Genomic DNA, 56,961 nt, shown 5'->3' with positions numbered 1-56,961 from the left:
TGCCTTCCGGGCCGTCCCGCCGCACGGCCCCGCCGATCTGGAAGGATCCCGGCATGCCCGCATCCCCGAGCACCGCCCGGGCCATCAACGACCGGCTCGCCCTGCGCCTGCTCCAGCAGGAGGGCCCGTTGACGGCGGGGCAGTTGAAGCAGCTGACCGGACTGTCCAGGCCCACCGTCGCCGACCTGGTCGAGCGCCTCACGGACGCCGGCCTGATAGCGGTCGTCGGCGAGGCCGGCGAGCAGCGCCGGGGACCCAACGCCAAGCTGTACGGCATCGTCGCCGACCGCGCCCACCTCGCCGCGCTGGACGTCCGTACCGAGGGCGTCTCGGTGGTCGTGTCCGACCTGGTCGGGGCGGTGCTCGCCGCGGCGTCGGTGCCGATCCGCGGCGACAACGGGACGGGGCCCGCCGTGGAGCAGGCGGTGGGGCTGGTGGAACGGGTCGTCAAGGAGGCGGGCGCCGACCGGCTGCACACGGTGGGCATAGGAGCCCCGGGCCTGATCGACCCGGCGAGCGGCGAGCTGCGCGACTCGACCGGCCTGCCGGAATGGCATCGCCGCCTGGTCGCGACCCTTCAGGAACGGCTCCCCGAGGCCCGTGTCAGCGTCGAGAACGAGACCAACCTCGCCGCCCTGGCCGAACAGCGCGACGGCGTGGCCCAGGACCGGGACACCTTCGTCCTGCTGTGGCTGGGCCACGGCACGGGTGCGGCCGTGGTCCTCGACGGCGCCCTGCGTCGCGGTGCCTCCGGCGGGACCGGCGAGATCGGCTTCCTGCCCGTGCCGGGCACGGCCGGGCTGCCGTCGGCGGTGGACTGCGAGGGCGGCTTCCATTCGCTCGCGGGCTCGGCGGCGATCGTGGAGCTGGCGGCGGCGCACGGACTGACCGCGGGGACCCGGGAGGTGCGCGAGCCGGTCGCGGCGGGCGTTGTCCGACGGGCCCGGACCGAAGCGGCACACGGCTCCGCCGCCGACCATTTCCTCGACGCCCTCGCCGACCGCCTCGCCATCGGCGTCGCCTCCGTGGTCGCCGTCCTCGACCCCGGTTGCGTGGTGCTCGGCGGCGAGGTCGGGCAGGCCGGTGGCGAGGTGCTGGCCGCGCGGGTGGAGGAGCGGATCCGGCGGATGTCGCCGCTGGCCACGGTGGTTCGGCCGAGCGGCCTGGGTGGCGGCGCGGTCCTGCGCGGGGCACTGCTCACCGCCCGCGACGCCGCGCAGGACGAGCTGTTCGCACCGGCGGACCACTGATCGCCGGGGCGTACGGCGGCCTCGGCGCCGCCCCGCCCCGTCAGCTGCTGCCGGCCCGCCGGCGAGTCAGGTACTCCTCGAACGTCCCCTTGCCGACCGCGTGCTCCGGGGCCAGATGCCCGCCCGCGCGGAAGGCCCGGTACGTCTTGCCGCGCAGTGGCACGTGCAGCACGGGCCGCCTGCGGCCGGTCGCCTTGAGGTAGGCGCGCGCTAGCGAGTCGAAGGTCCGCACCTCCGGGCCGCCCATGTCCTCGACCCGTCCGGCCGGGGCCGCCACGGCCAGTTCGGCGAGCCGGTCCGCGACCTCCGCCACCTCGACGGGCTGGTCCTTCGCACCGGCCGGCAGCAGCATGACCGGCAGCTTCGCCATCGTCCCCAACACCTGGACGACCAGGTCATGGAACTGGGTCGCCCGCAGTACCGTCCAGCCCAGGCCCGACTCCTCGACGAGCCCTTCGACGGCGAGCTTGGCCTTGTAGTAGCCGAGCGGCACGCGGTCGACGCCGACGATGGAGATGTAGACCAGATGCCGTACGCCCGCCCTGCGCGCGGCCGCGATCAGACGCCCCGCCGCCTGCTCGTCACCGCCGCTCGGCGAGCTGGCGCAGTGCACGACCGTCTCCACGCCCGCCAAGGCGGCGTCCAGACCAGGGCCGCCCTTGCGCAGATCGACCGCATACGGCTGGGCGTGCCGGCTGAGCACCCGTACCTCGTGCCCGCCCGTGCGCAGCCGCTCCGTGACGAGCCGGCCGAGTGTGCCGGTGCCGCCGGTCACCAGGATCGTGGTCATGCTGGTCAGCCCCTTCGGACGCGGGCGCTCCGGATCGGCGCGCTCCTCGCGGGCCGGGACCGAGTACCCCTGCCGGAACAGGTCCGCGGCGCCCCCATCATGACCACCTTGGGGGACCGGGCCGCCGGACGCGGGATTGGGGGACCCGGCGGCGGGCAAGGGCCGTCGTCACCGCCGCCGGGCCGTCTGCGTGCCCCTGGCTCACTCGAAGAGTTCCCAGCGGGCGAGGGGGTTCCCGTACCGTCGTCAGCTGCGCCGACCATAGAGAGGACTAGACCATAGCGTCAATAGGTATGGACCAATCTCAAGGTCGTTCCGAGATGCGGGAGTTGGGCGGCCGAGGGCGGTCGTGGAAGTCCAGCGCGTCGGCCTGTGAGGCACCACACAGGACTCGCCTGCATGGACGTCGATCAGGCGTGGCACACTGGCCCTGTACCAGAAGCAGCGCACTCCGGGGTCGGTGAAAGTCCGAACCGGCGGTTACAGTCCGCGACCCGGTCGCCTCCAGCGACCGGTTGACCAGGTGAAATTCCTGGACCGACGGTTAAAGTCCGGATGGGAGGCAGTGCGCGGCGGGCGGGCATTCGTGCGCGCCGCCGTACCGGTTCGTCCATGGGCGAGCCCTGTCCGGCGTCGTCCTCGGTGTCCCTGCTCGTACATTCTGTCGTCTTCGACAGGCCCCGGAGTCCGTGCCCCGATGTGGCAGGAGGACCCGGGAAGTGTTCACCGGAATCGTCGAAGAGCTGGGCGAGATCACCGCCGTCGAGACCCTCGACGACGCCTGTCGCTTCCGAGTGCGCGGCCCCGTCGTCACCGACGGCGCGCAGCACGGCGACTCGATCGCGGTCAACGGTGTCTGCCTCACGGTCGTCGACCACGAGGGCGACGAGTTCACCGCCGACGTCATGGCCGAGACCCTGAACCGCTCCAGCCTGGGCGTCCTCACCGCCGGCTCCCGCGTCAACCTCGAACGCCCCACCGCCGTGGGCGCCCGCCTCGGCGGGCACATCGTGCAGGGACACGTCGACGGCACCGCCGAGGTGCTGGAGCGCAAGCCGTCCGACAACTGGGAGATCGTGAAGATCTCGCTCCCCGCGGACCTCTCCCGGTACGTCGTCGAGAAGGGCTCCATCACGGTCGACGGCATCAGCCTCACCGTGGTCGACGCCGGCCCCGACCACTTCACCGTCAGCCTGATCCCCACCACCCTCGCCCTGACCACGCTCGGCCTCAAGCAGCCCGGCGACCCGGTCAACCTCGAGGTCGACGTCATCGCCAAGTACGTCGAGCGGATGCTGGGCGACCGGCTCTCCTCGGAAGGGGCGGCGGCGCAGTGAACTCGCTGAACTCCGAGGCCTTCACCCTATTCGGCCAGCACATCCTCTGGTCGGACATGATCGGCAACCTCTTCGGCCTCGCCGCCCTCGCCCTCGGCTGGCGGCGCTCCATATGGACCTGGCCCGTGCAGTTCCTGGCCGGTCTGATCCTCTTCGGCGCCTTCTTCGGCCATCTCACCGGCAGCGCGGGCAAGCAGGCGGTCGTCATGGTCGTCGCGCTGTACGGCTGGTGGCAGTGGCAGCGCGGCAAGGGGGAGGCCGAGGACGGCCACATCAGCGTCCGGTTCGCCACCTGGCGCGAGCGCGGCGCGATGGTCGCCGCGGCCGCCGCCGGCACCGTCGCGGTGGCGCTGCTCTTCAAGGCGTACCCGACCCTGTCCTGGGACCCCTGGCCCGACGCCTACATCTTCGTCGGCACGGTCGTCGCCATGTACGCCCAGGCACGCGGCATGGTCGAGTTCTGGTTCGCCTGGCTGCTCGTCGACCTGGTCGGCGTCCCCCTCAACTTCGCCAACGGCTACGCCTTCTCCGGCTTCGTCTACGTCATCTACGGCGCACTCGTCCTGTGGGGCATGCGCGACTGGTGGCTGCGCTCCCGCAGGGACGCGCGGCCCGTCCTGGAAGGAGCGCCGGCATGACGACGGCACCGATCCTGTACCGCACCGAAGAAGTCGAGGACCTCACGCTCGACCCGATCGAGCAGGCCATCGCCGACATCGCGGCCGGCCGCCCGGTCGTGGTCGTCGACGACGAGGACCGGGAGAACGAGGGCGATCTCGTCATCGCCGCCGAGCACGCCACCCCCGAGATCGTCGCCTTCATGATGAGCGAGTGCCGCGGCCTGATCTGCGCGCCGATGGAACCGGCGGAGCTGGACCGGCTGGAACTGCCGCAGATGGTCGCGGACAACACCGAGTCGATGAAGACCGCCTTCACGGTCTCCGTGGACGCCTCCGCCGCGCACGGCGTGACCACCGGCATCTCGGCCTCCGACCGCTCGACCACGCTGCAACTGCTCGCCAGCGGCAAGGCCGAGCCGTCCGACCTGGTCCGCCCGGGCCACATCTTCCCGCTGCGCGCCAGGCCCGGCGGTGTCCTCGTACGCGACGGCCACACCGAGGCAGCCGTCGACCTCGCCCGGCTCGCGGGGCTGCGCCCGGCCGGTGCCATCGTCGAGATCGCCGGCGAGGACGGCGAGATGCTGCGGCTGCCCGAGCTGGTCCCGTTCGCCCGCAAGCACGGCCTGACGATCATCTCCATCGAGGACCTGATCGCCTACCGGCGCGGGGCCGAGCGGCCGGCGCCGGTCGAGCAGCGCACGGTCCGGAAGGAGGACCTCCGGGCCGAGCCCGTCGTCCGCCGCGAGGCCGAGGTCCAGCTGCCCACCGCCCACGGCGTCTTCACGGCGTACGGCTACCGCTCGACCGTCGACGGAGTCGAGCACGTCGCCCTCGTCCACGGCGAGATCGGCGACGGCGAGGACGTCGTCGTCCGCGTCCACTCCGAGTGCCTCACCGGCGACGTCTTCCACTCGCTGCGCTGCGACTGCGGCCCCCAGCTGGAGTCGTCGCTGGAGCGCATCCAGGCCGAGGGCCGCGGAGTCGTCGTCTACCTGCGCGGACACGAGGGCCGGGGCATCGGCCTGATGTCGAAGCTGCGCGCCTACGAACTCCAGGAGCGCGGCCGCGACACCCTCGACGCCAACCTCGAACTGGGCCTGCCCGCCGACGCCCGCGACTACGGTGTCGGCGCGCGGATCCTGTCCGACCTGGGCGTGCGCAGCGTGCGCCTGCTGACCAACAACCCCGACAAGACCGACGCGCTCCTCGCCCACGGTCTGAAGGTCACCGAACGGGAACCGATGCCCGTACAGGCCGGCGAGCACAATCTGACGTACCTGCGCACCAAGCGGGACCGGATGGGCCACGACCTGCCCTGGCTGGACCCGGCCCCCGAGGCGCCGGCCCCCCTGTCCACCTGCACCAACCAGTAACAGCACACCGAGGAGACGCAAGAACGTGAGCGGCAAGGGCGCACCGGAGCTGTCCGTACGCAATGTGGGCGACCTGCGGGTCGCGGTCATCGCGGCACAGTGGCACGAGAAGGTGATGGACGGACTGGTGGACGGCGCGCTGCGCGCCCTGCACGACCTGGGGATCGACGAGCCGACCCTGCTGAGGGTCCCCGGCAGCTGGGAACTCCCGGTGGTCGCGAAGGTCCTCGCGGGCCGTGGCTACGACGCGATCGTGGCCCTCGGCGTCGTCATCCGCGGTGGCACCCCGCACTTCGAGTACGTGTGCCAGGGCGTGACCCAGGGCCTGACCCAGGTCTCCGTCGAGACCGGCGTCCCCGTCGGCTTCGGCGTGCTGACCTGCGACACCGAGGAGCAGGCCCTGGACCGGGCCGGCATCGAGGGCTCCCACGAGGACAAGGGGCACGAGGCGGTGACGGCCGCCGTGGCCACGGCGGCGACCCTCCGCTCAGTATCCGAACCCTGGCGCTGACGAAAGGCGTATGTGGCATAGGCTGAGCGTCACCATGTCCAAGAAGACGTTCGAGGAGCTCTTCACCGAGCTCCAGCACAAGGCCGCCACCGGCGATCCCGCCACCTCCCGTACCGCCGAACTCGTCGAGAAGGGCGTCCACGCCATCGGCAAGAAGGTCGTCGAGGAGGCCGCCGAGGTCTGGATGGCCGCCGAGTACGAGGGCAAGGAAGCCGCCGCCGAGGAGATCTCGCAGCTGCTGTACCACGTCCAGGTGATGATGGTCGCCCGCGGCATCTCCCTGGACGACGTGTACGCCCACCTCTGAGCACCAGCAACCCAGCACACCCCGTAAGAGCGAACGAAGGAAGCCGACCTCATGCTGCGCATCGCCGTCCCCAACAAGGGTTCCCTGTCCGGCCCTGCGGCGGACATGCTGCATGAGGCCGGCTACCAGCAGCGGCGCGAGTCCAAGGAACTGCGGATCGTCGACCCGGAGAACGACGTCGAGTTCTTCTACCTCCGCCCCCGCGACATCGCCATCTACGTCGCCTCCGGCCAGCTCGACATCGGCATCACCGGCCGCGACCTGCTGATCGACTCCGCCGCCGACGCCGAGGAGATCCTGCCGCTCGGCTTCGCCCGCTCCACCTTCCGCTTCGCCACCAAGCCGGGCACCGTCGGCGACGACCTGGCGGACCTGAAGGGCAAGACGGTCGCCACCTCCTACGAGGGCATCGTCGCCAAGCACCTCGCCGACCACGGCATCGACGCCTCCGTCGTCCACCTCGACGGGGCCGTCGAGACCGCCATCCAGCTCGGTGTCGCCCAGGTCATCGCGGACGTCGTGGAGACCGGCACCTCGCTGCGCAACGCCGGACTGGAGGTCGTCGGCGAGCCGATCATGAAGTCCGAGGCCGTCGTCATCCGCCGGGTCGGCGCGGACGCCGAGGACTCCAAGGTGCAGCAGTTCCTGCGCCGCCTCCAGGGCGTCCTCGTGGCCCGGACGTACGTGATGATGGACTACGACTGCCGGGTCGAGCAGCTGGAGAAGGCCGTCGCCCTGACGCCCGGTCTGGAGTCCCCGACCGTCTCCCCGCTGCACAACGAAGGCTGGGTCGCCGTCCGAGCCATGGTGCCGGCGAAGGAGGCCCAGCGGATCATGGACGACCTGTACGACATCGGCGCCCGGGCCATCCTGACCACGGCCATCCACGCCTGCCGCCTCTGAGAGCACCGAGATGTCCGAACTTCCCGCTCTTCCCGTCACCTTCCGGCCGGGCCGCACCCGGGCGGTCCTGCTCACCGCCGGCGTCGCGATCTTCGTGGTCATCACGGCCGTCGCACTGCTGCTGGACAAGCTCGGCCCGGGGGAGCGCCTCAGCTTCATCGTCACCGGCGCCCTCATGTTCGGCGTGCTGGCCATGCTGGCGCGGGTCAAGGTCGTCGCCGACGAGGCCGGCGTCACTGTGGTGAACATCGCCACCAGGCGCCGGCTGGCATGGCCCGAGATCCTCCAGGTGAACCTCCGACCGGGTGACCCCTGGGTGTTCCTCAACCTCAGCGACGGCACCAGCCTGCCCGCGCTCGGCATCCAGCCGGGCATCGCCAAGCAGCGGGCCATCGCCGACGCGCGTGCCCTGCGGGCGCTCGCCGAGGCCCATGGCATCAGGGAGCCCGAGGGCCATGAGGGCTGACTCGGTACCGCTCGCCCTGCCGTAAACCGCGATGTCTTGATTAATCTGTTGGCGGAGGCGTTTTCGTGACGCCTCCGCCTCTGATGTTCCGCATGGCCCTCAGAGGCCCCCGACTACCCGAGGAGTGATTCCCTCCAGCGATGGACGGATCGTCCTGTAGTACCTGCGCCGCCCCCTCCCGACATACCGGGGCGGCCGCATCATGAGCATCCCCTTGCTGCTCCTGGCAGCCGCGTTCCTCCTGATTCTCGCCAACGGCTTCTTCGTGGCCGCCGAGTTCGGCCTGGTCACGGTCGAGGCGACGGACGCCGAGAAGGCCGCCGCGGAGGGCGACCGAAGGGCCCACCGGGTCGTCGAGTCGCTCAAGGAACTGTCCTTCCAGCTCTCCGGCACCCAGCTCGGCATCACCATCACCTCCCTCGTCGTCGGCATGCTCGCCGAGCCGGCGCTCGCGGAGCTGCTGGGCGGCCCCTTCACCGCGATCGGTGTCCCCGAGGGCGCGGTGTCCGGTGTCGCCGTGGTCGTCGGCATGCTGCTGGCCTCGGCCGTGCAGATGGTGATCGGCGAACTCGTGCCCAAGAACTGGGCGGTGTCCCGGCCGATGCAGGTCGCGCGTTTCGTCGCCGGCCCGCAGCACGCGTTCGCCCGGCTGTTCCGCCCGGTGATCGCCGGGCTGAACGCCGTCGCCAACCGTCTCGTCCGGTCGCTCGGCATCGAGCCCGCCGAGGAGCTGGCCTCCGCCCGCACCCCCGGCGAACTCGTCTCCCTGGCCCGGCACTCCGCCCAGGCAGGCGCCCTGGAACAGGACACCGCGGACCTGTTCGTACGGACCCTGTCGCTCGCCGAGCTGACCGCGCAGCATGTGATGACCCCGCGGGTCAAGGTCAGCGCACTCCAGTCGTCGGCGACGGCCGAGGACGTGGTCAACCTGACCCGTGCCACCGGTCTGTCCCGTTTCCCGGTCTACCGGGAGCGGATCGACGAGATCGTCGGCATGGTCCATCTGAAGGACGCCCTGGCGATCCGTTCGAGTGATCGTCTGCGCACCCCGGTCGGCCGTATCGCCCGTCCGGCGCTGCTCGTCCCCGAGACCCTGCCGGTCCAGCCCCTCCTCGCCCAGCTGCGCAGCGAGCAGCCCATCGCCGTCGTCGTCGACGAGTACGGCGGTACGGCCGGCGTGGTGACGCTGGAGGACATCGTCGAGGAGCTCGTCGGCGAGGTCCGCGACGAGCACGACGGGCTGGATCTGCCCGAACTCGCCGCCGCCCCGCCGGAGGACGGCAGGCCCACCTGGGACGCCGACGGCAGCTGCCGGGTCGACATCCTCCAGCGCATAGGACTCGACGTGCCCGAGGGGCCGTACGAGACCGTCGCCGGACTCGTGGCGGACCTGCTCGGACGCATTCCGGCCGTCGGTGACCGGGCGGAGCTGCCGGGCTGGCGGCTGTCGGTGCGCCGGGTCGGCCACTACCGCGCCGAGCGTGTACGGCTGGTGCGGACCGGGGCCGTGGTGGAGGTCGCCCGATGAGCGTGCTCCAACTCGTCTTCGCCGCGCTGCTGGTGCTGGCCAACGGATTCTTCGTCGGTGCCGAGTTCGCTCTCGTCTCGGTCCGCCGCAGCCAGATCGAGCCGCTGGGCACGGCACGGTCCCGCCAGGTCCTGTACGGCCTGGAGCGGCTGCCGCAGATGATGGCGGCGGCCCAGTTCGGCATCACCGTGTGCTCGCTGACGCTGGGCGCGGTCGCCGAGCCGACGGTGGCGCATCTCCTGGAGCCGGTGTTCGAGTGGATCCATCTGCCGGACGGCGTGATCCACCCGCTCACCTACGTCATCGCGCTCGCGGCCGTCGTCTTCTTCCACCTGGTCATCGGCGAGATGCTGCCGAAGAACCTGGCGATGGCTGCGCCGGAGAAGGTCGCGCTGTGGCTCAGCCCCGGGCTGGTCTACTTCGCCCGGTTCTGCAAGCCGATCACCGTGGCCCTCGGCGCAGTCGCCCGGGCCATCCTCAGGCTGTTCGGCGTCGAGCCCAAGGACGAGGTCGAGGCGGTGTTCACCAGCGAGCAGCTCAACCGGCTCGTGGAGGACTCCGGCCAGGCCGGTCTGCTCGACCCGGAGGAGCAGGAGCGTCTGGAGGACGCCCTGGAGCTGGGCTCGCGCCCGGTGACGGACGTGCTCCTGGGCCGCGAGTCCCTCGTGACGGTCAGCCCGTCGGTCACCCCCGGCCAGATCGTCGCGCTCACCGCCCGCACCGGGTACTCCCGCTTCCCGGTCGCGGCGGACAACGGCGCCTTCATGGGCTATCTGCACGTCAAGGACGTACTGGACCTGGAGGAATCGGAACGAGCCGTGCCGCAGCACGTCTGGCACCCGATGACGACCCTGCGTTCGGAACTCCCCCTGGACGACGCCCTCACGGTGATGCGCCGCGCCGCGACCCACCTGGCCCAGGTCGCCGACGCGTCCGGCAAGGTCCTGGGCCTGGTCGCCCTGGAGGACGTACTGGAGCTACTGGTGGGCGAGGTACGCGACCCGGCACACCGGGAACTCCCGGAGGTACGGGTCACGGCACCGCGGGTGAGCAGCGGGGAGCCCGAGGAGGTACTGGCGAGCTGAGGGCCGGCGCCGCCTGGGACCGGGGGTCCTGGGCGGCGCCGGGCTGTCGGCGGGTGAGTGACGGCGCGGTCCTGCGCGGGCCGCTTTTCACCCACTCCGTCGCCCCCTACATCGCCGACGGATCCTGCGGGGCCCGTCCCGACAGCACCTCGCCGTACGCCTGCATCAGGTCCGGGAGCCGGAGTGTCGACAAGTCGTCCCTTGTCAGCGCCCCGGGATAGGTCGTCAACCGAAGATCCCGGTACGCGCAGCTCTTCTCGTACAGCGTTCGCAGGAACCGGCCGTTGCCCAGCTCGTCGATCCAGCCCTGGTCGACCACGTGGCCGGCGATGGAACGCAGCTCCTCCAGTGCCTCCTCGTCCCACGCGTCCCCGTTCTCGGCGGCGAGCACCTCGCCGATCGAGGTCAGTTCGAGGGGGCGGTACGAGGGGAAGTCGACGCGGGTCGTGAAGCGCGAGGAGAGGCCGGGGTTCGCCGCCAGCAGGCGGTCCATGCCCTCGGGGTAGCCGGCGAGGATCACCACCAGGTGGTCCCGGTTGTCCTCGGCCCGCTTCAGCAGCACCTGAAGGGCCTCGTCGCCGTACGCGTCGCCCTTGCCGTAGCCGGTGTTGGAGAGGGAGTACGCCTCGTCCACGAACAGGACCCCGCCGAGCGCGGAGTCGATGAGCTCATTGGCCTTCACGGCCGTCTGGCCCAGATACTCGCCGACCAGGTCGGCGCGCTGGGCCTCCACGAGATGGTCGCCGCCGAGCAGCCCGAGGGCGTAGAAGACGCGGCCCAGGATGCGGGCCACCGTGGTCTTGCCGGTACCGGAGGGGCCGGAGAAGACGAAGTGCCGTTTCGGCGGCTGCACCGGCAGCCCCTGCCCCGCTCGCAGCCGGGCCATGTTCAACTGGGCGGACAGCGCCTTGACCTGGCGCTTGACGGGTTCGAGCCCCACCATGCGCTCGAGCTCGGCGAGCGCCTCCTCGAGTAACCGGGGGTCCGTCGGCCCGGCCGGCAGCGGCTGCGACGACACGGCCGTCTTCTCGCGCACCGCCGGATCCACCACCGACGGCAGCGGCCCTGTCGGCGGCAGATCGGGGTCGGACAACTTCAGGTCCCGCCCCTCGGTACCGAAGAGCGGGTCGAGCCCGTCGGGGCCGTCGGCCAGGTCCCCGCCGAACCCGGTGAGCGTGATCGCCGCGAGGTCGTTGGGGTCGTCGTAGCCGTCGCCTTCGGCGATGGCCGCGAGCCGGGCCGAGGTGTCCATGAAGGCGGGGTCGACGCGGTGCACCGCGCGGTAGAGCGGGAGGGCGGCGGCGGAGCGGCCGGTGCCCTCGTGCGCCCGGGCCAGCCAGTACCGCAGCTCCTTGCGCTGTGGCTGCTCGCTGCGGCACCGCATCAGCGCGGCCGACAGCAGGGGTTCGGCCTGGCCGTACATTTCCAGCCGTACCCGCGCCATGCCGCCGAACAGGCCGGCCTCGATACCGAGCAGCGCGTCGTCGAGCAGCGGATCGGTGTGCCGTACGAGCTGCTCCCAGTCCTTGACCAGATAGGCGCGGCAGGCGTGCAGGAAGCGGACCTGGTGGTCGGTGTCCACGGGTGGCAGCCCGGCCAGCGCCCGGTCCAGCTCGGGGACGTGCCGGCCGTCCAGCCAGTGCGAGGCGTGGGCGAGCAGCAGATCGCGCGGGCTCTCCAGCACCGGCTGCACCCACCAGCCCAGCCAGTACCAGGAGTTCAGGGTCCGCCGGTGCCGGGTGCGCTGTTCCCCGAAGCGGTCCCGGTGCCGGAACATCCGCAGCAGCGCGGTCGTCGTGTCCACGCGCAGCGCGTGCAGTCCGAGCCAGCCGTCGGCCATCCCCGGATCGATCCGTACCGCGGTGCGGAACTCCTCCTCCGCCTGCGGATACGCCCCCATCGTGTAGGCATCCACACCTCGCAGCCAGGCGAGGTCGGCCGGGGCCTCGGGGCCCTGCGTGCCGAAGTCCATCACGTCCCCCACAAACCGTGCCCCCGTCGGTTGGCCGGCCGCCCGCACGTCGGCCGCCGTGATCAGCTCGGTCGAACCGCCGTACCGCGGACCGGAGTTGCAGCGGTGCGCAGAGCGGCGGTCCGTAGGTCGCACCGAGGGCATCGTACCTGCGAGGGCATGGCCCGCCCCAGGGTGCCGCACCGGCCCATTGGCGAGGTGGGAGCAGATCAGGGGGAGTTCGGGCGGTGACCGAGGGTGAGCAAATCACGCCGCTCGGCGCCCGAAAAGAGAAGTGCGGGCAGAACGAAGCCCCCGATCACGGGGGAACAACCGGGGGCTTCGCGTCCTGGGGCGGTCTCGAATGACCGCACATTCAGAACGTAAGTCCTGTACGGCCCCCGGGTCAAGCCGAGTTGAGGCACTCCGGGAACTTGCCCGACAAGGCTCTTCACAAGTTCAGCACATTGCCGATGGGTCGTCACCGTGTGTGATGGACTGGTCCGGTCCAACTGTCCCGGCAGGCCCGGGAACCACCTCATATCCCTTGCCGCACTGCCGAACCAGAAGGTCGGCGAAGGGCCGGGAAGGGTCGCCGGCGAAGTGTTCTCGCTCCGCCCTGACCCACCCGTCCCAGAACTCCCGCTGCTCCTCCCCGTCCCGTGAGCGGCCCCGGGCCCAGGACTCCTCGCGCGGCAACTCCATCCACAGCAGTCGGGCGAGATGGGATCGCAGCGCACGGCGGCCGGCGCCGACGCCCTCGACGATCATCACCGGGGCGGGCGGCAGTGCGAGGGGCGGTCCGAAGTCGCGGGCCCGCCAGTCGTAGGGGGTGTAGCGGGCGGTGCGGCCGTGTGCGAGCGGTTCGATGACCTGGGTCCGCAGCCGCTCCGTCCACGCGAAGAGTTCGTCATGGCTGGCGATGTCGTCGAGGCGCAGCACCGGGGCGTCGCCCAGCGCCCGGGCCAACTGCCCGGCGAACGTGGACTTTCCGGAGCCGGCGTGTCCGTCGACGCCGATCAGACGGACCGGTCCGCAGGACGGGGGGAGCCGGCGGAGCCGGGAGGCGAGGTCGTGAATCGTTTTTCCTGAAGTGGGCCGGGGCGGTGGGCATATTTCGTTGGAACATTCTAGTAGCGGGCGAAAGCGGGTGGCGCGGCGGGACGGGGATGGGGATGAGAGCGAGACGGAAAAGGTGTCGCTTTGAACTAGCCGAAGGTTGTCCGCTGGGGCGGGCCGGCGGTTCTCCGCTCGAACTGCCCGCGGCTCGTCGCAATGCCGCCGAAAAACTCCGGCCACGCCAGTGAAATCCACGTTCCGGTTGAGGCCCACGCTGAGTAAGGTGCTGGTGCGCAACTGTGAGGTGACGTAACGGGGATGGGCTGGGACACATGGCCGCGGGCTTATTCGAAGGGCAGTATCTCTGGCATCCGGCGGCCGACGACCGTGTGCTGGCGAGCGTATGCGTCGATGTCCGGGCCGGGCGTTGGCTGAGCGCCCGCGACGCCCTGGCCGAAACCCGCGGTGACGTCGAACGCAGGGCCCACCGCTCCCTCGTGCTCGCCTCGGAGGCCGCCGACTCCGACCTCGTCGAGCGCTGGCAGGCCGAGGAACCCGGCCCGGAGGCGGCCCTGATGTGGGCGCGGGTGGCCGTGCTGCGGGCGCTGCGCGCGGCCGACGCACGCGACCCGCGGACCGAGGCGCTGGAGCGGATAGCGCTGGCCGCCTGCGAGCGTGCCACCGCGGCGGACCCCGCCGACCCGACGCCGTGGGTGGCCAAACTGGCCATGGCCCGGCTGCACCGGCTGAGCGACCAGGCCCCGCGCGGGCTGCTCACCGCATCGGCCGGGCCGTGGCGCCTGTTCGTCCACGTCCTCTCGTTCGACCCGTGGCACCGCGAGGCCCATCATCGCTTTCTGGCCTGCTTCTTCCCCCGGTACGGCGGCTCCGTCACCGCCGCCTGGGACGTCGCCGCCTTCCTCGGCCAGCGTGCCCCCGCCGACTCGCCGCTGCGCCTGCTCCCGCTTGTCGCCCTGGTCGAGTGCTACGACCCCACCCAGCTGCTCGCCGACCGGGTCTGGGAGCAGCCGCAGTGGCGCTCGACCGCGCTGTCGATCCACCACCACTGGCTGCCCACGGTGGCCGGCTACCCCTTCACTCCCGTCCTCGACCTGGCCTATCTCGCACATGCCCTGGTCATGGCCGGGTGCGAGCCGCAGGCGCACACCGTCTTCACGGCGATGGGGCCCTACGCCTCGCGCATGCCCTGGTCCGTCTTCGGCGACCCGGCCGAGCAGCTGTCCCGGGCGCGGCGCGCCTGCGGGCTGCCCGTACCGGCCGCCTGACGCACCACAACCCCCCACCGAGAGAGAGGTCCGGCCCGTGTCACAACGGTTATCCGCGCCGCGTGCCCGAGCACGCGGGGGAGCGGATCCGAGCGCACTGGACGACGACGCCACGCTGCACGCGATGGGTTATCCGAGAAAACTCACACGGCGCTTTCAGGCATTCGACAATTTCGCCATCTCATTCACCATCATCAACATCATCTCGGGAATTTTCTCGGGCTTCGGGTTCGGTCTGAACGCGGGCGGCCCGAGCATTCTCGTCTTCGGCTGGATCGGCGTATCGGTCATGGTGCTCTTCGTGGGAGCAGCAATGGCGGAAGTCGCCTCGGCCTATCCGACGAGCGGCGCGCTGTATTTCTCCGCCGGGAAACTCGCCAAACGGCACAAGGGAGCCTGGTCCTGGTACACCGGCTGGCTGAACTTCGTCGGCCAGGTGGGCGGCACGGCCGCCACCGGGTACGCCGCCGCCACCTTCGTCCAGGCCCTGATCGTCCTCCAGTGGCCCTCGTACCAGCCGAGCGGCCACCGCACGGTGCTGATCACCGCGCTGATCATCGTGTTGCAGGGGCTCGCCAACACCTACACGGTGCAGCTGGTCGCCGTCCTGAACCGGATCTCCGTGTGGTGGCTGCTCACCGGACTCGTGATCATCGTGACCGCCCTGATCGTGATTCCCGATCACCATCAGCCGGCCTCGTACGTCACGCATTTCGCGAACAACACCGGTTTCACGAGCGCGCTTTACGGCGGGATGCTCGGCCTGCTGGTGACCAGCTGGACCTTCACCGGCTTCGACGGCAGCTTCCACATGTCCGAGGAAACGGTCCGGGCGACGGTCAACGCCCCGAAGGGGATCACCAGGGCGATCGGTTACTCGGCTATCGCCGGGCTGCTGCTGATGCTGGCACTGGTCTACAGCATTCGTGACTACGACCGTGTGGCGAGCGCCGACGCCCCGCCCGTGCAGATCCTGATCGACGGGCTCGGCGTGGGCGGTGCGAAGGCGCTGCTGCTGATCGTGATCGGCGCGATGCTCTTCTGTGGTCTCGCCAACCTCACCAGCAACACCCGGCAGATCTTCGCCTTCTCCCGGGACGGCGCGATGCCCGGGTCGCGCTGGTGGCACTCGGTCTCGCCGCGCACCCGCACCCCCGTCAAGGCGGTCTGGCTGGCGGTCGGCTGCTCGCTGACGCTGGTGGTGCCCGGCTGGTGGTCGCACACGGCGTTCACGGCCATCGTCAGCGTCAACGTCGTGGGGCTCTTCCTCGCCTACGCCGTCCCGATCCTGCTGCGCCTGCGGCTCGGCGACGAGTTCCAGCCGGGGCCCTGGCATCTGGGCCGCTGGGGCAGGCCGGTCGGGATCGTCGCGGTGAGCTGGATCCTGCTCAGCAGTGTCCTGTTCATGCTGCCGCAGGCCTCGCCGGTCACCGCCACCTCGTTCAACTACGCGCCGGTCGCCCTGGCCGTCGTCCTGACCGTGGCCACGGTGTGGTGGTTCACCACGGCCCGCCGCCGCTTCCACGGCCCGGTGAGTTACGGCCGTCCGGACGAGGTCGCGGCGATGGACCTGGTCTGACGCACCTGGTCCGACGCGTCGTCAGTGGCCCCGGTGCACGCCGTCGAGGCGGTGGGCACCGGGGCCGCTGACGCCCCCTCTCACTCCAGTGGTCGACACCAATGTTCTTGGGCGCGCCAGGAACCGAAGTGCTGGCCGACAGTGACACCTGGGGCCATAGTTGGCGGACAGCCGTGCACAGGATCCGCCCGACTCGGACACCTGGGGGTCTTCCGCCCATGAGCAGAGCCGAACAGCCGTCCCGCAGAACCGTCCTCGCCGCCGCGGTCGCCGCGGCCGTCGCCGGTGGCGCGGGCCCCGCCGCCGCCGACGCCCCCGCCGACACCCCGGCGCGGACTGTCGACAACCGCGCCTGGACGACGTACGCCGACTGGCGCTGCGGCATCGCCGACGGCACCACCGCCGTCGCGGGCACCCGCCCCGGCATCGTGATCGGCACACCCGCGGGCACCACCGACTACACGGACCCGCACACCGGCCGCACCGCCCGCTGGGAGTACGCGACCTGGACCTCCCCCGTCCACCGGCTCGGCGTCCCCGCGACCGAGGTGATCGCCTCCTGGAACGCCCACACCCCGGCCGGCACCTGGCTCCAGATCGAACTGTCGGGGATCTACTCCGACGGCACCGAGACCCCCTGGTACGTGATGGGCCGCTGGGCGGCCGGCGACCAGGACATCCGGCGGACCTCGGTCGACGACCAGAGCGACGGCAGGAGCAGCGTCTGGACGGACACCTTCGCCATCGACGACCCGGCGAGCGGGCTGCGGCTCGCCTCGTACCGGCTGCGGCTGACCCTCTACCGCACGCCCGGCACGCAGAGCACCCCGCAGGTCTGGCGGGTCGGGGCGATGGGCTCCGACGTCCCCGACCGCTTCACCGTCCCGGCCTCCACCCCCGGCCTCGCCCAGGAGCTCGCGGTCCCGCGCTACTCGCAGGAGATCCACGTCGGCCAGTACCCCGAGTACGACAACGGCGGCGAAGCCTGGTGCAGCCCCACCTCCTCGCAGATGATCGTCGAGTACTGGGGCGGCCGGCTCACCCCCGAGCAGCTGGCCTGGGTCGACCCCTCCTTCGCCGACCCGCAGGTCTGCCACGCGGCCCGGTTCACCTTCGACCACCAGTACGACGGCTGCGGGAACTGGCCGTTCAACGCCGCCTACGCGGCCACCTTCGACGGCCTCCAGGGAGTCGTCACCCGCCTCGGCTCGCTCACCGACCTGGAGACACTGATCGCGGCCGGCATCCCGGCCATAACGTCCCAGTCCTTCCTGGAGGCGGAGCTCACCGGGGCCGGGTACGGCACCGCCGGTCATCTGATGACGGTCATAGGGTTCACCGCCGACGGCGACGTGATCGCCAACGACCCGAACTCACCGAGCAACGAGGCGGTGCGGCGCGTCTACCAGCGGCGCGAGTGGGAGAACATCTGGCTGCGGACCAAGCGGTACAACGCGAGCGGCAAGGTCGTCTCCGGCACCGGCGGCGTCTGCTACCTCTACTTCCCCGCTGATCCCACCCCGAGCCAGCGGGCCGCGCTCGCGGCGGTGGGGGTGCGCTGAGCCGGGGTCACGTGAGGAACGTCTCGGCCGCAAAGGCACGTCCCGGTGGCAGGGTGGGCATATGACCACGCACACCACCGCGGCCGCCCGTGTCCGGACGGGCGGCCCCAGGGAAGACGGCCCGAAGATCGCCGAGCACATCATGGGCTGGACCCTTGTCGTGGTCGTCGCGATGCTGGTGGCCCAGCTCGGTCTGCTGTGAGCTGACGCACACGGGGCGCTTTGATCGAACATTTACCGACCCGACGGCTGGCGAACGTTTCAGAGTCGATCACACTCGAACGAGCAGTGGGTGAAGGTCTGCCATACTGCCGATGTCCCGCCGCCCGTTGAACAACAGGGTCGAAATTGAATATCAGTCAGCAGCGCGACGCGGCCCGTCCCCGGGCCCGCGGCACCGAGCGTTCTGTGGCGCGTCGTGCCGAACTCATCGCCATCGGGCGGAAGTTGTTCGCGGACACGTCGTACGACGCCCTCTCCATGGACGACATCGCCAGGCAGGCCCATGTCGCCAAGGGGCTCATCTACTACTACTTCCAGTCAAAGCGCGGCTACTACCTGGCGATCATCCAGGACTCCGTCGTCGACCTGGTCTCCTACGCGGCGAGCGGACTCGAACTGAAGCCGGTGGACCGGGTCCACCGCACCATCGACAGCTATCTGCGCTACGCCGAGCACAACCAGGCGTCCTACCGCACCATCGTCAGCGGCGGAGTCGGCTTCGACGCCGAGGTGCACGCCATCCGGGACGGCGTGCGCGAGGCCATCGTCGCGACCATCGCCGAGGGCGCGTACGGCCGTACCGACATCGCCCCGCTGGCCCGGATGGGTCTGCTCGCCTGGGTGTGCAGTGTCGAGGGCGCCACCCTGGACTGGATAGACCGCCCCGAACTGCCCCGTGACACCATGCGCGAGCTGCTGGTGAAGATGCTCGGCGGTGCCATGCGCTCCATCGAGGAGCTCGACCCCTCCTACCGGGCCCCGCAGCCGGCCCGCCGGGGCGACTGACGGCACGCGCATGGGGCGGAGGTCTCGTGGCCCTCCGCCCCAAGCCCCCCGTGGGACCGGTCAGTTGATGGACTTGATCAGCTCACCGTTGGCCGTGTCCCCGCTCAGCTCCCAGAAGAACGTCCCGCCCAGCCCCTGCTGGTTCTTGTACGTCATCTTGGTGCCGATGGTCGCCGGGGTGTCGTAACTCCACCAATTGCTCCCGCACTTGGCGTACGCGGTACCGCCCACCGTCCCGGTCGCCGGGCACTTGGACTTGAGGACCTTGTAGTCCTCGATGCCCGCCTCATAGGTGCCGGCGGCCGCGCCGGTCGCCGTACCGCCGGGCGCCGCCTGGGTGACGCCGGTCCAGCCGCGGCCGTAGAAGCCGATGCCGAGCAGCAGCTTGGCCGAGGGGATGCCGAGGCCCTTGAGCTTGGCGATGGTCGCCGAGGTGTGGAAGTTCGCCTTCGGGATGCCGGAGTAGGAGTTCAGCGCCGAGTGCGGAGCCGTCGGACCGGTCGCGTCCCAGGCGCCGAAGAAGTCGTACGTCATCGGGTTGTACCAGTCGACGTACTGGGCGGCGCCCGCGTAGTTCGCCGCGTCGATCTTGCCGCCGCTGGTCGCGTCGGCGGTGATCGCGGCGGTGACCAGATTGCCGGAGCCGAACTTGGCGCGCACCGCGGACATCAGGTTCTTGTAGGCCTCGCGACCGCTGGTGTCACAGGTGGCGCCGCAGGCGTTCGGGTACTCCCAGTCGATGTCGATGCCGTCGAAGACGTCCTTCCACTTGGAGTTCTCGACCAGGTCGTAGCAGGACTGGGCGAACGCGGCCGGGTTGCGCGACGCCTCGCCGAAGCCGCTCGACCAGGTCCAGCCGCCGAAGGAATAGAGGACCTTCAGGCCGGGGTGCTTCTTCTTCAGCTCGCGCAGCTGGTTGAAGGTGCCGCGCAGCGGCTGGTCCCAGGTGTCGGCGACGCCGTCCACCGACTCGGCTGCGGTGTAGGTGCGTTCGGTCGCGGCGTAGGAGTCGCCCATCGCGCACTTGCCGCCGGTGACGTTGCCGAAGGCGTAGTTGATGTGGGTCAGCTTGGCCGCCGAGCCCGAGGTCTCGATGTTCTTGACGTAGTACTTGCGGTCGTAGGTGCCCCATTCGGTGAAGTAGCCGACGACCTTGGAGCCGGCGGCCAGCTTCGGTGCGGAGGCGGGTTCGGCGGTGGCGGTGCCCGCGCCGGCGAGCAGTCCGGCGCCGAGGACGGCCGCGCACGCGGCGGAAACGAGTGCCCGCAGCCGGATGCGGGGGCGGTGCGAGAGGTGCATCGGGTGTCTCCTCGTGGGGGAGAGGGGAGCATGCTCCGATTGGCATGAACGCGCTGATGCGTTGATCCGTCACCGTAGGAGGACTAGACCAGTACGTCAATGGTTCGGACCAATTTCGGCGCCATGGACAACATGTCGGACACTTCTTGGAGTGAGCGGTCGTTAACTGGTGACTGGATGCCTCCGATCGGGCATACTCACAGCGCACAGCCGCTGGTCAGCAGCTTCCGAGACCCGGGAATGCGAGCATCGGCCCGGCACCAGTGAGATCTGGCGGAGCCGCCCCACCCAAGGCGAACGACCGCCGACGTGCCCGACAGGGAGGATCGTCGCCATGCCCGACCGCGCCCCGCAGCCGGTGGACCGTCAACTGCCCACGGACGAGGCCCGGGATCTGCTCTCGCTCGTCCGCGACATCGCGCAGCGCGAGATCGCCCCGAATGCGGCCGAGGAGGAGGACGCCGGACGCTTCCCGCGCGAGGTCTTCACCCTGCTCTCCGAATCCGGACTGCTCGGCCTGCCCTACGACGCCGAGTACGGCGGCGGCGACCAGCCGTACGAGGTCTACCTCCAGGTCCTCGAAGAGCTCGCGGCGGCCCGCCTCACGGTCGGCCTCGGTGTCAGCGTCCACACCCTCGCCTCGTACGCCCTCGCCACCTACGGCAGCAAGCAGCAGCAGGTCGAGCACCTGCCCGCGATGCTCGGCGGCGGACTGCTCGGCGCGTACTGCCTCTCCGAGCCGGCGTCCGGCTCCGACGCGGCCTCCCTGCGGACCAAGGCCGTCCGCGACGGCGACGACTGGGTCATCACCGGCAACAAGGCCTGGATCACCCACGGCGGCATCGCCGACTTCTACACCGTCATGGCCCGCACCGGCGAGGACGGCCCGCGCGGGATCACCGCGTTCCTGGTGCCCGGGGACGCGGCCGGCCTGAGCGCGGCGGCGCCCGAGAAGAAGATGGGCATGAAGGGATCGCCCACGGCCCAGGTCCACCTCGACGGCGTCCGGGTCGGCGACGACCGGCGGCTCGGTGAGGAGGGCCAGGGCTTCGCCATCGCCCTGTCCGCGCTCGACTCGGGGCGGCTCGGCATCGCCGCCTGCGCGATCGGCGTGGCCCAGGCCGCGCTGGACGAGGCGGTGACCTACGCGACCGAGCGACGGCAGTTCGGCAAGCCGATCGCCGACTTCCAGGGCCTGCGCTTCATGCTCGCCGACATGGCCACCCAGATCGAGGCGGGCCGTGCGCTGTACCTCGCGGCGGCCCGGCTGCGCGACGCGGGCCGCCCCTTCGCCAAGCAGGCGGCGATGGCCAAGCTGCACTGCACCGACACGGCGATGAAGGTCACCACCGACGCCGTCCAGGTCCTCGGCGGATACGGCTACACCGCCGACTTCCCGGCCGAGCGCTATATGCGCGAGGCCAAGGTCCTCCAGATCGTCGAGGGCACCAACCAGATCCAGCGGATGGTCATCGCCCGTCACCTAGCGGGTCCCGAGGGACGCTGAACTGGCCGTGCTTGACCTGCGGCGCCGCGAGCCGGATCCACTCCGGGTCGTGGCGCCCCGGCAAGGTGCGGCCCCGGTCGGCCCACATCCGCATCAGATCGCGGTAGATCGGCGGATCCGGCTGCTGCGGGGGTGCCGGCGGCTGAAGCGTTCCTGTGGGACGGGGAACGAACACGCGGCGCTGGGGCCCGGTCCCGTAGTAGGTGTGGGGCATACCAGGGCAACGCGGAGGTGGGCGGACAAGTCACCCCCGGTCGGATTCGGGCGTGAGTTCACCCGCGTCCGGTTCCCTCTCTGGTCACCCGAGGCTGTCTGACGTACCGTCAGCCCAGCCCGCGTCCAGGGAGGTTTGCCGTGGCCGACGACGACCGCCCGGTACCGCTCGACGAGTACCCGGTGCACCAGGTTCCCCTGTCCATGAAACACGTCGCCACCGGCGACCGGAACGCCTACGACCGCTGCATCTTCCACGTCCTCGACCACCGCGGACGCGCCCTGCTGATCCTCGGCCTCGGGGTCTACCCGAACCTCGGGGTGATCGACGCCTACGCGACCCTTCGGGTGGGGCACACCCTGCACGCGGTCCGGGCCTCCGACGCGCTCGGCGACGACCGGATGCGGCTCGCCGTCGGACCGCTGCGGATCGAGGTCGAGGAGCCGCTGCGAAGGCTGCGCCTGGTGTGCGACGGCGACGCCCGGACGGCTGACTCCCTGACGTACGACCTCACCTGGACCGCGGACTTCCCGGCGCTGTGGGAACCCCATCACCTCCAGCGCCGCGGCGACCGGCTCACCCTCGAAGGGCGCCGCTTCGTGCAGGCCGGAAGGGTGGCGGGCGTGATCCGCGCGGCCGGGGAGGAGTTCCGGGTCACCGCCGGGGAGTGGACCGGCACCCGGGACCGCAGTTGGGGTGTGCGGCCCGTACCGGGGGAGGAGGGCGGACGGCTCGCCGAGGAGCATCCGACCGAGGGCTTCCACTGGATCTGGTGCCCGGTCCGCTTCGAGGACCGGTTCCTGATGGTGATCGTCCAGGAGGACGCGGACGGCCACCGCTCGCTGAACGAGGCGACGCTGGTCCGCCCCGGCCACCGAGACCGCCAACTCGGCTGGCCCCAGGCCGAGATCACCTACCGCCCCGGCACCCGCCACCCCGAGCGCGCCCTCATCCACCTCGGCGACGTCCGCAAGCCCCGGGAGCTGGAGGTGGAGATCCTCACCTCCTCCCCGCTCGCCGTCGGCGCCGGCTACCCGCCCGCCGACGACTGGCAGCACGGCACCTGGCGCGGCCGCGGCTGGACCGACCGGCGCACCTACGACCTCGACCAGGCCCACCCGCTGGCCGCGTACGGCGTCACCGACCACGCGGCACGCTTCCGCCTCGACGGGCGGATCGGTCGCGGGATCTTCGAGCACGGCACGTTCGGGCGGCACGACCCGAGCGGCTTCGCGGACTTCACGTCGGTCGCACCGTAGGAGGTTCGGGACATGGCAGCGACAGCACCCCGCCCACGCACCACCACCCGTGACCTCGAGGCGCTCACCCGCCGCCTCACCGCCTGGCTCGACGCCCGGCTGCCCGGCGCGCGGGCGGTCGGCGTGACGGTCCCCGAGTCGAACGGCCTCTCCAGCGAGACCCTGCTCTTCGACATCGATCACCCCCAACCTCCCGCGCACGCCTGCGCGTTGCGGCTCGCGGCCGACCCGGCGGCGTACACCGTGTTCCCGGTGTACGACATGCCGCGCCAGTACCGGACGATGCGCCTGGTCGCCGAGCGGTCCGACCTGCCCGTACCGAAGGTGCTGTGGCTGGAGGAGGACCCGGGCCCGCTCGGGGCGCCCTTCTTCGTCATGGAGCGCGTCGAGGGGAGGGTGCCGCCGGACGTGATGCCCTACACCTACGAGGGCAACTGGCTGCACGCGGCGAGCGACGAGCAGCGCGAGCGGCTGGAGGCCTCGACGGTCGGGCTGTTGGCTCGGCTGCACGACCAAGTGCCGCTGGAGGAGGCGGGGTTCCTCGCGCTTCCTGGCGAGGGCGACGCACTGAGGCGGCACGTCACGACCCAACGCGCCTACTACGAATGGGTGGTTGACGGACTCGCCCGCTCACCGCTGATCGAGGACGCCTTCGACCGCCTGGAGGAGCTCTGGCCCCGCGATCCGGGCACACCCGTGCTCAACTGGGGCGACGCGCGCATCGGAAACATCGTCTACGACGGGTTCGACCCCAGGGCCGTCCTGGACTGGGAGATGGCGGCACTGGCCCCGCGCGAGGTCGACCTCGGCTGGACCGTCTATCTGCACCGCTTCTTCCACGACCTGACGGTCGCGTTCGGACAGCGCGGCCTGCCGGACTTCCTGCGCCGCGACCGGGTCGAGGCCCGCTACGCCGACCTCACCGGACACACCCCGCGCGACATGGACTTCTACACGCTGTACGCCGCCCTGCGGCACGGGGTCGTCATGCTGCGGATCGCCTACCGCCAGGCCTACTTCGGCGAAGTCGCCGTCCCGGCCGACCCGGACACACTGATCCTGCACCACGGCAGCCTGCGAGCCATGGTGCAGGGCAGCTACTGGGATTGAGCGAGGCGGCTCAGGCGGCCTGGGCGCGCAACTCCGGCACCCGGATGGGACGCGAGCCCGGGCCACCGACGTGCGAGAAGGGCTGAGTCCGCCAGTCGAGCCCCTGAGGGAGCGTCAACAGCAAGGCGGTGTCCTGCTCCTGGGGCTCCGTCGACTCGTCCGCGGAGCGGGCGTCGACGGCCCTGCGGCCCGTACCGGCACAGACCGTGAGGCCGAACGGGTTCCACGGCGAGGCGCACAGCGCGTGCTCCGGGAGGACCTCCTCCTCCGCCAGCAGGGCGATGGGCTGCGCGCAGTCCGGGCAGATCACCCGGTACATCTCGTAGGTGTCGTACGCGTCGAGTTCGTAGTCCTCCTCCAGGGCGTCGGGTTCGACACCCTCCGGAGCGGGCTCGACGACCGGCTGCGGGCGCTTGGGCGTAGTACGACCAGGGCGCTTAAGACTCTGCATGGGATTCTCCCCCTCGGGCTGGGCCGTGAAGGCACTGCGGCCTCGACCACAGCAAGCACTTCCCGCCTGATCTCGGCGTTAATCACGGGAACATCACGGGTCCTGTTCGGGGCCTGTGGCCTTCGTCACATGCCGCGCGCAGGTGCCCCTCGCGGCCGGTTTGTCCCTCGGCCGGCGCACAGCCGGCTGCCGGACACATCACGAACCGGGCATGACCTGGGCCGCTCAGGTATCCGAGGAGATCAGGCGCACTGTAGGTTCTTGCGCCATGGAGGAGCTGGACCGACAAATCGTGCAGCTGCTCGTCAAGGACGGGCGGATGAGCTACACCGACCTGGGCAAGGCCACCGGCCTGTCCACGTCTGCCGTGCACCAGCGGGTGCGGCGGCTGGAGCAGCGTGGCGTCATCCGCGGCTATGCCGCGGTCGTGGACCCCGAGGCGGTGGGGCTGCCCATGACCGCGTTCATCTCGGTGAAACCGTTCGACCCCAGCGCGCCGGACGACATCGCGGACCGGCTGGCCGACGTGCCCGAGCTGGAGGCCTGCCACAGCGTCGCGGGCGACGAGAACTACATCCTCAAGGTCCGCGTGGCCACGCCGCACGAACTGGAGGAACTGCTCGGACGGGTGCGGGCGCTGGCGGGGGTCTCCACCCGGACGACGGTGGTGCTGTCGACGCCGTACGAGGCCCGGCCGCCGCGTATCTGAAACGCCGGGTCCCGCGCAGCCGGGCCCTGGGTGGCCCCGTGGCCGGTGCGAGCGGGGCGAGGCGCGAGACTGTTCCCATGAGTGAGCCCACCGCCCAGCAGCAGACCGTCCTCCTGCGCCGAGGAGAAGTCCACAGCCCCGCCGACCCCTTCGCCACCGCGATGGTCGTGGAGCGCGGCCAGGTCGCCTGGGTCGGGTCCGAGGGGGCCGCGGACGCCTTCGCCGACGGTGTGGACGAGGTGGTCGATCTGGACGGCGCGCTGGTCACCCCCGCGTTCACCGACGCCCATGTGCACACCACGGCCACGGGCCTCGCCCTGACCGGCCTCGATCTGTCCGACGCCCCCTCCCTGGAGGCCGCCCTGGCCCTCGTCCGGGACTTCGCCGCCGCCCGGCCGGACGACCGCGTCCTGCTCGGGCACGGCTGGGACGCCGCCCGCTGGCCCGGAGGCCGCCCGCCGACCCGCGCCGAACTCGACGCCGCCACCGGCGGACGCCCCCTCTACCTCTCCCGCATCGACGTCCACTCGGCGGTCGTCAGCACGGCCCTGCTGGACATGACGCCGGGCGACCAGGGCGCCACTGACGCCCCGCTCGTCGCCGACGCCCACCACGCCGTACGCGCCACCGCGCTGGCCTCCATCACCCCGGCCCAGCGTGTCGAGGCCCAGCGTGCCGCACTCGCCCGCGCCGCCGCCCTCGGCATCGGCACCGTCCACGAGTGCGGTGGGCCGGAGATCTCCTCCGAGGACGACTTCGCCGGCCTGCTCCGGCTCGCCACCGAGGAGGCCGGGCCACGGGTCGTCGGGTACTGGGCGGAGCAGGGCGACGAGGGCGTGGCCAAGGCGCGTGAGCTGGGCGCGATCGGCGCGGCCGGTGACCTCTTCGTCGACGGCGCCCTCGGCTCGCACACCGCCTGTCTGCACCAGCCGTACGCCGACGCCGCCCACACCGGCACCGCCTACCTGGACGCGGCCGCCGTCGCCGGCCATGTCGCCGCCTGCACCGAGGCCGGCCTCCAGGCGGGCTTCCACGCGATCGGCGACGCCGCCGTGACCGCCGTCGTGGAGGGCGTGCGCGCCGCCGCCGACAAGATCGGCCTCGCCCGGGTCCGCGCCGCCCGACACCGCGTCGAGCACGCCGAGATGCTCACCCCGGACTCCGTCGCGGCCTTCGCCGAGCTGGGCCTGACGGCCTCCGTGCAGCCCATGTTCGACGCGCTGTGGGGCGGTGCGGACGGCATGTACGCCCGGCGCCTCGGCGCCGAACGCGCCCGTTCCCTCAACCCCTTCGCGGCCCTGCTGCGCGCCGGCGTCCCGCTCGCCTTCGGCTCCGACAGCCCCGTCACACCCCTCGATCCCTGGGGCACGGTCCGCGCGGCGGCGTTCCACCGCACGCCCGAGCACCGGGTCTCGGTCCGCGCCGCCTTCACGGCGCACACCCGCGGCGGCTGGCGGGCCGTCGGGCGCGACGACGCGGGTGTCCTGGTACCGGGCGCGCCCGCCGACTACGCCGTGTGGCGCACCGACGAACTGGTCGTCCAGGCCCCCGACGACCGCGTCGCGCGCTGGTCCACCGACCCCCGTTCCGGCACCCCCGGCCTGCCCGATCTCACCCCGGGCCGTGACCTGCCGGTCTGCCTGCGCACGGTGGTGGGCGGACGAACGGTCTTCGTACGGCCGGGCGAGTGATCTCCCGGGGTGGCGCGAACCCGATTACTTCGCGCCGCCCCGTCGCGCGACCTGCGCATCCTCTGCGCCGACCAGCGGAAGGGGTGAAAAACCGCAGGTCAAACGGCTGTTGACAGGCGGAGGCCGATGGCCGGTAGGTTCGGCCGAGTCCACCACCGGACGCCCGACCGGGCAACCGGGGAACTTCCGGGAACACGTCGCAACGCCGCTGGGTCAGGGATGGTGTGCCGCACCGGGGCACCGTCACTGGGAGCCAGGCTCAGCGCTCGCGCGGCGACGACGGAACTTCCCGGCCGGTCGGGGAGGTGTGACCCGGATGGGGCCGGGCGCTCAGTAGACAACGGCTTTCGGTCGACCCGCAGCCAGCGGGTCCCAGGTCGGCCCGAAGGGCGCCGGGCCCCCATCCGCAGCGGGAGCGCACCCCGCAGCCGGTCACGCGGAAGTCGCACTCACCCCGCTCTTGTGCAATCGGCACCGGCATACGAACGTGCTGTCACGTCAGCGCAGGCCGCGCCCACTATGGTGGACGCCTGCGTACGGAAGTGAAGGGGCAGCAGTGAACGACGGCGACGGGACCCTCGGGGTGCAGGACCGCGGGAGGCGGTTCGGGCCGCTCGGCACGGCGTTGGTGATCATTCCGACCTACAACGAGGCGGAGAACATCAAGAGCATCGTCGGCCGGGTCCGCAAGGCGGTCCCCGAGGCGCATGTGCTGGTGGCCGACGACAACAGCCCCGACGGCACCGGCAAGCTCGCGGACGAACTGGCCGCCGAGGACGACCATGTGCAGGTCCTGCACCGCAAGGGCAAGGAGGGCCTGGGCGCCGCCTACCTCGCGGGCTTCCGCTGGGGCATCGAGCACGACTACGGCGTCCTGATCGAGATGGACGCCGACGGCAGCCACCAGCCCGAGGAACTGCCCCGGCTGCTGACCGCCCTCAAGAGCGCCGACCTGGTCCTCGGTTCCCGCTGGGTGCCCGGCGGCCGGGTGGTGAACTGGCCCAAGTCCCGCGAGTTCATCTCCCGCGGCGGCAGCCTCTACTCCCGGCTCGCGCTGGACCTCCCGCTGCGTGACATCACCGGTGGCTACCGCGCCTTCCGCCGCGAGACGCTGGAGGGCCTCGGCCTGGCCGACGTCGCCTCCCAGGGCTACTGCTTCCAGGTCGACCTCGCCCGCCGCGCGGTGAAGGCCGGCTATCACGTCGTCGAGGTGCCGATCACCTTCGTCGAACGCGAGCTGGGGGACTCGAAGATGAGCCGCGACATCCTGGTCGAGGCGCTGTGGCGGGTCACCACCTGGGGGGCGCAGGAGCGGGTCGGTAAGCTGCTGGGCCGCGGCAAGCCCTCACAGCCGCGCTCGCAGGCGTAGGTCCACGAGAGCGCAGGCGGGCCCGGGTGGTCCGCTTATCCCGCTCTGAGCACGGTCCAGGCACACTGGACGCATGACGACTGGCGCACCGACCCCCACCTCTCCCGCCCCGCCCCGGCGCTCCCGGCTGCGCACCTTCCTGCCGTTGGGCATCGCCGCGTGGCTGGTGCTGGAGATCTGGCTGCTGACCGTGGTCGCGGACGCGACGAGCGGGCTCGTGGTGTTCCTGCTGCTGATCGCCGGTCTCGTGCTGGGCTCGGTGGTCATCAAGCGGGCCGGGCGACGCGCCTTCCAGGCGCTGAACGAAGCGCTGCAACGGGGCGGCACCCCGGAGCGCGGCGGGGGCAACGGTCTGATGATGCTCGGCGGCCTGCTGATCATGCTGCCGGGCCTGGTCTCGGACGCGCTGGGGTTGGTCCTGCTGATCCCGCCGGTCCAGAAGGCGCTGAGCGCGTACACCGAGCGGGCCTTCGACAAGCGGCTGCGCCAGGCGACGCCTGGTTCATTCGGCGATGCCTTTCAGCAGGCCCGCATTCACCGCCCCGACGGCAAGGTCGTGCAGGGTGAGGTCATCAGGGACGAGCCCGGGGACGCCCCGCAGGGTCCGAGGCCGCCGCTGACCGGCTGAGCGATTTGGGCGCCGGTGCCGAGCCGGCCCGGCGCCGATCCGGATTTGAGCACACGAAACCGCGGGCGCCGTACGTAGAGATCACGTACGGCGCCCGCGGTTGTTCGCTTTTTGCTTGCCTGGTGGAACCGTCCAAGCCGTTCAGGGACTATGCGGACTTACGGCTGTCCCGGGGGTGAACCGCGATGTTCATCGCCCCGGACCGCAGTACGGCGAGACGCTCCTCGAGGACCTCTTCGAGTTCCTCGCGGGTGCGCCGCTCCATCAACATGTCCCAATGCGTACGCGCGGGCTTGGCCTTCTTCTCCTCAGGGCCGTCGCCGTCCACGAGGAGTGCCTGGGCTCCGCAGACCTTGCACTCCCACTCCGGCGGGATCTCCGCCTCGACCGAGAAGGGCATCTCGAAGCGGTGCCCCTTCTCGCATGCGTACTCCACGGCCTGGCGCGGGGCCAGGTCGATACCGCGGTCCGTCTCGTAGCTGGTCACCACGAGGCGCGTGCCGCGAAGAGCTCGCTCACTCATGAATCGTGCCTCCCGGGCTTGTCGCCCACAGGACAGGTGTCGCTGTCGTCGTCATCCGGTCAACGTCCGGTCGGCGGTAAAGATTCCCGTTCCGCGTCACGTCCCGGGTCGTGCGTCGCCGTCGTAGCCGCAGCCTTGCTGACCAATGTCGTACCCACCGGCGCCCGGTTTGTCACATCTGCTAGCAGATGTAACCCAGCGTTTCGGCATCTTTGACGCGCAGTAACGGTACGCCTGGCAGGCCAAACGCGTACACTACCGCCCTTTCACGCTGAACGCTAAATCGTCGTCGGCACCGGATTGCCCGCGTCGCTGATGGCCCGGCGCACCGGAACCCGCGCGAGCAGGGCGAACCCGATGACGAAGAAGGCGACGAGCGAGATGATCGCGTCCCGGTAGCTTCCCGTCAGCTGGTAGGTGAGCCCGAACAGCAGGGGGCCGAGCCAGCTCATGCCGCGGTCGCTCATCTCGTACGCCGAGAAGTACTCGGCCTCCTTGCCCGGCGGGACGAGATGCGAGAACAGGGAGCGGGACAGGGCCTGGCTGCCGCCCAGGACCAGCCCGATGCCGCCCGCCAGCACGAAGAACCACACCGGCGCCCCGGCCGGCAGGAAGTACCCGGCGGCCAGCGTCACCGTCCAGGCGACGAGCGAGCCGAGGATCGTCCGCTTCGCGCCGTAGATGCGGGCCAGCCGGCCCATGGCCAGCGCCCCCGCCACCGCGAGCACCTGGACCAGCAGCACGGCGCCGATGAGGGTGGACTGTCCGAGGCCCAGTTCCTCGGAGCCGTAGATCGACGCCTGGGAGATCACGGTCTGGATGCCGTCGTTGTAGATCAGGTAGGCGAGCAGGAAGGCGAGCGTCAGGGGGTGGCGGCGCATGTCGCGGACCGTCGCCGCGAGCTGGCGGAAGCCCATCGCGCCCGTTGTCTTCTCGGTTCTGCCGGTCGTGGCCGGCCGGTCGCGCAGCCGTCGAAGCGGGATGAGCGCGAACGCGCCCCACCACAGGCCGGCCGAGGCGAGACAGATGCGGACGGCGGTGCTCTCGGAGACGCCGAAGGAGTCGTGCGCCAGGTACAGGACCAGGTTCACGATCAGCATCAGCGAGCCGGCGGCGTAACCGAAGGCCCAGCCCCTGGAGGACACCGCGTCGCGCTCCTCGGGCGGGGCGATCTGCGGGAGGTAGGAGTTGTAGAGCATCATCGCGACCGACTGGGCCGCGTTCGCCACGATCAGCAGCAGACCGCCGAGCAGATAGCGGTCGCCGTCCAGGAAGAACATGGCGATGGTCGCCGTGGCCCCCAGATATGCCGCGACCGCGAGCAGCGGCTTCTTGCGGCCCGTGCGGTCGGCGGCGGCCCCCACCAGAGGCATCACCAGGACGGCCACGATCACCGACAGGGACACCGAGTACGCGAAGAAGGAGCCCGCGCGCACCGGGATGCCCAAGGGGTGGACGAACCCGTCCGCGTCCGCCGCCTCCTCGGCGACCGACGTCAGATACGGGCCGAGGAACACGGTGAGCACGCTCGTCGAGTAGACGGAGCACGCCCAGTCGTAGAAGTACCAGCCGCGTTGCTCGCGGCGGCGGCCGGCCGCCTCGTCGGCCGCGTCCGCCCGCACGGTATCGGTGCCCACCCCGCGCCCTCGCTTCTTTCCTGGTGATCCCGCGCGAGGGCGGAGCCGGACCGGGTCAGACCCAGACGTCCCGGTCCTCCATGACCTTGCGCAACGTGTCGATGTGATCGGTCATGATGCCATCGACTCCCAGGTCCAGGAGCCGGTGCATCGCATCGGGATCGTTGATGGTCCACACGTGCACCTGGAGCCCGCGCGCGTGGGCGGCCCGTACGAAGCGGTGGTCGACCAACTGGATGCCGGACTGCGTCTCGGGCACCTGGGCGGCGACGGCCGAACGGCGCAGCGCGGCCGGCACGCCCCAGGAGCGCAGCCGCAGATTGAGCACACCCCGGGTGCCGTAGGAGGTCGCCAGGCGCGGTCCGGCGAGGCGCTGGGCGCGGATGACGCGCGCCTCGGAGAAGGAGCCGACGCAGATGCGGTCCCAGGCGTTCGTGCGCTCGATGAGCTCCAGGAAGGGGTGGAGCGTCGGCTCCGCCTTCAGGTCGACGTTCCAGCGCACCTCGGGGAAGGTCTCCAGGAGCTCCTCGAACAGCGGGACCGGCTCCTGCCCGGCCACGCGCGCCTGCCGTACGTCGTTCCAGGGCAGGTCGGCGATCCGGCCCGCTCCGTCCGTCACCCGGTCCAGGGTCGAGTCGTGGAACGCGACGAGCTTGCCGTCGCGGGTGGTGTGGACGTCGGTCTCGATGTACCGGTAGCCCAGGTCGACCGCCCGCCGGAACTGAAGCGCGGTGTTCTCCAGGCCGTCGGCCGCTCCGCCCCGGTGGGCGAACGGGATCGGGCCGGGGTGGGCGAGGTAAGGGTGGCGTATGCGCGTGGTGCTCACGGACGCAGTATCGCTCCCCGGGGTTGCCCGGTGGCAACGACCGTGCTGCCGTCCGATGCCGGAGGGACGGCGAACACGCGCAGGAAGAGCTGGGCGAGCGGGCCGATCGACACCGCGTACAGGACGGTGCCCACACCGACCGTGCCGCCGAGCGCGAAACCGGTCACGACCACCGCGATCTCGACGGCGGTGCGCATCAGCCGGATCGAGCGGCCGGTGCGCCGGTGCAGGCCGGTCATCAGACCGTCCCGGGGCCCCGGCCCGAATCGGGCGGCGATGTAGAGGCCGGTGGCCACGCCGTTGAGGACGATGCCGGCCAGCAGGAGGGGGATCTGTACGGCCAGGGAGTGCGCCTCGGGGAGCAGAGCGAGCGTGCCGTCCATCGCGATGCCGACCACGAAGACGTTGGAGACCGTGCCGAGGCCGGGGCGCTGGCGCAACGGGATCCACAGGAGCAGCACCGCCGCGCCGACGATGATCGAGACCACGCCGATCGTCAGGCCGGTGCGTTCGGCCAGGCCCTGGTGCAGCACGTTCCAGGGCTCCAGGCCCAGGCCCGCCTCGACGAGCAGCGCCGAGCTCGCGCCGTAGAGCGCGAGCCCGACGTACAGCTGTGACAACCGCCGTACCAGATGCCGTTGTCCGGTCCCTTGTGCGGACAAGGAGTGCCCCCTGTGGTCGTAGTGGCCTGCTCCATGACACCCTGTGGCTTGGGAGGCCATGCCATCCATGGCCAATTCGGAGAAGGTGGACTGGAATCATGCCGCAGTGGACTTCGGCGGTGGGTGCCGCGCAGCTCGCCCGGCTCCTCACCTCCCAGCAGGACCGCCCGGCCGGGCCCGGCAGCAAGCGCCCGCCCGCCTACCGGGCCCTCGCCGACGGTATCCGGCTGCTCGTCCTGGAGGGCCGCGTCCCGGTGGCCGCGCGGCTGCCCGCCGAGCGTGAGCTGGCCCTGGCGCTGTCGGTGAGCCGTACCACGGTGGCGGCGGCGTACGAGGCGCTGCGCGCCGAGGGGTTCCTGGAGTCGCGGCGCGGCGCCGGGAGCTGGACGGCCGTACCCGCCGGGAACCCGCTGCCCGCGCGCGGGCTGGAGCCGCTGCCGCCGGAGGCGCTCGGCTCGATGATCGACCTGGGCTGCGCGGCGCTGCCCGCGCCCGAGCCCTGGCTCACCCGTGCCGTGCAGGGCGCCCTGGAGGAACTGCCGCCGTACGCCCACACCCACGGTGACTATCCGGCCGGGCTGCCGGCGCTGCGGTCGATGATCGCCGACCGGTACACCGCGCGCGGGATCCCGACCATGCCCGAGCAGATCATGGTGACGACCGGCGCGATGGGTGCCATCGACGCGATCTGTCATCTCTTCGCCGGGCGCGGTGAGCGGATCGCGGTCGAGTCGCCGTCCTACGCCAACATCCTTCAGCTGATGCGCGAGGCGGGCGCCCGGCTGGTGCCGGTCGCCATGGCCGCGGGGCTGGCCGGCTGGGACATGGACCGGTGGCGGCAGGTGCTGCGGGAGGCGGCGCCGCGGCTCGCGTACGTCGTCGCCGACTTCCACAACCCCACCGGCGCGCTGGCCGACGACGACCAGCGGCGGCGGCTGGTGGACGCCGCCCGGTCGGCCGGGACCGTGCTGGTCGCCGACGAGACGATGAGCGAGCTGTGGCTCGATCCGGACCTCGACATGCCGCGTCCGGTGTGCGCCTTCGACCCCGCAGGGTCGACCGTCATCACCGTCGGATCGGCCAGCAAGGCCTTCTGGGCGGGCATGCGGATCGGCTGGGTGCGGGCGGCTCCGGACGTCATCCGCAGCCTCGTGTCCGCGCGCGCGTACGCCGATCTGGGCACGCCCGTGCTGGAGCAGCTGGCGGTGAACTGGCTGTTCGGCACCGGTGGTTGGGAGCAGGCCGTGGAGGTGCGGCGCGGACAGGCCCGGGAGAACCGGGACGCGCTCGTGGCGGCGGTGCGGCGGGAGCTGCCCGGCTGGGAGTTCGAGGTGCCGCACGGCGGGCTCACCCTGTGGGTGCGCACCGGTGGCCTGTCGGGGTCGCGGCTCGCGGAGGCGGGCGAGCGGGTCGGCGTCCGGGTGCCGTCAGGGCCCCGGTTCGGGGTGGACGGGGCGTTCGAGGGGTATGTGCGGCTGCCGTTCACCGTGGGGGGCGCGGTGGCGGAGGAGGCCGCGGTGCGGTTGGCCGCGGCGGCTCGGCTGGTGGAGAGCGGGGTCAGTGGCGGGAGCGACGCGGTGCGTCCGTTCGTGGCGTGAGCCGCGCGGCCCGCTACGACGTCTCCGCCACCACGGCCTCCGCGGGCACCGGCTCCGGTTCCTCCTGCGGCTTCTCCAGCCTGGCCGGCGCCTGCGCCTCCACCGGCGTGGTCCGCTCCGGCAGCAGCTCCAGTACGGCCTGCCGGTGCGCGTCGCTGGTCGCGTCGTCGTACGGGTCCGGGGTCGCCGGGACCTGGAGGCGGTGCACGGGGCCGCTGCCGAGGCGGGCGTAGCCACGGCCGGGCGGGATGTCCGCCACCGGCGTGGTGTGCGGGGGAGCGCCGAGGACCGTTTCCAGTTGCCGGGCCGTCGCCGGGCCGAGCACGACACGCGCGCGTGTGTGCTGTCGTACCGCGTCGGACAGGGCGTCCAGGGCGTCCCACTGCTCGGCCACGACCACCGTGACGTTCGCCGCGCGGCCGTGCCGGAGGGGGACCTGGAGCAGGGACTGCGGGTCCTTGCGGTCGTCCGCGGCGGCGAGGTGGGTGAACGCGGTCGGGCGGTCCAGCAGCAGCCACAGGGGCCGCTTGGTGTCGTCCGGCGGCGGGTTGCCCGCCTGACGGGCGCGGTTGACGGCGATCAACCGCCGTTCCGTCTCCGTCGCCGCCCACTCCATGCTGGCCAGCGCCCCGGCCAGCCCGCACTCGACGGCCAGGACGCCGTCACGGCCGGTCAGACAGGCGTACTCGCCGGTGCTGCCGCCCTCCACGATGACGACGTCGCCGTGGCGCAGGGCCTGCAACGCGACGGAACGCAGCAGGGTCGAGGTGCCGCTGCCCGGCTGGCCCACGACCAGCAGGTGCGGCTCGGTCGAGCGGATGCCGGTGCGCCAGACCACCGGCGGTACGTCGCGGCGCTCCTCGCCGTGGGTGAGGGGGAGCGTGCGCTGGGTGCGGCTGGGGTCGGTGAAGCCGAGGACCGTCTCGCCGGGGGCCGTGACGAAGGGCTGGGCGGCGATGTCGGTGGGCAGCGGGGCGAGGACGGTGACGGTGAGCTCGTTGCCCTCCTCGTCCCAGTCGAAGTGGTACTCCCGGCCGCGGCCCGACTTGGTGGTCAGCAGGTGCTCGATCCGCGCGCGGGCCGGTGCCTCCCCGTCGGTGAAGTAGGCCGGGTAGCGGACGAGCAGACCGCTGACGCGTCCGGTGCCGTCGAACTCGTACTCCGGGAAGGCCTTCTCCCACTCGCCGCCGTGGGTGTACAGCGGCTCCGGGTCGTCGGCCGTGGAGAAGTACGGCACCAGCGCCTCGTACAGCGCCCTCAGCCGCTCCTGCTGGGACTCGTCGGGTCCCTCGGGCGTGGCCGGCTTGCGGTCCCGGCCCTGCCAGGCTGCCGCCGCCATCAGGGTGATGACGGCGAGCAGCGGTCCGTACGGAACGAGTGCCACGACCAGGATCATCGAGGCGACCAGGAACAGCAGCGGTCCGCGCTTGTCCTTGGGGGTCTCGGCCCATCTGCGCCGCCCGGCCGAGGCCAGCCGGCGCAGACCACGGGTGATCGTGATCAGTGGATGGAGGACATCAGAGGCGCTGTCGCCGGCCGTCCGGGCCAGCTCCCGGCTTCGGGCGATCTGCGCCCGGGCCAATTCCCGGCTCCGGGTGATCTGCGCGCTGCCTGTGCTCAGGATGCGGGGGAGGGGGCGGCGGGCCACTGCTGTCTCCTACAGGTGCGTACGGGCGGGTGGGACGGCGTCAGAACTGGATGCCGCCCAGGAGGCTCGCGAGACTCTCGCCGCCGGCCTTGATACTCGGGGCGATGGCCGTGCTCGCCAGGTAGAAGCCGAACAGAGCCGAGATCAGGGCGTGCGACGCCTTCAGCCCGTCCTTGCGGAAGAAGATGAAGACGACGATGCCGAGCAGAACGACGCCGGAGATGGAGAGGATCATCTGAGTGCTCCTGGTTTGGGGGGACAGTCACCATGAGTACTTCCAGGCTCACAGGATGTATCCATACGATAAAAGGTGCAACTGAGTGAAAACCGGCGAATTTCCCTCGGGTGGCGGAGTGTCCTTGACCGGATGAGCTTGGGTGTCGCCTCCGGTCGTGTCTGCGATGATCTTTGCCTCGGACGCACCGGGTCATGTGCCGCGCGAGCCAGTACCCTGGCGAATCACCCGTACGGCCGACGCCGCTCGCCGGCCGTACCCTTGCCCCGCGGTTCCCCGCAGTCCCCGTTCGTAAGTGAGAGGCGGTCCGGCCGATGAGCGAAGCCCCCGACCCCGAGGTCGTGGAGCTGGCGACCAAGATCTTCGATCTGGCCCGGCAGGGGCAGACCGAGGCGCTCGTGGCGTACGTCGACGCGGGCGTTCCGGCCAACCTCACCAACGACCGCGGCGACTCCCTCGTGATGCTCGCCGCCTATCACGGCCACTCCGAGGCGGTGCGCGCCCTGCTCGCCCGGGGCGCCGAGGCGGACCGTGTCAACGACCGAGGCCAGACGCCACTCGCCGGTGCGGTCTTCAAGGGCGAGACGGACGTGATCAAGGCCCTTCTGGAAGGCGGCGCCGATCCGGCCGCGGGCACCCCCTCGGCCGTCGACACGGCCCGGATGTTCGGCAAGACAGAATTGCTCGAACTGTTCGGCGCGCACTGAGCCGAATGCTCTGACCAGCGAGAACACAGAAAACGGGGGAGGCGGTACAGGGCCGCCGAAATTTCGGTCGCGGCAGACGGAAGTGCCGAGTCATCATGACGTCGTGATTCACGGACGCGATGGCCGGGCAGGTGTTGCCGCACCGCGCGGGCCGTGATCGGTCCGCATGGGCCACCGACGAGAGGCAGAGGAAGATGGTCTACAGCAAGCAGGAAACGGCGGGCGCCCCGACGTGTTGTCACGCGGCCAGGTGAAGCAAGAACCCCGGTTGCGTCGACGCTTGATGTGAGGCTGTTTCCCATGTTCGAACCGGTCATAGCGCCCAGCGGTACGCTGCTCGGCCTGCTCCAGCGGGGCCGTGGCGACGGAACACTGCACGCGCTCACCGCCCCGCGCGCCGAGGCGCTCGCGGCTCTGAACCACTGTGTACTGCGGGACCCCCGCCACGACTGGCAGGTGGAGAACCGCTCCCTGTACTACGCCCGTCTCTACCTCGATCTGAACGGCGAGCTGGACGAGATCGAGGCCCACCTCTTCGACGTCGAGGACGCCCTCGACACCGACGAGTCACGCACCGGGCTGTCCCTAGCCGTCCTCGGCCACCTCGCCTCCTACGGCAGGCGGGACGCGCTCGCCCTGCTGCGCAGGTACGCCGCCTCGGGCTCGAACTGGGCCTGGGCGCTGGACGAACTGGCGCTCAGGGACGACGACAGCGGGTTGCGCGCCCTGGCCGCGCCCGTACTGGCCCGATTCCCGGCCGATCCCGAGGGCGAGGCCGAGCTGGCCGTCGCCGTACGCGATGCTTTTGAGCCACGGCCGTGGCGGCTGTGGGCCGACGATCCGCGCGAATCGATCGCCACGCGCGTGCGTGCCGCTCAGGAAGCGGGCTGTTTCGACCGCTGGCAACGCCAGATGCGACCTACCGGGCCCCGTCCGGGGTGGAGCGTGCGGGCCGTCTTCGAATGGGCCCAGGAGGGCATCGAACGCGGTGTCGCGCTCCATGTGCCGGCCGCGCGGTGCCTCATGGCCGTCGCGGGACCCGAGGACCGGCCCGAGATCGTCGCCGCCGCCGAGGACGGCACCGACGGAGCCCGCTGTACGGCCCTGCGCTACCTCGCCGACAGCAACGATCCTCAGGCCCTCGACCTGGTCGAGGTCGCGGTGGTCACCGGCTCGGTGACCGTCGTGGAGGCCGCGGTCGACGCGTTCGAACGTATGCGCAGTGTCGCCGCCGTCGATCGCGCGCGTGGCTGGGCCCGGCGGCCCGACCCGCTGGGCGCCGCCGCCGGACGCATGCTGGCCTGCCGGGGCGGAGCCGAGGACAAGGACCTGGTGCTGGCCGCGCTACGGGAGGCGGTGCGCGGCGAAGGCCCCGACGCGCCGACCCTGTGGACCCTCGTGGACGGCACCGGGCGGCTCGGCATCGCCTGCGCGGCCCCCGTGCTGCGCCACGTCTACCGCGAGACCGCCTCCTCCCATCTGCGCGGACGCACCGCCCGCGCCCTCGCGGCCACCGACCCCTCCTTCGCGTCCGGATTCGCCGTCGAGTGCCTCTGGGACTGCGAGGAGACCACCCGCGAGATCGCCGCCCGGCACGCCGAGACCGGTGACACCCGCGTCGTGGAGCGACTGCGCCGGCTCGCCGCCGATCCGGCCGAGGAGGCCGAGGTCCAGACGGCCGTACGCAGCCGGATCGGACCGGACTCGAGCGCCGGCTGATCACCCGGCGTCAGATGTGTTCACGCTGTGAACATCGGGGAGATCCGCCCGCCGGGTGAACACGCGGTGACCAGCGGGTCAGGCGCGCATGGACGTGGCCTGACCCGCTCGGGTGCGCAGCGGAACGCTCATGGGACGTTTGTCGTTCAGAAAGATCCACTTTGACGCGGCCACGTCCAGCACGGCGACAACACCGGTATGCGTGTCGTCATCGTGACCGAATCCTTTCCCCCCGATGTGAACGGCGTGGCCCACTGCGCGCTCCAGACCGCCCGACACCTCGTCGATCGCGGTCACGCTCCCCTCGTCGTCGCACCCGCCCCCGCGCCCGGGAACAAGCTCGCCGCCCTCGCGGCGCCGTGCCCGGTCGTCCACGTCCCCTCCCTCCCGCTCCCGGGCTATCCCCAGGTCCGCGTCGCCCTCCCCAGCCGGCGCCTCGCCGCAGCGATGGTCCAGCACCGCCCGGACGTCGTGCACCTGGCCAGCCCCTTCGTCCTCGGCGTGCGCGGCATGGCCGCCGCCGCCAAGTTCGGCATCCCCGCCGTGGCCGTCTACCAGACCGACCTGGCCGGATACGCCCGCACCTACATGGGCGCCGGCGAGGCAGCCGCCTGGCGGCGCATACGGTCCGTCCACTCCGCCGCCGACCTCACCCTCGTCCCGTCCAGCGCTTCCATGAACGATCTGGAGACCCACGGGGTTCCCCGGCTCAAGCTGTGGGCGCGCGGCGTGGAAACATCCCGCTTCCGCCCCGAACTGCGGGACGAGAAGCTGCGCCGCGAACTCGCCCCGAACGGCGAGGTCATCGTCGGCTACGTCGGGCGGCTCGCCCCGGAGAAGCACATCGAGCTGCTCTCCGGCGTCTGCCGGCTGGCGGGCGTCAAGGTCGTCATCGTCGGCGACGGGCCGAGCCAGCCCGCGCTCGCCGAGGCGCTGCCCGGCGCGGTCTTCCTGGGCCGGCGCGGCGGGGACGACCTCGCCCGGATCTTCGCCTCGTTCGACGTCTTCGCCCACACCGGCCCGTTCGAGACCTTCTGCCAGACCGTGCAGGAGGCCATGGCCAGCGGTGTGCCGGTCGTCGCCCCCGCCGCCGGCGGTCCGCTCGACCTGGTCGACCACGGCCGCACCGGCCTGCTGGTGCCGCCGCGCGACGCCGACGCCGTACGGGACGCGGTGCAGTCCCTGGTCGCCGACCCGGCGCTGCGTGCCGAGTACGGGGCCGCCGGACTCGCCAAGGTCGCGGGCCGCACCTGGGCGGCCATCGGCGACCAGCTGATCGGGCACTACAAGGACGTCGTCGCCGCGCGCCGGACGGTGGTGGCGGCATGACCGGTCTGCGTATCGTCCGGCTCGCCAACTTCGTGGCGCCCGCCTCCGGTGGGCTGCGCACGGCGCTGCGCGAGCTGGGCAAGGGCTTCAAGCTGGCGGGCCACGACCCGGTCCTGATCGTGCCCGGTGAGCGGTACAGCGACTGCGAGACCGAGCAGGGCCGAGTGATCACCCTGCCCGGCCCGATGCTGCCCGGCACCGGTGGCTACCGCGTGCTCATCGACAAGCGGCGGGTGCAGAACCTGCTGGAGCACCTCGGCCCCGACCGCCTGGAGGTCTCCGACCGCACCACCCTGCGGTGGACCGGCAAGTGGGCCCGCCGCAACCGGATCCCCGCCGTGATGGTCTCCCACGAGACCGCCGACGGCGTCCTGCGGACCTGGGGACTGTCGGAGAACCTGTCCCGGCGTGCCGCCGACGCCATCAACCTCCGTACCGCCCACACCTACTCGAAGGTCGTGTGCACCACGGAGTTCGCCGAGCGCGAGTTCGTGCGGATCGGGGTCCGCAACGTCGTACGGGCTCCGCTCGGCGTCGACCTGATGAACCGGCGTCCCACCATGCGCGACGCCGCCCTGCGTGCCACCCACGCGCGTGCGGACGAGACGCTGCTGGTGATGTGCTCCCGGCTCTCCGTGGAGAAGCGGCCCGGCACCGCGCTGGACGCCCTGGAGTCCCTGCGCCGGCGTGGAGTGCGCGCCGTGCTCGTGGTCGCCGGGAACGGTCCGCTGCGCGCGGGGCTGGAGAAGCGGGCACAGGAGCGGGATCTTCCGGTGACCTTCCTCGGGCACGTCGCCGACCGCAGCCTGCTCGGTGCGCTCCAGGCCTCCGCCGACGTGGCCCTGGCCCCCGGGCCCGCCGAGACCTTCGGGCTCGCCGCGCTGGAGGCCATGGCCTGTGGCACGCCCGTGGTGGCGAGCGCTTCCTCCGCGCTGCCGGAGGTGATCGGATCGGCCGGGGCCACCGCCGCGGACAACGGGGACGCCTTCGCGGACGCCGTGGAGATGATCCTCGACCGTCCGGAGCGCGAGCGCCGTGAGACCGCACGCGCGCGTGCGGAGTGCTACGGGTGGGGCACAGCGGTGGACGCCTTCCTCACCGCCCACGACGCGGCGCTGCCGGCGCGTCCCTTCATGCGTGCGGAGGGCGCGGCATGAGACCGCTCCGTTTTGTCGCCCTCGGGGACTCGCTGACCGAGGGTGTGGGCGATCGCGTGGGCAACGCGTGGCGTGGCTGGGCCGCGCTGCTCGCCGGCGGACTGGCCGAGCCGGGCGCCGAGTTCACCAACCTCGCGGTGAGCGGGGCACAGACGCGCGATGTGCTGGAGAGGCAGCTGCCCGCGGCGCTGTCGCTGCGGCCGCACGTCGCCTCCGTCCTCGTGGGCGTCAACGACACGCTGCGCGGCACCTACGACATCGAGAAGATCGCCGAACGCCTCGACAGGGTCTTCGCGTCCTTCTCCCGGCAGGGCACCGCGCTGCTCACCGCCTGTCTGCCGGACCCGGGCACGATGCTCGGGCTGCCGACCGTCCTCGGCAACCCGCTGGCCCGGCGGCAGCGTGCGGTCAACACGGTGGTCCACACCCTGTCCGAGCGGTACGGGGCGACGCATCTGCACGCCGTCGACGACGACTGGATCAGCGACCGCGCGATGTGGAGCTCGGACCGGCTGCACCCGGGGGAGCGCGGGCACCGGCAGATCGCCCTGCGCTTCCACGCGATGCTGGCGGACCGGGGCCTCGCGACAGGCGCCCCGCCCTCGCCCGAGCCGGAGTTCCCGCCGCCCACCAAGTCGGCGAGCATGCTGTGGCTGGCCACCGCAGGTACCGCCTGGGTGATCCGGCGGTGCAACGACCTGCTGCCCCAGCTGGTGCGCCTCGCTGCCACCGAGATGCGGCACCGCGCGCGGGGCACCTGCGGGCGGCTCGACCTGCGCGCGGCACACGCGGTGTCCCTCGCGCTGGCCTCGCTGGCGGTGCCGGAGCCGATGCCGTTGCCCGAACACCGGCCGGCGGCCGAGCACCGTGCGGCGCCGGAGCACCGGTCCCTGGCGGCGCAACTGACGCTGCCGGACGGGCTGTCGATGCCGGGTCAGCTGTCCCTGCCGGACGGGCTGTCGCTGCCCGGCCAGCGCACGGTCTCGGAGCACCAGCCCGAACCGGAGGCCGCGTAGGACATTGGGGGAGTGAGGGCCGGCCTCGGCCGGGGGCGCGTGGCCCGCGGTGCGGCGGGGCTCAGCGGCGACGGACGGCCACGAAGCGGACCGGGGTGCCCGGTGCCGCCTGTGCGGCAGCCGCGAGGTCGGCCGTGCGGACGACGGCGATCACGGGGTAGCCGCCCGTCGTCGGGTGGTCGGCGAGGAACACGACCGGCCGGCCGTCGGGCGGCACCTGGACCGCGCCCAGGACCACGCCCTCGCTGGGGAGTTCGCGGGTGAGCGCCCGTTCCAGCGCGGGGCCCTCGGTGCGCAGCCCGATGCGGTTGCTCGCGGGGGAGACGCGGTACACGCGGGAGGTGAGGACACGCATGGCCTCCGGCGTGAACCAGTCGTCGCGCGGGCCGAGCGTCACACGCAGCACCAGTTCGGCGGGAGCCGCCGGCTGCGGGGCGACGTCCACGCGCGCGTGCAGCCACGTCGGTCGCCCCAGGGGCAGCACCGTGCCGTCCGTGAGGGGCGGTGGGCCCAGGCCCGACAGCAGGTCGGTGGAACGGCTGCCGAGGACCGGCTCCACGGCGATGCCGCCGGAGACGCCCACATAGCTCCGTACGCCCGACACGGCCGCGCCCACCTCCAGGAGCGCACCCTCGGGCACGTGCACCGGGGCGCCCCACGCCACCGGGCGTCCGTCCACCGTGACCCGGCAGGGCGCGCCGCCGACCGCCACGGTGACCGCCGAACGGGGCCGCACCGCGCAGCCGCCCAGCGTCGTCTCCAGCACCGCGGCCTCGGGAGCGTTGCCGGTCATGCGGTTGACCAGGGCGGCGGCGGGCCCGTCGAGCGCGCCTGAGCGGGGCACGCCGAGGTGGGCGTGTCCGGGGCGGCCGAGGTCCTGGACGGTGGTCAGTGGACCCGCGCGTACGACGGAGAGGGCGCGGTCGGTCATGAGGGCCTCGCCGGGAAGGGGTTCAAGGGGCGCACGGAGCCTACGGAGGGAACGGGGGCGGTCATGAGGTCCCCTTCGGAACGAGGCGCACGGGGTCCGGAAGGGATCGCACGAGGTTCGGAAGGAGTCGCACGGGGTCCGGAACGAAGCACACGGGGCCGGTCATGAGGTCCCCTTCGGAACGAGGCGCACGGGGTCCGGAACGAAGCACACGAGGCCGCTCATGAGCTCCCCACCGGAACGAACCGCACGCGCGTGCCCGGTGACAGCAGCGCGGCCGGTACCCGTGTGTGGTCCCACAGCACGGCGTCCGTGGTGCCGATCAGCTGCCAGCCGCCCGGTGACGAACGCGGGTACACGCCCGTGTACGGGCCCGCCAGAGCCACCGCGCCCGCGGGGACGGCCGTGCGCGGCGTGGCCCGGCGAGGGACGTCGTAGCGCTCGGGGAGGCCGGTGAGATAGCCGAATCCGGGGGCGAAGCCGCAGAAGGCGACGCTGAATTCGGTGCCCGCGTGGATCTGGGCCACCTCCTGGCTGGACACGCCCCAGTGCGCGGCGACGTCGGCCAGGTCCGGGCCGTCGTAGTGCACGGGGAGTTCGACGACGTCACGCGCGCGTGCGGGCGCCGGCGGCACTTCGGCGTGGGTCAGTTCGGAGGCGAGGCGGGCCGGGTCGGTGAGCCCGTCGAGCAGGACGGTCCGGGCCGCGGGGACGATCTCCCGGACCGACAGCGAGCCCTCGGCGCGCCGCCGCAGCAGTTCCGTGTGCAGCGCCTGGGCCTCCTCGCCCGAGGCCACCTCGACGAGCAGGGCGTGGTCGCCGACGGGCAGCGCCCTCATACGAAGGCCTCCACCCGGACACCCGACTCCTCCAGCCGCGCCCGCACCCGGCGGGCCAGCTCGACCGCCCCGGGTGTGTCCCCGTGCAGGCACAGGGAACGCGCGCGTACCTCGATCCGAGCCCCGGAGTGGGAGGTGACCGCGCCCGAGCGGGCGAGGCCCACCGAACGCTCCACGACGGCCTCGGGGTCGGTGACCACCGCGCCGTCCTGGCCGCGCGGCACGAGTGTGCCCCGGTCGGTGTACGCGCGGTCCGCGAACGCCTCCGTGACGGCCGGCAGCCCGGCCTTGGCGGCGACTTCCAGCAGCCGGGAGCCGGGCAGGCCGAGCACGGGGAGCGTGGCGTCGGCCAGGAGCACGCCGTCCACGACCGCACCGGCCTGCTCCTCGTCGTGCACGACGCGGTTGTAGAGCGCGCCGTGCGGTTTGACGTAGGACACGCGCGTGCCCGCCGCTCGCGCGAACACCTCCAGGGCGCCGATCTGGTAGGCCACTTCGGCCGCCAGCTCGGCGGGCGGCACGTCCATCGCGCGCCGCCCGAATCCGGCCAGGTCCCGGTAGGAGACCTGGGCGCCGATCCGTACCCCGCGCTCGGCCGCCCGCGCGCACACCCGTCGCATGGTGGCCGCGTCCCCGGCGTGGAAGCCGCATGCCACGTTGGCGCTGGTGACGACCGACAGCAGCCGTTCGTCGTCGGTGAGCTGCCAGCGGCCGAAGCCCTCGCCGAGGTCGGCGTTGAGATCGATGGAGATCATGAGTCGGTCGTTTCCCCAGTCCGGAGACGATGGTCAGGCGACGATGCGGTACTGCTCGTCGCGGGCGTCGGTCAGGAACATCTGGCCCGGCGCGTGGGTGATGGCGAACGGCGGGCGGGAGGCCATCACGGCAGCCTGCGGCGTCACTCCGCACGCCCAGAACAACGGGATGTCGTCCGGCTCGGCGTCCACCGGATCGCCGAAGTCGGGCCGCCCGAGGTCGGTGATGCCGAGCGCCGCGGGATCGCCGCAGTGCACCGGGCCGCCGTGCACCGCGGGGAGCAGTCCGGTCTCCCGCAGCGCGGCCGCCAGATGCCGCGGCGGCACCGGACGCATCGACACCACCATCGGGCCGTGCAGCCGCCCCGCCGGACGGCACTGGCGACCGGTCACGTACATCGGCACGTTGCGGCCCTGCTCGAGGTGCCGGATCGGGACGCCGGCCTCGGCCAGCGCCCACTCGAAGGTGAAGCTGCACCCGATCAGGAACGACACCAGATCGTCCCGCCAGTGGGCCCGCACATCCGTCGGCTCGTCGGCCAACTCGCCGTCCCGCCACACCCGGTAGCGCGGCAGATCGGTGCGCAGGTCGGCGCCCTCGGCGAGCGGCGTCGTCCAGGAACCGGCGTCCGTGACGTCCAGGACCGGACAGGGCTTGGGGTTGCGCTGGCAGAACAGCAGCATCTCGTACGCCCAGTCGGCGGGCACCGAGATCAGATTGACCTGGGTGTGGCCCGCCGCGACCCCGGCCGTGGGGCCGGTGAGGCCGTCCCGGAAGCGGGCGCGGGCCGTTTCCGGGCTCCACGCGCGCGCGTGCTCGTCGACGAGGGTGAGGGGCCGGTCCTGCGTCCGGACGCTGACGGGGCGGGGCTCCGGCACGAGGGCCGGCGGTCGGTCGCCGGTGCGGTTCACGCCAGCTCCTTCCCGCGCGTCTCCGGCAGTCCGAGCAGGGCCACCGCCGCAATGGCGTAGCCGATCGCGCCGAAGACCAGCGCGCCGCCCACGCCCCAGCTGTCCGCCAGGAAGCCGACCGTGGTCGGGAAGACGGCACCCACCGCGCGGCCGGTGTTGTACGTGAAGCCCTGCCCCGTCCCGCGCACGGCCGTCGGGTAGAGCTCGCTCAGGTAGGACCCGAAGCCGCTGAAGATCGCCGACATGCAGAAGCCGAGCGGGAAACCGAGCACCAGGAGCAGGGTGTTGGAGCCGCTGGGGATGTTCGCGTACGCCAGGATGCAGACCGCCGAGAGCAGCGCGAACAGCCAGATGTTGCGCCGCCGGCCCAGCCGGTCGGTGAGGTAACCGCCGGTCAGATAGCCGATGAAGGCGCCCGAGATGAGGAATGTCAGATAGCCCCCGGTGCCGACGACCGACAGGTCGCGCTCGGTCTTCAGGTAGGTCGGCACCCAGGTGGCGAGGGTGTAGTAGCCGCCCTGGACGCCGGTGGAGAGCAGCCCCGCGAAGATCGTCGTACGCAGCAGGCCGGGCTTGAAGATCGCGGCGAAGGAGCCCTTCTCGGCGCTCTGCTCGCGCACGGCCACGGCCTCCGGGGCGTCCTGCACCCGGCGCCGCATCCAGATGACGAGCAGTGCGGGCAGCGCGCCGGTCCAGAACATCACCCGCCAGGCCAGGTCGTCGTCGGCGAGCGAGAAGACCACCGTGTACATGATCGCCGCCAGGGCCCAGCCGACGGCCCACGAGCTCTGGATCGCGCCGAGCGTGCGGCCCCGGTGCTTGGCGCTCGCGTACTCGGCGACCAGGATCGCGCCGACCGCCCACTCGCCGCCGAAGCCGAGGCCCTGGAGGGCGCGGAAGACCAGCAGCGTCTCGTAGTTGGGCGCGAAGCCACAGGCGACGGTGAAGACCGCGTAGGTGACCACGGTGATCATCAGCGCCTTGACCCGGCCTATCCGGTCGGCCAGCACTCCGGCGAGGGCGCCGCCGACCGCGGAGACGACGAGGGTGACCGTGGTGAAGAGGCCGGTCTGACCGCTGTCGAGGCCGAAGTACGCGGCCAGCGCGACCATGCTGAGCGGCAGGGTGAAGTAGTCATACGAATCCAGGGCATAGCCGCCGAAAGCGCCCGCGAAGGCGCGGCGGCCGCGCGGACCGAGGGCGCGCAGCCAGGCGAACGCGCCGTCGTCGTCGGCGCGTTCGTCAGCGGTGGGCTGGGTCAGGGCCTGAGGTGGAGGGGTCGTGCTCATGGGCACCTCGCAGAGAGGGGACGGAGGCTGCGGAACTGAGCTGAACGGTGAGCAGCAAGGTAGAGGATCGTTGAACGATCCTTCAATACCCGTGTTGTTTCGTTCTCGTGTCTGCGATTGAATTCCGGGCATGGCAGAGCAGCTGGGCGGACTGGCCGACGACCGTGCCCTCCTGGGGCGCACGAGCACGGCGGAGCGCGTCTCGGACATCCTCAGGAGCCGTATCGCCGAGGGCTTCTTCCCGCCCGGCACCCGGCTGTCGGAGGACAGCATCGGAGGGGCACTCGGTGTGTCCCGCAACACACTTCGCGAGGCGTTCCGGCTGCTCACCCATGAACGGCTGCTCGTCCACGAGCTGAACCGGGGTGTCTTCGTCCGGGTCCTGACGGTGGAGGACGTCGAGGACATCTACCGCACGCGCGGGCTCGTGGAATGCGCCGTCGTACGAGGGCTCGGCGAACCGCCGTACGGCCTGGACGCGCTCGCCGCGGCGGTCGAGGAGGGGCAGCGGGCGGCCCGCGAAGGTGACTGGAAAGGTGTGGGTACGGCCAACATCCACTTCCACCGCGAGCTGGTGGCCCTTGCCGGGAGCGCCCGCACGGACGAGCTGATGCGCAGCGTGTTCGCGGAGCTGCGGCTGGCTTTTCATGTGGTGGACGACCCGAAGCGGCTGCACGAGCCGTATCTCGCACGCAACCGGCAGATCCTGCGGGCGTTGGAGGCGGGCGACGAGGCCGAGGCGGAGCAGCTCCTGCGGACCTACCTCCAGGACTCGCTCGAACGGGTCGTGGAGGTCTACCGACGCCGGGTGACGAGCGCGTCCTGAGGGGGGCGCGGGCTGCGCCCCCCTTGTGCGGTGTGACGGGCCCCTGTGCGGGTGTGACCAGCCCCCCGTGCGGGTGTGACCAGCCCGCCTGTGCGGTCGCGGCCGGCCACGGGCCGCCCGACGCCGGGACGCGGCCACCGGTTACCGGGCACACCCGGCGGAGTACGGTCGTTTGGTTCGATGTCAGACCCAGGACCTAGTCTGTGCACCGTGACTTCGCCTGCATCGACGGACCGTGTTCCGCCCCAGCTCAGCGCGGGGCCGCGCCCCGCTCTGGGCCCGGCCGCCGACGAGGGCCTGGCGCGGCGGCTGCGCGCGCTCGCCTGCACCGCGCCGCTGCACGACCTGGACACGCGCAAGGCCAACCTCGCCGGCGAGTACTCGGTGTACGGCATGGCGGAGGTGGCGCTGGCCGCCATCGACCTGGTCACACTGAACATGGACTTCGACACGGGCGCCGACCACGACCAGATAGTCGCCCGCCTCATCCCCCGCATCGCCGCCCAGGCCCCGCGGCGCCCGGTCGCCGAGCACGAGCGGGTGGCCCGCTGGGTGCTGGAGAACCTGATCAACGTCGGCAGCGTGGACCGCGGCTTCCGCGCCGTGTACGGCACCTTCGCGCCCGACGGCAGCTATGTCCGCCGTGACTACGACTTCAAGCTGATCGAGGAGGTCCCGGGGCCGGGCGGCACGGTGTACCTGCGCACGACCGACGAGGCGGTCAACGTCCTCGTCGGCGCCCTCGACACCGACGTGACCAGCGCCCAGATCGCCGCGGAGGTCAAGCTGGAGGTGCTGATCAACCGAGGGCGGCTCGCCGACGCCCAACTGGCCGCCGAACAGGCCCGGTACCGCACCGTGCAGTACTCCGAGACGCTCCGCCGGGCCCTGGACGCGACTAGGCGCAATGTCCGGGCCGTCGACTGGCTGAGCGCCGTACCGGACATGATCGCCGAGGCCCTCGACCACGTCGCCGACCGGTACCGCCACGAGAACGCGATCCTCACCAACATCCGCAAGGCACGCGACGAGACCGAGGACGCCGAGCACAAGCGCCGCGCGGCCGAGCTGGTCGACATCGTCAAGGACTGCATCCGACGCCACACCCAGTTGCAGTCGCGGCTGCTGGAGGCGGGACCGCTCTTCCGGGCCGAGCAGGACCGCCAGGCCTTCGCGACACCGATGACCACGTCGGGGATCGACCTGTACGGCCATCTCGTCGCCCCCGTCCTGCCGTTGCCCCTGGAGCGCGCGGTCCGGGTCACGGACGCGTTCTTCGCCCGCGGGACCGGGCTGCGCACTCCGGTGTCGGTCCGGGTGGGCGATCTCGTCGACATACTGCTGACGCCGCCCGTGGAGCGGGAACACCTGGGCGCCGAGATGCCCGAACCCGACCTCATCGCGACACCGGACGACAGCCGGTTCAGCGAGGAGCAGTTGGCCGCGGCGACCGCCCTGCTCGATCTCCCGGCCGACGCCCCACGCCGACTGTCGGGCCTGCTGACCGAGGCACGCCGACGGGATCCCGAGCTGCCCTACCTGGTCGCGCTGTTGGCCGTGCACGCGGCCAGTCCGCCGGTCGGCACGGCCTATCGGCAGGGCGAGGAAAAGCTGCTGTTCGCCGTCGACGACGGGACCGAGCTGGACGACCCCGAGTTCGGCGGCGCCGACCTCATCGTCGGCACGGCCCTGCTGGACGCGGCGGGGATGGCCGCCGGCAGAACGGAAGCGGCATGAACCGCGCCGAGCACCGAACGGGCCTCGTGGGCCCTGAGACCCAGCTGCACCGCATCAAGGAGCCGAAACCGTGACCGAGCACGTCGATCGGAGCGACCCGGAGGCCCCCGCCCCGTCGGCGACCGCCACCGTCACTCCCGCCGACGCCGCCGACGCGGCGCGGCTCGTCGCCTTCGGGCTCCAGCCGAAGCTGCAACCCGCGCGCGACCAGGAGTACACCGACCTGCTGCGCCGCTACCGCGAGGACCCGCCCTTCGCACGGCTCGCGGACGCCGTGGCCGCCGGACTGGGACTGGTCGTGCTGGAGGTCTCCGCACGCGCGGGGATGGCGGTGACGGCCGCCGAGGACTCGGTCTTCGCCGTGCGCATGGGCGACTACGCGCGCCGGACGTCCGCCGACGGCAGCGACCGGTTCCTGCACGGGCTGGCCCATCTCGCCGTCGCCGCCATGGCGTTCCCGCGCCCCGAGGACCTCGCCGACGACGGCTACATCGGCCGCGTCACCGTCAACGGCGTCGACGCCTTCGTCCGGCAGGCCTGCCGTCGGCTGGAGGAGCGCGCGGAGGAACAGGGGGAGAACACCGACCCGGCCACGGACGCGCCCGGCCTGGAGGCCGCCTGGCGGATCTGGGTCAGACGCAGCGCCACCGGCGCCACCAAGGACGCCCGTCGGCTCGCCGGCTCCACCACCGGCATCGTCGGCAAGGCGGTGGCCTTCCTCACCGACTCCGGATTCCTCCAGCGCACGGGCGACGACCACGGCGGCACCTACCGCACGACCGCCCGCTACCAACTCCAGGTCCGCGACATGGCGGGCAGCGCCGCCATGGCCGAGCTGCTGGAACTGGGCGTGGTCCCGGTCACCGACGGCACGCCCACCCTGCTGCCCGCCGAGGAGACGGACGACCTGGAGCTGGTGGCCGACGCCGGGCTGCCGTTCCACTCCGCCTGACGGCCGAACTCCCCCCATCCCACGAAGACTTAGACGAAGACTTACGAGAGTCCGCCATGTACGAGCTGTCCCGGGTCCGCCTCTACTCCATCGGACCCGCCGGTGCGCGCTACGCCGACACCGTGCTTGATCTGCGCGGTGTGGGCGAGCCCGTGCCCGACCCCGCGCCCACACAGGCGGAGTTCTTCGAGGAGGAGCCCGTCGGCCCGCCGCGCCGGCCCGCGCCCGCCGGAGTGCTCTTCCTGGAGAACGGCGGAGGCAAGTCGGTCCTGCTCAAGCTGATCTTCTCCGTGATGCTGCCGGGCCACCGCAACACCCTCGGCGGCGCCAGCTCCGGCGTGCTGCGCAAGTTCCTGCTCGCCGACGACTGCGGGCATGTCGCGCTGGAGTGGCAGCACACGCTCACCGGCGAGTGCGTGGTGGTCGGCAAGGTGAGCGAGTGGCGCGGGCGCCAGGTCTCCAACGACCCGCGCAAGTTCGCCGAGGCCTGGTACTCCTTCCGCCCCGGCCCCGGACTGAGCCTGGACAACCTGCCCGTCGCCGAGTCCACCGCCGTACGGCCGCCCGTCGAGGGCCAGTCGGGCGCTCAGGGCCGCCGACGCACCATGAAGGGCTTCCGCGACGCCATCACGGAGGCGGGCAAGGCCTATCCGCATCTGGAGGTCCACTGGGAGGAGATCCACGACCGCTGGATCGAGCATCTCGGCGACCTCGGCCTCGACCCCGAACTCTTCCGCTACCAGCGGGAGATGAACGCCGACGAGGGTGAGGCGGCCGGCCTCTTCGCGGTCAAGAAGGACTCCGACTTCACCGACCTGCTGCTGCGGGCCGTCACCGACACCCGCGACACCGACGGCCTCGCCGACCTGGTCGGCGGCTTCGGCAACAAGCTGGGCCGGCGCGCCGAGCTGATCGCCGAGCGGGACTTCACCGCCGGGTCCGTCGAACTGCTGGGGCGGATCGTCGAGGCGGCCGACACCCGCTCACGCGCGCGTGACATCCACGCCGGCGCCGAGCGCCGGACCAGGACCCTGGCCCGGCGGCTGACCGCGCGGGGCGTCCAGGAGCGGGTGCGGGCCGCCGACCTCGCCCAGCGGGTCACCGCCGCCGCGTACGCCGTCACCCATGCCGAGGCGGCGCGCGAGCGCAGCGCGCTGATCGCCGCCGAACTGGCCTTCCGGCACGCCTCGTTGGCGCTCGCGGCGGCGGAGAAGTCGGCGGCGGCACAGAAGCGTGAGCTGGCCGACGCGCGCACCCTGCACTCCGCCTGGCAGGCCGCCGAGGCGGCTCTGCGGCACCGCGCCGCCTCCGACCGGGTCGCGCGCGTGGCCGCCGCCATCCAGGAGGCCGAACGGGACGCGGCCCCCGCGCTGGCCGCCCGCGCCAAGGCCGCCGTCGACCTCGTACGAGCCCTGCACACGGCCGCCGAGAGCGCCGAGAGCCTCGCCAACGAGGGGGAGGAGCGCTCCGCCGCGCTCCAGGAGGTCAGCGAGTCGGCCCATCGGGACTCCACGGCCGCCGCCACCGACGCCCAGCGGGCCCGCAGCGAGGTCGGGCACTTGCGTCAGCGACTGACCGAGGTGGAGCAGGAGACCGCCGAGGCCGTCCGCGCGGGCTGGCTCGACGACAGCGCGCCCGACGCCGACCCGGCCCGCGCGGCCCTCGCCGCGAGCGACGCCGAGAAGACGGCCGTCGCCGCCTGGGACAGCGCCCGTGAGGCCTCCCGACGTGCCTCGGAGCACGCGCGCGAGGCGGCGTCGACCGAGTCCCGCGCGGAGCTGACCGCGGCCCGCGCGGCCGACGCGGCCACCGGCGCCGAGCGCGCCTACGACGCCGAGCGCCGGCTCGCCGAGGGCCTGGCAGTAGAGGAGCGGCTCGCCGAACTGCTCAGCCTGACCGGCGAGTCCGCCGTGAAGCACGGGTCCGTGCCCGCTCCGCGCTCGGGCGACGGCGGCAAGAGCGGTGCCGCCCCGGCCGAGGGCGCACTCAGCCCCGAGGAACTGGACCGGTTCGCCGACGAACTGCGGGACCTGCTCGACGACGCCGTCTCCGCCGCCGAGCGTCAGCTCTTCGAACTGCGTACGGCAGCCGCCGACGACGCCCGGATCCTGGGCGCCCTCGGCGACGGCGGGCTGCTGCCGCCCGGCCCGGACGTGTTGGCCACCGTGGAGTTCCTCGGCGAACAGGGCATCCCCGCGCTGCCCGGCTGGCGCTATCTCGCCCAGGCCGTCGACCCCGCCGACCACGCGCGCGTGCTGGCCGCCCGGCCCGAACTCGTCGACGGCGTGATCATCACCGACCCCGCCACCCACGCGCGTGCCCGCCAGGCGCTGGGCGACGCGGCCCTGCTGCCCCGCTCGGCCGTCGCGGTGGGCACGGCGGCCGCACTGCTCGCCCCCACCCCGGCCGCCGACGAGCCGGACGGTGACGTCTTCCTCGTACCGCCGAACCCCGCCATGCACGACGAGCACGCCGCCGACGAGGAGCGGCAGGCGCTGCGCGCGCGGGCGACCGAGCGGGACGAGGAGATCCGCACCCTCGCCGCTCGACTCGGCAAGGACCGCGAGCTGGCCGCACGACTCGCCTCGTGGCGCACCGGATGCCCGGCCGGACACCTGGTCGAGCTGGCGCAGGCCGCCCGGGACACGCGCGCGTTCGCCGAGGAGTCCGAGGCCGAGCTGGCCGAGGCACGGACCGTGCGCGCCGAGGCCGACGAAGCCGCCGCCGAGGCCGCCCAGATCCGCGACGAGCGGCAGGAGGCCGCGCAGAAGGCACGGCGCTCCGCCGACGCCCTGGCCGGGCTGGCCTTCCGGCTGCGGGAACGGGCCGGCTGGCAGGTCAAGCTGCGCGAACTGGCCGACGAGGCCGCCGAGTCCGAGGTCCGGGCGCAGACCTGCCTGGAGCGTGCCCGCGCCGCCGACGAGGACCGCCGCGGCGCCCAGCGCGCCGCCGACGACGCGCGCCGCACCGCGCGTGCCCTGCGCGCCGAGCGGTCCGAGATCGCCGGCGCCCCCGACGACGTACCGGACGCCGACCCGGGCGCGGATGTCCCCGAGGCGTCCCTGCCCGCGCTGCGCGAGGCGTACCGGGCCGCTTCCCAGGTGTACGAGAAGGTCGGTGTCGGCGCCGACCTGCGCGCCGAGCAGGCCCGCGCGGAGAGCGACGAGAGCGCGGCACGCGCGGAACTGGACCGGCTGAGCAACAAGGTCCGCACCCGTGCCGAACAGCTCCTGCAATCGCCCGACGGCTCCGACGGACCCTCCCGCCAGGCCGCCGCCGCGCGCGCGGAGGAGCTGGTCCAGCTGCTGGAGACCCGGATGTCCAGCGCGAGCGAGCAGTTGGGCCGGCTGCGCGGCGAGGCCGAGCGGCACGCGCCCGAGGACGGCGACGCGCACACCGAGCTGTCCGAGGAGCTTCAGCCGCGCGACGCCGAGCACGCGCAGGCCCTGCTGCGCACGGCCGGCACGGAACTCGCCTCGCGCACCGAAGCATTGACCCAGGCCCGGGAAGCGCACGCCGAGCTGCTCGCGTCCCACCGCGCCGCCGAGGACGCGGCCGGCGGCTTCGACGAGATCGCCGCGATGCTGCGCGACCTGCTGCGGGAGCACATCGCGGACGAGGAGCAGGAAGCGGCCGAACCGTATCCGGGCAGCACGGAGGAGGCCCGGCAGTCCGCCGCCGAGGCACGCCGGTCGCTGCGCGGCTGCGCGGCCGACCTGTCCGCCGCCGAGGCCGCCGTACGCGAGGCGAGTGATGTGCTGGTACGGCACGCCAACTCCACGCGCTACGAGCAGGTCCGCACCCCCGCCCGCCAGCAGATCCGCGAACTGCCCGCCTCCGCGCTGCCGGAGCACGCGCAGAAGTGGGCGGACGCCTTCGCCCCCCGGCTCCGGGTGCTCACCGACGAGTTGGCGCAGCTGGAGCGCAACCGCGACTCGATCGTCGACCGCCTGCGGGGCCTGGTCGAGTCGGCGCTGGCGACCCTGCGGTCGGCCCAGCGACTGTCCCGGCTGCCCGAGGGGCTCGGTGAGTGGTCCGGGCAGGAGTTCCTGCGTATCCGGTTCGAGGAGCCCGACCAGGCGACCCTGACCGAGCGGCTCGGCGAGGTCGTCGACGAGGCGACCAGAGCGGCCGTCAAGAAGAACTCCGACCTGAGGCGTGACGGGATGTCGTTGCTGCTGCGGGGAGTCGCGGCCGCCCTGCAACCGAAGGGCGTCGCCGTCGAGATCCTCAAGCCGGACGCGGTGCTGCGCGCCGAGCGGGTGCCCGTCGGCCAGATGGGCGACGTGTTCTCCGGCGGGCAGCTGCTCACGGCGGCCATCGCCCTGTACTGCACGATGGCCGCGCTCAGGTCCAACGACCGGGGCCGGGACAAGCACCGCCACGCGGGCACGCTGTTCCTCGACAATCCCATCGGCCGCGCCAACGCGACGTATCTGCTGGAGTTGCAGCGCGCGGTGTCGGATGCGCTCGGAGTCCAGCTCCTCTACACCACCGGCCTGTTCGACACCACGGCGTTGGCGGAGTTCCCGCTGGTCATCCGCCTGCGCAATGACGCCGACCTCAGGGCGGGGCTGAAGTACATCAGTGTCGAGGAACACCTCCGCCCGGGACTGCCGCAGCAGCCCCAGGCGGGGGAGTCGGTGCACAGCGAGATCACGGCGACCCGCATGTTCAAGCGCCCGGCGCCGGCCGCGTCCTGAGGAGCGCGGCGTGAGGGGCACGGTGTAAGGGGCTTGGTGTGACGGGCCCGGTGTGAGGGGCGGTCGGCTTCAGTCGGTCGCCCGCTCCGCGAGCGGCGTGCCGGGCGTGGCCGGGGTGTCCAGGCTGTGCTCGGCGAGGACTCCTGTGCGGTGCCGTTGGACGAACCAGTAGTAGGCGAAGCCGCCGCCCGCGATCACGGCGACGAACAACACCGCGCCCCACCGCAGGTACCAGTGGTACGGAGCCGCCGCGTTGTAGACCGACGCGCGTGGCCAGATCAGGTTGATCGTCATGCCCGCGCCCCACACCACGGCGACGATGTTGACCGGCAGCCCCCACCGCCCCAGCGAAAACTTGCCCTCACCCGCGGGCTGCCATTGCCCCCGCAGCCGGGCCACCAGCATCGGCGCGGTCACCCCCAGATAGGCCAGATAGATCATGATGATGCCGATGCTCGTGACGACCGTGAAGATCTGCGGCTGACGGATGTTGACCACCAGGATCGCCAGGGCCAGAATCCCGATGATCACGGTCGGCAGCACCGGAGTCTGGAAGCGCGGGCTGACCCGTGCGAGCTGGGTCGACGCCGGCAGGTTGTTGTCCCGGGCCATCGCGAACGCCAGCCGGATCGCGGCCGTGTGGACCGCCAGCGCGCACACCGTGACGGCGATCAGCACGCACCACAGCATCGCCTTGCCGGCCGTGGGACCGAGCACGTCGAGCACCACGTACTGAAGGCCGTCCGTGGAGAGCTCCTCGCCCTTCAGGCTGGAGACACTCATCAGCGCGAGCAGCAGGATCAGACCGCCGAGGACGAACGAGGCCACGATGGCGCGGATGATGGCACGCGGTGCGTTGCGGGACGGGTCGAGGCACTCCTCGCCGAGGGAGGAGGCGGTGTCGAAGCCGTACATGACGTACGCGGACGCCAGCGAGGCCACGAGGAACGCGCCCAGATACCCGGTGCCGTAGTCCGCGCCGGTGCCGTTCGTGTCCAGGACGACCTGCGGACCGCGGGTGATGTGGACGGCGAACAGCACGATCAGTACGACGGTGGCGATCAGCTCGATGAACACGCCCGCCGTGTTGATCCTCGCCATCAGCTTCACGCCGAAGGCGTTCACCAGCGTGGTGAACAGGATCAACACCGCGGCCAGGACTACCGCGTTGGTCGCCACGTCGTACTTGCCGGTGCCGTCCCCCACGAACTGGAACGCCGACGAGATCTGGGGGAGCGTCAACTGATAGGCCAGTGCCACGGCCGAGATGGACACGATGGACGCGACCAGCATCATCCAGCCGGCGAGCCAGCCCAGATGCGGGTTGCCTATCTTCTTCGACCAGTTGTAGACCGAGCCCGCCACGGGATAGCGGGCGGCGAGCTCCGCGAAGCACAGGGCGACCATGAACTGGCCGACGAACACCATCGGCCACGACCACCAGTAGGCGGGGCCGCCGCTGCCGTAGCCGAAGTAGAACAGCTGGAAGGTGCCCGTCAGGATCGAGATGTAGCTGATCCCGGCGGCGAAGGTGTGGAAGTTGCCCAGGGTGCGCTTGAGTTCGGGTTTGTAGCCGAACTCGGCGAGTTCGGCGTCGTCGTGACTGTCGCTGCTTGCAGATCGCTCCGTTGTCGGCATGAGCGGACTCCTCGGGGGCCGGCGCAGGGGAGGCGGTGGCTCGGGCGGGTGTGGATCAATGAGCCGGGACGGTGTCAGTGCGCCGGGACACCTGTCAATGCGGCGCGTCAGCCGCGGTGAAGCGCCCCCTCGCTTCGGCCGGAACCAGTACTCGACCTGCCGCTCGATGGAGACCGGCACCCCCCAGGCCGGCCGGCAGCCGCGGAGCCCAGGCATCCAGGAAGATCACCAACTGGCCTGCGGTGTAGGTGTTCTCGGCAATGTGGACCCACTCCCGCGCCGAAGCCTGCGAGCCGGCGACGGTGCGTCAATCCGGCGGGCCCACCATCACGCAACCGGAGCGGGGGGGGGGCCCCCCCCCGGCCCCCCCCCCCCCCCCCCCCAGATAAAACCAGGCACGCCCACCGCACAGTGCGGCGTTGCCGCTTGCCCACAGTATGCGGTAGAAGCGAACGATAACACACCCCAGA

48 protein-coding genes, 2 pseudogenes and 1 riboswitch are annotated in these 56,961 nt (G+C 71.9%); of the genes and pseudogenes, 32 read left to right on the top strand and 18 right to left on the bottom strand.

The genetic code is table 11. From position 1 onward, the window contains the following. The first annotated feature begins 53 nt into the window (after positions 1–53). A complete protein-coding gene (locus ACIQWG_RS27360) occupies positions 54–1,250 on the top strand; it encodes an ROK family transcriptional regulator (protein WP_404100508.1) in 1,197 nt (398 codons plus the stop codon). Positions 1,251–1,290: 40 nt separating this feature from the next. Here ACIQWG_RS27360 and ACIQWG_RS27355 read toward each other — a convergent pair whose 3' ends face one another. Next, positions 1,291–2,040 carry an SDR family oxidoreductase gene (locus ACIQWG_RS27355; protein ID WP_404100506.1) on the bottom strand — a complete coding sequence of 250 codons (750 nt, stop codon included), beginning with the start codon at positions 2,038–2,040 and terminating at the stop codon, positions 1,291–1,293. Between the two features lie 442 nt (positions 2,041–2,482). Next, a riboswitch (FMN riboswitch) is annotated at positions 2,483–2,613 on the top strand. Positions 2,614–2,759: 146 nt separating this feature from the next. Here ACIQWG_RS27355 and ACIQWG_RS27350 point away from each other — a divergent pair. The 9 genes from ACIQWG_RS27350 to ACIQWG_RS27310 all read left to right on the top strand — a co-directional run bounded on the left by ACIQWG_RS27350 (position 2,760) and on the right by ACIQWG_RS27310 (position 10,170). Then, positions 2,760–3,377 carry a riboflavin synthase gene (locus ACIQWG_RS27350; protein ID WP_404100504.1) on the top strand — a complete coding sequence of 206 codons (618 nt, stop codon included), beginning with the start codon at positions 2,760–2,762 and terminating at the stop codon, positions 3,375–3,377. After that, positions 3,374–4,015, top strand: a complete 642-nt coding sequence (locus ACIQWG_RS27345; protein WP_404100502.1) for a nicotinamide riboside transporter PnuC — start codon at positions 3,374–3,376, stop codon at positions 4,013–4,015. The genes ACIQWG_RS27350 and ACIQWG_RS27345 overlap by 4 nt, the downstream gene beginning before the upstream one ends. Next, on the top strand, positions 4,012–5,370 hold the full coding sequence (locus ACIQWG_RS27340; RefSeq protein ID WP_404100500.1) for a bifunctional 3,4-dihydroxy-2-butanone-4-phosphate synthase/GTP cyclohydrolase II: 1,359 nt from the start codon (positions 4,012–4,014) through the stop codon (positions 5,368–5,370). Before ACIQWG_RS27345 ends, ACIQWG_RS27340 begins: the two co-directional genes overlap by 4 nt. A gap of 25 nt (positions 5,371–5,395) precedes the next feature. Next, positions 5,396–5,881 (top strand): 6,7-dimethyl-8-ribityllumazine synthase, encoded by a 486-nt coding sequence (ribH, locus tag ACIQWG_RS27335; RefSeq protein WP_389343396.1) that lies wholly within the window; start codon positions 5,396–5,398, stop codon positions 5,879–5,881. A gap of 34 nt (positions 5,882–5,915) precedes the next feature. After that, on the top strand, positions 5,916–6,188 hold the full coding sequence (locus ACIQWG_RS27330; RefSeq protein WP_037701316.1) for a phosphoribosyl-ATP diphosphatase: 273 nt from the start codon (positions 5,916–5,918) through the stop codon (positions 6,186–6,188). Positions 6,189–6,239: 51 nt separating this feature from the next. After that, positions 6,240–7,091 (top strand): ATP phosphoribosyltransferase, encoded by an 852-nt coding sequence (gene hisG / locus ACIQWG_RS27325; protein ID WP_404100498.1) that lies wholly within the window; start codon positions 6,240–6,242, stop codon positions 7,089–7,091. 10 nt (positions 7,092–7,101) lie between these two features. Beyond that, positions 7,102–7,557, top strand: a complete 456-nt coding sequence (locus tag ACIQWG_RS27320) for a PH domain-containing protein (protein WP_404100496.1) — start codon at positions 7,102–7,104, stop codon at positions 7,555–7,557. Positions 7,558–7,759: 202 nt separating this feature from the next. After that, positions 7,760–9,085, top strand: a complete 1,326-nt coding sequence (locus ACIQWG_RS27315; protein WP_404100494.1) for a hemolysin family protein — start codon at positions 7,760–7,762, stop codon at positions 9,083–9,085. After that, positions 9,082–10,170 carry a hemolysin family protein gene (locus tag ACIQWG_RS27310; RefSeq protein ID WP_404100492.1) on the top strand — a complete coding sequence of 363 codons (1,089 nt, stop codon included), beginning with the start codon at positions 9,082–9,084 and terminating at the stop codon, positions 10,168–10,170. The genes ACIQWG_RS27315 and ACIQWG_RS27310 overlap by 4 nt, the downstream gene beginning before the upstream one ends. A 106-nt stretch (positions 10,171–10,276) precedes the next feature. Here the strand turns inward: ACIQWG_RS27310 and ACIQWG_RS27305 are convergent, their stop codons facing one another. Together ACIQWG_RS27305 and ACIQWG_RS27300 are read right to left on the bottom strand one after the other, a co-directional pair. Continuing rightward, on the bottom strand, positions 10,277–12,142 hold the full coding sequence (locus tag ACIQWG_RS27305) for an AAA family ATPase (protein WP_404101138.1): 1,866 nt from the start codon (positions 12,140–12,142) through the stop codon (positions 10,277–10,279). A 438-nt stretch (positions 12,143–12,580) separates the two neighbouring features. Then, the gene (locus ACIQWG_RS27300) at positions 12,581–13,201 is read right to left on the bottom strand and encodes a uridine kinase (RefSeq protein WP_404101137.1); all 621 of its coding nucleotides are present in this window, start codon (positions 13,199–13,201) and stop codon (positions 12,581–12,583) included. 311 nt (positions 13,202–13,512) lie between these two features. Here ACIQWG_RS27300 and ACIQWG_RS27295 point away from each other — a divergent pair, with 311 nt between their 5' ends. The 5 genes from ACIQWG_RS27295 (at position 13,513) to ACIQWG_RS27275 (ending at position 18,615) form a co-directional block, all read left to right on the top strand. Further along, positions 13,513–14,466: a hypothetical protein gene (locus tag ACIQWG_RS27295; RefSeq protein ID WP_404100490.1), complete on the top strand. Its 954-nt coding sequence runs from the start codon at positions 13,513–13,515 to the stop codon at positions 14,464–14,466. Positions 14,467–14,503: 37 nt separating this feature from the next. Next, complete coding sequence (locus ACIQWG_RS27290; RefSeq protein WP_404100488.1) at positions 14,504–16,045, top strand: amino acid permease; 1,542 nt, start codon at positions 14,504–14,506, stop codon at positions 16,043–16,045. A 218-nt stretch (positions 16,046–16,263) separates the two neighbouring features. Beyond that, positions 16,264–17,607: a peptidase C39 family protein gene (locus ACIQWG_RS27285; protein WP_404100486.1), complete on the top strand. Its 1,344-nt coding sequence runs from the start codon at positions 16,264–16,266 to the stop codon at positions 17,605–17,607. A 61-nt stretch (positions 17,608–17,668) separates the two neighbouring features. Beyond that, positions 17,669–17,809 carry an SCO1431 family membrane protein gene (locus ACIQWG_RS27280; RefSeq protein ID WP_404100484.1) on the top strand — a complete coding sequence of 47 codons (141 nt, stop codon included), beginning with the start codon at positions 17,669–17,671 and terminating at the stop codon, positions 17,807–17,809. A gap of 146 nt (positions 17,810–17,955) precedes the next feature. Continuing rightward, positions 17,956–18,615 carry a TetR/AcrR family transcriptional regulator gene (locus ACIQWG_RS27275; protein WP_404100482.1) on the top strand — a complete coding sequence of 220 codons (660 nt, stop codon included), beginning with the start codon at positions 17,956–17,958 and terminating at the stop codon, positions 18,613–18,615. A 60-nt stretch (positions 18,616–18,675) separates the two neighbouring features. On the opposite strand, the gene ACIQWG_RS27270 is transcribed toward ACIQWG_RS27275, so the two are convergent. Next, positions 18,676–19,914, bottom strand: coding sequence for a glycoside hydrolase family 18 protein (locus tag ACIQWG_RS27270; RefSeq protein WP_404100480.1), 1,239 nt, complete (start codon positions 19,912–19,914; stop codon positions 18,676–18,678). Positions 19,915–20,248: 334 nt separating this feature from the next. Here ACIQWG_RS27270 and ACIQWG_RS27265 point away from each other — a divergent pair, with 334 nt between their 5' ends. The 3 genes from ACIQWG_RS27265 (at position 20,249) to ACIQWG_RS27255 (ending at position 24,004) form a co-directional block, all read left to right on the top strand. Then, positions 20,249–21,421, top strand: coding sequence for an acyl-CoA dehydrogenase family protein (locus ACIQWG_RS27265; protein WP_404100478.1), 1,173 nt, complete (start codon positions 20,249–20,251; stop codon positions 21,419–21,421). 417 nt (positions 21,422–21,838) lie between these two features. Then, positions 21,839–22,894 carry a hypothetical protein gene (locus ACIQWG_RS27260; protein WP_404101136.1) on the top strand — a complete coding sequence of 352 codons (1,056 nt, stop codon included), beginning with the start codon at positions 21,839–21,841 and terminating at the stop codon, positions 22,892–22,894. A 12-nt stretch (positions 22,895–22,906) separates the two neighbouring features. Further along, positions 22,907–24,004: a phosphotransferase family protein gene (locus ACIQWG_RS27255; RefSeq protein WP_404100476.1), complete on the top strand. Its 1,098-nt coding sequence runs from the start codon at positions 22,907–22,909 to the stop codon at positions 24,002–24,004. Positions 24,005–24,014: 10 nt separating this feature from the next. On the opposite strand, the gene ACIQWG_RS27250 is transcribed toward ACIQWG_RS27255, so the two are convergent. After that, positions 24,015–24,455 carry a hypothetical protein gene (locus ACIQWG_RS27250; protein ID WP_404100474.1) on the bottom strand — a complete coding sequence of 147 codons (441 nt, stop codon included), beginning with the start codon at positions 24,453–24,455 and terminating at the stop codon, positions 24,015–24,017. A gap of 268 nt (positions 24,456–24,723) precedes the next feature. On the opposite strand from ACIQWG_RS27250, the gene ACIQWG_RS27245 reads away from it, so the two are divergent. The 4 genes from ACIQWG_RS27245 (at position 24,724) to fxsA (ending at position 28,852) form a co-directional block, all read left to right on the top strand. Further along, positions 24,724–25,164, top strand: coding sequence for an Lrp/AsnC family transcriptional regulator (locus tag ACIQWG_RS27245; RefSeq protein ID WP_404100472.1), 441 nt, complete (start codon positions 24,724–24,726; stop codon positions 25,162–25,164). A 77-nt stretch (positions 25,165–25,241) separates the two neighbouring features. Next, positions 25,242–26,855, top strand: coding sequence for an amidohydrolase (locus ACIQWG_RS27240; RefSeq protein ID WP_404100470.1), 1,614 nt, complete (start codon positions 25,242–25,244; stop codon positions 26,853–26,855). 556 nt (positions 26,856–27,411) lie between these two features. Further along, positions 27,412–28,224, top strand: coding sequence for a polyprenol monophosphomannose synthase (locus tag ACIQWG_RS27235; RefSeq protein WP_404100468.1), 813 nt, complete (start codon positions 27,412–27,414; stop codon positions 28,222–28,224). A gap of 73 nt (positions 28,225–28,297) precedes the next feature. Further along, on the top strand, positions 28,298–28,852 hold the full coding sequence (gene fxsA, locus ACIQWG_RS27230) for an FxsA family membrane protein (protein WP_404100466.1): 555 nt from the start codon (positions 28,298–28,300) through the stop codon (positions 28,850–28,852). A 148-nt stretch (positions 28,853–29,000) separates the two neighbouring features. On the opposite strand, the gene ACIQWG_RS27225 is transcribed toward fxsA, so the two are convergent. The 4 genes from ACIQWG_RS27225 to ACIQWG_RS27210 form a co-directional block, all read right to left on the bottom strand. After that, positions 29,001–29,375, bottom strand: coding sequence for an RNA polymerase-binding protein RbpA (locus ACIQWG_RS27225; protein WP_003977404.1), 375 nt, complete (start codon positions 29,373–29,375; stop codon positions 29,001–29,003). A gap of 278 nt (positions 29,376–29,653) precedes the next feature. Further along, positions 29,654–31,012, bottom strand: a complete 1,359-nt coding sequence (locus ACIQWG_RS27220; RefSeq protein WP_404100464.1) for an MFS transporter — start codon at positions 31,010–31,012, stop codon at positions 29,654–29,656. A gap of 55 nt (positions 31,013–31,067) precedes the next feature. Continuing rightward, positions 31,068–31,838, bottom strand: coding sequence for a glycerophosphodiester phosphodiesterase (locus ACIQWG_RS27215; protein ID WP_404100462.1), 771 nt, complete (start codon positions 31,836–31,838; stop codon positions 31,068–31,070). After that, on the bottom strand, positions 31,835–32,569 hold the full coding sequence (locus ACIQWG_RS27210) for a YitT family protein (protein ID WP_404100460.1): 735 nt from the start codon (positions 32,567–32,569) through the stop codon (positions 31,835–31,837). Before ACIQWG_RS27210 ends, ACIQWG_RS27215 begins: the two co-directional genes overlap by 4 nt. A 29-nt stretch (positions 32,570–32,598) precedes the next feature. Between ACIQWG_RS27210 and ACIQWG_RS27205 the strand changes: the two genes are divergently transcribed. Next, positions 32,599–34,098, top strand: a complete 1,500-nt coding sequence (locus tag ACIQWG_RS27205; RefSeq protein ID WP_404100458.1) for a PLP-dependent aminotransferase family protein — start codon at positions 32,599–32,601, stop codon at positions 34,096–34,098. A gap of 13 nt (positions 34,099–34,111) precedes the next feature. On the opposite strand, the gene ACIQWG_RS27200 is transcribed toward ACIQWG_RS27205, so the two are convergent. Continuing rightward, positions 34,112–35,746, bottom strand: coding sequence for an ABC transporter ATP-binding protein (locus ACIQWG_RS27200; RefSeq protein WP_404100456.1), 1,635 nt, complete (start codon positions 35,744–35,746; stop codon positions 34,112–34,114). A gap of 40 nt (positions 35,747–35,786) precedes the next feature. Further along, positions 35,787–35,981 (bottom strand): hypothetical protein, encoded by a 195-nt coding sequence (locus ACIQWG_RS27195; RefSeq protein ID WP_004002760.1) that lies wholly within the window; start codon positions 35,979–35,981, stop codon positions 35,787–35,789. Positions 35,982–36,295: 314 nt separating this feature from the next. Between ACIQWG_RS27195 and ACIQWG_RS27190 the strand changes: the two genes are divergently transcribed. From ACIQWG_RS27190 to ACIQWG_RS27170, 5 genes and pseudogenes are all read left to right on the top strand, one after another. Beyond that, a complete protein-coding gene (locus ACIQWG_RS27190) occupies positions 36,296–36,688 on the top strand; it encodes an ankyrin repeat domain-containing protein (RefSeq protein ID WP_404100453.1) in 393 nt (130 codons plus the stop codon). 300 nt (positions 36,689–36,988) lie between these two features. Continuing rightward, entirely contained in the window at positions 36,989–38,407 is a 1,419-nt protein-coding gene (locus ACIQWG_RS27185; protein WP_404100451.1) for a HEAT repeat domain-containing protein, read from the top strand. Between the two features lie 198 nt (positions 38,408–38,605). Further along, entirely contained in the window at positions 38,606–39,736 is a 1,131-nt protein-coding gene (locus ACIQWG_RS27180; protein ID WP_404100449.1) for a glycosyltransferase family 4 protein, read from the top strand. Further along, complete coding sequence (locus ACIQWG_RS27175; RefSeq protein WP_404100447.1) at positions 39,733–40,893, top strand: glycosyltransferase; 1,161 nt, start codon at positions 39,733–39,735, stop codon at positions 40,891–40,893. Before ACIQWG_RS27180 ends, ACIQWG_RS27175 begins: the two co-directional genes overlap by 4 nt. Then, positions 40,890–41,729, top strand: a pseudogene (locus tag ACIQWG_RS27170) (SGNH/GDSL hydrolase family protein); the annotation flags it as partial. The gene ACIQWG_RS27175 and the pseudogene ACIQWG_RS27170, both read left to right, overlap by 4 nt. A gap of 241 nt (positions 41,730–41,970) precedes the next feature. Here the strand turns inward: ACIQWG_RS27170 and ACIQWG_RS27165 are convergent. The 5 genes from ACIQWG_RS27165 to ACIQWG_RS27145 all read right to left on the bottom strand — a co-directional run bounded on the left by ACIQWG_RS27165 (position 41,971) and on the right by ACIQWG_RS27145 (position 46,635). Then, positions 41,971–42,840, bottom strand: a complete 870-nt coding sequence (locus ACIQWG_RS27165) for a biotin-dependent carboxyltransferase family protein (RefSeq protein ID WP_404100445.1) — start codon at positions 42,838–42,840, stop codon at positions 41,971–41,973. 221 nt (positions 42,841–43,061) lie between these two features. Further along, complete coding sequence (gene pxpB, locus ACIQWG_RS27160) at positions 43,062–43,679, bottom strand: 5-oxoprolinase subunit PxpB (protein ID WP_404100444.1); 618 nt, start codon at positions 43,677–43,679, stop codon at positions 43,062–43,064. Beyond that, positions 43,676–44,434, bottom strand: a complete 759-nt coding sequence (locus tag ACIQWG_RS27155) for a LamB/YcsF family protein (RefSeq protein WP_404100442.1) — start codon at positions 44,432–44,434, stop codon at positions 43,676–43,678. The genes pxpB and ACIQWG_RS27155 overlap by 4 nt, the downstream gene beginning before the upstream one ends. Before the next feature lie 33 nt (positions 44,435–44,467). After that, positions 44,468–45,346, bottom strand: coding sequence for a putative hydro-lyase (locus ACIQWG_RS27150; RefSeq protein WP_404100440.1), 879 nt, complete (start codon positions 45,344–45,346; stop codon positions 44,468–44,470). Further along, on the bottom strand, positions 45,343–46,635 hold the full coding sequence (locus ACIQWG_RS27145; protein ID WP_404100438.1) for an MFS transporter: 1,293 nt from the start codon (positions 46,633–46,635) through the stop codon (positions 45,343–45,345). Before ACIQWG_RS27145 ends, ACIQWG_RS27150 begins: the two co-directional genes overlap by 4 nt. A gap of 130 nt (positions 46,636–46,765) precedes the next feature. Here ACIQWG_RS27145 and ACIQWG_RS27140 point away from each other — a divergent pair, with 130 nt between their 5' ends. The 4 genes from ACIQWG_RS27140 (at position 46,766) to ACIQWG_RS27125 (ending at position 54,853) form a co-directional block, all read left to right on the top strand. Further along, entirely contained in the window at positions 46,766–47,461 is a 696-nt protein-coding gene (locus ACIQWG_RS27140; RefSeq protein WP_404100436.1) for a GntR family transcriptional regulator, read from the top strand. Between the two features lie 210 nt (positions 47,462–47,671). Next, on the top strand, positions 47,672–49,198 hold the full coding sequence (locus ACIQWG_RS27135; RefSeq protein WP_404100435.1) for a hypothetical protein: 1,527 nt from the start codon (positions 47,672–47,674) through the stop codon (positions 49,196–49,198). Between the two features lie 70 nt (positions 49,199–49,268). Continuing rightward, a complete protein-coding gene (locus ACIQWG_RS27130) occupies positions 49,269–50,150 on the top strand; it encodes a hypothetical protein (RefSeq protein WP_404100433.1) in 882 nt (293 codons plus the stop codon). 56 nt (positions 50,151–50,206) lie between these two features. Next, positions 50,207–54,853, top strand: a complete 4,647-nt coding sequence (locus ACIQWG_RS27125) for a hypothetical protein (RefSeq protein ID WP_404100432.1) — start codon at positions 50,207–50,209, stop codon at positions 54,851–54,853. A 69-nt stretch (positions 54,854–54,922) separates the two neighbouring features. On the opposite strand, the gene ACIQWG_RS27120 is transcribed toward ACIQWG_RS27125, so the two are convergent. Further along, a complete protein-coding gene (locus ACIQWG_RS27120) occupies positions 54,923–56,491 on the bottom strand; it encodes an APC family permease (protein WP_404100430.1) in 1,569 nt (522 codons plus the stop codon). A 120-nt stretch (positions 56,492–56,611) separates the two neighbouring features. Beyond that, positions 56,612–56,759, bottom strand: a pseudogene (locus ACIQWG_RS27115) (N-methyltryptophan oxidase); the annotation flags it as partial. Between the last annotated feature and the right edge of the window lie 202 nt (positions 56,760–56,961).

The sequence above is a fragment of the Streptomyces sp. NPDC098781 genome (assembly GCF_044759995.1).
GTDB lineage: Bacteria > Actinomycetota > Actinomycetes > Streptomycetales > Streptomycetaceae > Streptomyces.
This window is presented reverse-complemented; position numbering and strand designations above follow the sequence as displayed.

Coding starts and splice junctions, on each gene's coding strand:
- ACIQWG_RS27125 (WP_404100432.1), top strand. CDS start 50,207: ATGTACGAGCTGTCCCGGGTCCGCCTCTACTCCATCGGACCCGCCGGT.
- ACIQWG_RS27285 (WP_404100486.1), top strand. CDS start 16,264: ATGAGCAGAGCCGAACAGCCGTCCCGCAGAACCGTCCTCGCCGCCGCG.
- ACIQWG_RS27265 (WP_404100478.1), top strand. CDS start 20,249: ATGCCCGACCGCGCCCCGCAGCCGGTGGACCGTCAACTGCCCACGGAC.
- ACIQWG_RS27205 (WP_404100458.1), top strand. CDS start 32,599: ATGCCGCAGTGGACTTCGGCGGTGGGTGCCGCGCAGCTCGCCCGGCTC.
- hisG (WP_404100498.1), top strand. CDS start 6,240: ATGCTGCGCATCGCCGTCCCCAACAAGGGTTCCCTGTCCGGCCCTGCG.
- ACIQWG_RS27270 (WP_404100480.1), bottom strand. CDS start 19,914: ATGCACCTCTCGCACCGCCCCCGCATCCGGCTGCGGGCACTCGTTTCC.
- pxpB (WP_404100444.1), bottom strand. CDS start 43,679: ATGAGGGCGCTGCCCGTCGGCGACCACGCCCTGCTCGTCGAGGTGGCC.
- ACIQWG_RS27155 (WP_404100442.1), bottom strand. CDS start 44,434: ATGATCTCCATCGATCTCAACGCCGACCTCGGCGAGGGCTTCGGCCGC.
- ACIQWG_RS27180 (WP_404100449.1), top strand. CDS start 38,606: ATGCGTGTCGTCATCGTGACCGAATCCTTTCCCCCCGATGTGAACGGC.
- ACIQWG_RS27305 (WP_404101138.1), bottom strand. CDS start 12,142: ATGGACTTCGGCACGCAGGGCCCCGAGGCCCCGGCCGACCTCGCCTGG.
- ACIQWG_RS27355 (WP_404100506.1), bottom strand. CDS start 2,040: ATGACCACGATCCTGGTGACCGGCGGCACCGGCACACTCGGCCGGCTC.
- ACIQWG_RS27295 (WP_404100490.1), top strand. CDS start 13,513: ATGGCCGCGGGCTTATTCGAAGGGCAGTATCTCTGGCATCCGGCGGCC.
- ACIQWG_RS27140 (WP_404100436.1), top strand. CDS start 46,766: ATGGCAGAGCAGCTGGGCGGACTGGCCGACGACCGTGCCCTCCTGGGG.
- ACIQWG_RS27165 (WP_404100445.1), bottom strand. CDS start 42,840: ATGACCGACCGCGCCCTCTCCGTCGTACGCGCGGGTCCACTGACCACC.
- ACIQWG_RS27250 (WP_404100474.1), bottom strand. CDS start 24,455: ATGCAGAGTCTTAAGCGCCCTGGTCGTACTACGCCCAAGCGCCCGCAG.
- ACIQWG_RS27280 (WP_404100484.1), top strand. CDS start 17,669: ATGACCACGCACACCACCGCGGCCGCCCGTGTCCGGACGGGCGGCCCC.
- ACIQWG_RS27210 (WP_404100460.1), bottom strand. CDS start 32,569: ATGGATGGCATGGCCTCCCAAGCCACAGGGTGTCATGGAGCAGGCCAC.
- ACIQWG_RS27330 (WP_037701316.1), top strand. CDS start 5,916: ATGTCCAAGAAGACGTTCGAGGAGCTCTTCACCGAGCTCCAGCACAAG.
- ACIQWG_RS27315 (WP_404100494.1), top strand. CDS start 7,760: ATGAGCATCCCCTTGCTGCTCCTGGCAGCCGCGTTCCTCCTGATTCTC.
- ACIQWG_RS27225 (WP_003977404.1), bottom strand. CDS start 29,375: ATGAGTGAGCGAGCTCTTCGCGGCACGCGCCTCGTGGTGACCAGCTAC.
- ACIQWG_RS27340 (WP_404100500.1), top strand. CDS start 4,012: ATGACGACGGCACCGATCCTGTACCGCACCGAAGAAGTCGAGGACCTC.
- ACIQWG_RS27195 (WP_004002760.1), bottom strand. CDS start 35,981: ATGATCCTCTCCATCTCCGGCGTCGTTCTGCTCGGCATCGTCGTCTTC.
- ACIQWG_RS27320 (WP_404100496.1), top strand. CDS start 7,102: ATGTCCGAACTTCCCGCTCTTCCCGTCACCTTCCGGCCGGGCCGCACC.
- ACIQWG_RS27240 (WP_404100470.1), top strand. CDS start 25,242: ATGAGTGAGCCCACCGCCCAGCAGCAGACCGTCCTCCTGCGCCGAGGA.
- ACIQWG_RS27120 (WP_404100430.1), bottom strand. CDS start 56,491: ATGCCGACAACGGAGCGATCTGCAAGCAGCGACAGTCACGACGACGCC.
- ACIQWG_RS27175 (WP_404100447.1), top strand. CDS start 39,733: ATGACCGGTCTGCGTATCGTCCGGCTCGCCAACTTCGTGGCGCCCGCC.
- ACIQWG_RS27310 (WP_404100492.1), top strand. CDS start 9,082: ATGAGCGTGCTCCAACTCGTCTTCGCCGCGCTGCTGGTGCTGGCCAAC.
- fxsA (WP_404100466.1), top strand. CDS start 28,298: ATGACGACTGGCGCACCGACCCCCACCTCTCCCGCCCCGCCCCGGCGC.
- ACIQWG_RS27245 (WP_404100472.1), top strand. CDS start 24,724: ATGGAGGAGCTGGACCGACAAATCGTGCAGCTGCTCGTCAAGGACGGG.
- ACIQWG_RS27145 (WP_404100438.1), bottom strand. CDS start 46,635: ATGAGCACGACCCCTCCACCTCAGGCCCTGACCCAGCCCACCGCTGAC.
- ACIQWG_RS27360 (WP_404100508.1), top strand. CDS start 54: ATGCCCGCATCCCCGAGCACCGCCCGGGCCATCAACGACCGGCTCGCC.
- ACIQWG_RS27255 (WP_404100476.1), top strand. CDS start 22,907: ATGGCAGCGACAGCACCCCGCCCACGCACCACCACCCGTGACCTCGAG.
- ACIQWG_RS27190 (WP_404100453.1), top strand. CDS start 36,296: ATGAGCGAAGCCCCCGACCCCGAGGTCGTGGAGCTGGCGACCAAGATC.
- ACIQWG_RS27260 (WP_404101136.1), top strand. CDS start 21,839: ATGAAACACGTCGCCACCGGCGACCGGAACGCCTACGACCGCTGCATC.
- ACIQWG_RS27185 (WP_404100451.1), top strand. CDS start 36,989: ATGTTCGAACCGGTCATAGCGCCCAGCGGTACGCTGCTCGGCCTGCTC.